This window comes from Neglectibacter sp. X4, from assembly GCF_009917365.1.
Taxonomy (GTDB): Bacteria; Bacillota; Clostridia; order Oscillospirales; family Acutalibacteraceae; genus Acutalibacter.
On the sequence record NZ_QWLE01000030.1, the window covers coordinates 1 to 41,050 of the forward strand.

At 59.1% G+C, this 41,050-nt stretch carries 42 protein-coding genes and 1 pseudogene; 29 read left to right on the forward strand and 14 right to left on the reverse strand.

All coding sequences use genetic code 11. The features are described 5' to 3' along the window. The first annotated feature begins 460 nt into the window (after window positions 1-460). The 7 genes and pseudogenes from D1841_RS10755 to D1841_RS18715 form a co-directional block, all read left to right on the forward strand. On the forward strand, window positions 461-1,273 hold the full coding sequence (locus D1841_RS10755; RefSeq protein WP_160643047.1) for a histidinol-phosphatase HisJ family protein: 813 nt from the start codon (window positions 461-463) through the stop codon (window positions 1,271-1,273). Between the two features lie 185 nt (window positions 1,274-1,458). Then, complete coding sequence (locus D1841_RS10760) at window positions 1,459-1,947, forward strand: Lrp/AsnC family transcriptional regulator (protein WP_160643083.1); 489 nt, start codon at window positions 1,459-1,461, stop codon at window positions 1,945-1,947. Further along, window positions 1,943-3,109 carry an aminotransferase class I/II-fold pyridoxal phosphate-dependent enzyme gene (locus D1841_RS10765; protein ID WP_347563981.1) on the forward strand — a complete coding sequence of 389 codons (1,167 nt, stop codon included), beginning with the start codon at window positions 1,943-1,945 and terminating at the stop codon, window positions 3,107-3,109. Before D1841_RS10760 ends, D1841_RS10765 begins: the two co-directional genes overlap by 5 nt. Further along, a complete protein-coding gene (locus D1841_RS10770) occupies window positions 3,106-4,239 on the forward strand; it encodes a DUF362 domain-containing protein (RefSeq protein ID WP_160643048.1) in 1,134 nt (377 codons plus the stop codon). The genes D1841_RS10765 and D1841_RS10770 overlap by 4 nt, the downstream gene beginning before the upstream one ends. A 21-nt stretch (window positions 4,240-4,260) precedes the next feature. Next, window positions 4,261-5,118, forward strand: a complete 858-nt coding sequence (gene ispE, locus D1841_RS10775; protein WP_160643049.1) for a 4-(cytidine 5'-diphospho)-2-C-methyl-D-erythritol kinase — start codon at window positions 4,261-4,263, stop codon at window positions 5,116-5,118. 89 nt (window positions 5,119-5,207) lie between these two features. Next, window positions 5,208-6,194, forward strand: a complete 987-nt coding sequence (locus D1841_RS10780; protein WP_160643050.1) for a diaminopimelate dehydrogenase — start codon at window positions 5,208-5,210, stop codon at window positions 6,192-6,194. A gap of 206 nt (window positions 6,195-6,400) precedes the next feature. Next, a pseudogene (locus D1841_RS18715) lies at window positions 6,401-6,536 on the forward strand (transposase); the annotation flags it as partial. 135 nt (window positions 6,537-6,671) lie between these two features. On the opposite strand, the gene xylB reads toward D1841_RS18715, so the two are convergent. Continuing rightward, window positions 6,672-8,147, reverse strand: a complete 1,476-nt coding sequence (gene xylB, locus D1841_RS10785) for a xylulokinase (protein WP_160643051.1) — start codon at window positions 8,145-8,147, stop codon at window positions 6,672-6,674. 167 nt (window positions 8,148-8,314) lie between these two features. Continuing rightward, the gene (locus D1841_RS10790) at window positions 8,315-10,948 is read right to left on the reverse strand and encodes a calcium-translocating P-type ATPase, PMCA-type (RefSeq protein WP_160643052.1); all 2,634 of its coding nucleotides are present in this window, start codon (window positions 10,946-10,948) and stop codon (window positions 8,315-8,317) included. A gap of 97 nt (window positions 10,949-11,045) precedes the next feature. Between D1841_RS10790 and D1841_RS10795 the strand changes: the two genes are divergently transcribed. From D1841_RS10795 to D1841_RS10885, 19 genes are all read left to right on the forward strand, one after another. Then, window positions 11,046-11,717, forward strand: coding sequence for a phosphatase PAP2 family protein (locus D1841_RS10795; protein ID WP_237077169.1), 672 nt, complete (start codon window positions 11,046-11,048; stop codon window positions 11,715-11,717). Window positions 11,718-12,223: 506 nt separating this feature from the next. Then, complete coding sequence (gene miaB, locus D1841_RS10800; RefSeq protein ID WP_160643054.1) at window positions 12,224-13,609, forward strand: tRNA (N6-isopentenyl adenosine(37)-C2)-methylthiotransferase MiaB; 1,386 nt, start codon at window positions 12,224-12,226, stop codon at window positions 13,607-13,609. A gap of 16 nt (window positions 13,610-13,625) precedes the next feature. Further along, a complete protein-coding gene (locus D1841_RS10805) occupies window positions 13,626-13,811 on the forward strand; it encodes a DUF6440 family protein (RefSeq protein ID WP_160643055.1) in 186 nt (61 codons plus the stop codon). A gap of 10 nt (window positions 13,812-13,821) precedes the next feature. Next, window positions 13,822-14,385, forward strand: a complete 564-nt coding sequence (locus D1841_RS10810) for a flavodoxin family protein (RefSeq protein WP_160643056.1) — start codon at window positions 13,822-13,824, stop codon at window positions 14,383-14,385. A gap of 30 nt (window positions 14,386-14,415) precedes the next feature. Further along, a complete protein-coding gene (locus tag D1841_RS10815) occupies window positions 14,416-14,826 on the forward strand; it encodes a YlbF family regulator (RefSeq protein ID WP_160643057.1) in 411 nt (136 codons plus the stop codon). 40 nt (window positions 14,827-14,866) lie between these two features. Beyond that, window positions 14,867-17,482, forward strand: a complete 2,616-nt coding sequence (gene mutS, locus D1841_RS10820; protein ID WP_237076295.1) for a DNA mismatch repair protein MutS — start codon at window positions 14,867-14,869, stop codon at window positions 17,480-17,482. Window positions 17,483-17,610: 128 nt separating this feature from the next. After that, the gene (locus D1841_RS10825; RefSeq protein WP_160643058.1) at window positions 17,611-18,366 is read left to right on the forward strand and encodes a class I SAM-dependent methyltransferase; all 756 of its coding nucleotides are present in this window, start codon (window positions 17,611-17,613) and stop codon (window positions 18,364-18,366) included. A gap of 30 nt (window positions 18,367-18,396) precedes the next feature. Then, window positions 18,397-19,020: an HD domain-containing protein gene (locus D1841_RS10830; protein ID WP_160643059.1), complete on the forward strand. Its 624-nt coding sequence runs from the start codon at window positions 18,397-18,399 to the stop codon at window positions 19,018-19,020. A gap of 13 nt (window positions 19,021-19,033) precedes the next feature. Further along, complete coding sequence (locus D1841_RS10835; RefSeq protein WP_160643060.1) at window positions 19,034-19,489, forward strand: GNAT family N-acetyltransferase; 456 nt, start codon at window positions 19,034-19,036, stop codon at window positions 19,487-19,489. A gap of 57 nt (window positions 19,490-19,546) precedes the next feature. Then, window positions 19,547-21,625 (forward strand): DNA mismatch repair endonuclease MutL, encoded by a 2,079-nt coding sequence (mutL, locus tag D1841_RS10840; RefSeq protein ID WP_160643061.1) that lies wholly within the window; start codon window positions 19,547-19,549, stop codon window positions 21,623-21,625. A 38-nt stretch (window positions 21,626-21,663) separates the two neighbouring features. Further along, window positions 21,664-22,632 carry a tRNA (adenosine(37)-N6)-dimethylallyltransferase MiaA gene (miaA, locus tag D1841_RS10845; protein ID WP_160643062.1) on the forward strand — a complete coding sequence of 323 codons (969 nt, stop codon included), beginning with the start codon at window positions 21,664-21,666 and terminating at the stop codon, window positions 22,630-22,632. Continuing rightward, a complete protein-coding gene (locus D1841_RS10850) occupies window positions 22,629-23,954 on the forward strand; it encodes an HlyD family efflux transporter periplasmic adaptor subunit (RefSeq protein ID WP_160643063.1) in 1,326 nt (441 codons plus the stop codon). Before miaA ends, D1841_RS10850 begins: the two co-directional genes overlap by 4 nt. A 29-nt stretch (window positions 23,955-23,983) precedes the next feature. Continuing rightward, window positions 23,984-24,706 carry a YggS family pyridoxal phosphate-dependent enzyme gene (locus D1841_RS10855; RefSeq protein WP_347563980.1) on the forward strand — a complete coding sequence of 241 codons (723 nt, stop codon included), beginning with the start codon at window positions 23,984-23,986 and terminating at the stop codon, window positions 24,704-24,706. Window positions 24,707-24,824: 118 nt separating this feature from the next. Next, window positions 24,825-25,343 carry a cell division protein SepF gene (locus D1841_RS10860; RefSeq protein WP_160643087.1) on the forward strand — a complete coding sequence of 173 codons (519 nt, stop codon included), beginning with the start codon at window positions 24,825-24,827 and terminating at the stop codon, window positions 25,341-25,343. Between the two features lie 9 nt (window positions 25,344-25,352). Beyond that, window positions 25,353-26,096: a YlmH/Sll1252 family protein gene (locus tag D1841_RS19180; RefSeq protein WP_160643064.1), complete on the forward strand. Its 744-nt coding sequence runs from the start codon at window positions 25,353-25,355 to the stop codon at window positions 26,094-26,096. A gap of 16 nt (window positions 26,097-26,112) precedes the next feature. After that, the gene (locus D1841_RS10870) at window positions 26,113-27,210 is read left to right on the forward strand and encodes a DivIVA domain-containing protein (protein ID WP_160643065.1); all 1,098 of its coding nucleotides are present in this window, start codon (window positions 26,113-26,115) and stop codon (window positions 27,208-27,210) included. A gap of 10 nt (window positions 27,211-27,220) precedes the next feature. After that, window positions 27,221-27,727 carry a signal peptidase II gene (gene lspA, locus D1841_RS10875; RefSeq protein WP_160643066.1) on the forward strand — a complete coding sequence of 169 codons (507 nt, stop codon included), beginning with the start codon at window positions 27,221-27,223 and terminating at the stop codon, window positions 27,725-27,727. Between the two features lie 3 nt (window positions 27,728-27,730). After that, a complete protein-coding gene (locus D1841_RS10880) occupies window positions 27,731-28,660 on the forward strand; it encodes an RluA family pseudouridine synthase (protein WP_160643067.1) in 930 nt (309 codons plus the stop codon). Further along, complete coding sequence (locus D1841_RS10885) at window positions 28,657-28,842, forward strand: hypothetical protein (protein WP_160643068.1); 186 nt, start codon at window positions 28,657-28,659, stop codon at window positions 28,840-28,842. Before D1841_RS10880 ends, D1841_RS10885 begins: the two co-directional genes overlap by 4 nt. 153 nt (window positions 28,843-28,995) lie before the next feature. Here D1841_RS10885 and D1841_RS10890 read toward each other — a convergent pair whose 3' ends face one another. From D1841_RS10890 to D1841_RS10945, 12 genes are all read right to left on the reverse strand, one after another. Beyond that, entirely contained in the window at window positions 28,996-29,544 is a 549-nt protein-coding gene (locus tag D1841_RS10890; protein WP_160643069.1) for a SpoIIIAH-like family protein, read from the reverse strand. A 62-nt stretch (window positions 29,545-29,606) separates the two neighbouring features. After that, window positions 29,607-30,146, reverse strand: coding sequence for a hypothetical protein (locus tag D1841_RS10895; protein ID WP_160643070.1), 540 nt, complete (start codon window positions 30,144-30,146; stop codon window positions 29,607-29,609). Next, window positions 30,136-30,606, reverse strand: coding sequence for a hypothetical protein (locus D1841_RS10900; protein WP_160643071.1), 471 nt, complete (start codon window positions 30,604-30,606; stop codon window positions 30,136-30,138). The genes D1841_RS10895 and D1841_RS10900 overlap by 11 nt, the downstream gene beginning before the upstream one ends. Before the next feature lie 93 nt (window positions 30,607-30,699). Continuing rightward, a complete protein-coding gene (locus D1841_RS10905) occupies window positions 30,700-31,833 on the reverse strand; it encodes a hypothetical protein (protein WP_160643072.1) in 1,134 nt (377 codons plus the stop codon). Between the two features lie 100 nt (window positions 31,834-31,933). Continuing rightward, window positions 31,934-32,311 (reverse strand): stage III sporulation AC/AD family protein, encoded by a 378-nt coding sequence (locus D1841_RS10910; protein WP_160643073.1) that lies wholly within the window; start codon window positions 32,309-32,311, stop codon window positions 31,934-31,936. Then, window positions 32,308-32,502 (reverse strand): stage III sporulation protein AC, encoded by a 195-nt coding sequence (spoIIIAC, locus tag D1841_RS10915; protein WP_160643074.1) that lies wholly within the window; start codon window positions 32,500-32,502, stop codon window positions 32,308-32,310. The genes D1841_RS10910 and spoIIIAC overlap by 4 nt, the downstream gene beginning before the upstream one ends. Window positions 32,503-32,553: 51 nt before the next feature. Continuing rightward, window positions 32,554-33,051: a stage III sporulation protein AB gene (locus tag D1841_RS10920; RefSeq protein WP_160643075.1), complete on the reverse strand. Its 498-nt coding sequence runs from the start codon at window positions 33,049-33,051 to the stop codon at window positions 32,554-32,556. A 31-nt stretch (window positions 33,052-33,082) separates the two neighbouring features. Continuing rightward, window positions 33,083-34,021, reverse strand: coding sequence for a stage III sporulation protein AA (locus D1841_RS10925; protein WP_160643076.1), 939 nt, complete (start codon window positions 34,019-34,021; stop codon window positions 33,083-33,085). Between the two features lie 205 nt (window positions 34,022-34,226). Beyond that, complete coding sequence (locus D1841_RS10930) at window positions 34,227-34,643, reverse strand: bis(5'-nucleosyl)-tetraphosphatase (RefSeq protein ID WP_160643077.1); 417 nt, start codon at window positions 34,641-34,643, stop codon at window positions 34,227-34,229. Between the two features lie 26 nt (window positions 34,644-34,669). After that, window positions 34,670-35,050 carry a hypothetical protein gene (locus tag D1841_RS10935; protein WP_237076296.1) on the reverse strand — a complete coding sequence of 127 codons (381 nt, stop codon included), beginning with the start codon at window positions 35,048-35,050 and terminating at the stop codon, window positions 34,670-34,672. Between the two features lie 58 nt (window positions 35,051-35,108). Next, window positions 35,109-36,155 carry an aldose epimerase family protein gene (locus D1841_RS10940; RefSeq protein ID WP_160643078.1) on the reverse strand — a complete coding sequence of 349 codons (1,047 nt, stop codon included), beginning with the start codon at window positions 36,153-36,155 and terminating at the stop codon, window positions 35,109-35,111. Window positions 36,156-36,164: 9 nt separating this feature from the next. Then, on the reverse strand, window positions 36,165-37,124 hold the full coding sequence (locus tag D1841_RS10945; protein ID WP_160643079.1) for an ROK family protein: 960 nt from the start codon (window positions 37,122-37,124) through the stop codon (window positions 36,165-36,167). A 233-nt stretch (window positions 37,125-37,357) separates the two neighbouring features. Here D1841_RS10945 and dinB point away from each other — a divergent pair, with 233 nt between their 5' ends. The 3 genes from dinB to D1841_RS10960 all read left to right on the forward strand — a co-directional run bounded on the left by dinB (window position 37,358) and on the right by D1841_RS10960 (window position 40,820). Beyond that, window positions 37,358-38,557, forward strand: coding sequence for a DNA polymerase IV (gene dinB, locus D1841_RS10950; RefSeq protein WP_160643080.1), 1,200 nt, complete (start codon window positions 37,358-37,360; stop codon window positions 38,555-38,557). A 128-nt stretch (window positions 38,558-38,685) separates the two neighbouring features. Beyond that, on the forward strand, window positions 38,686-40,017 hold the full coding sequence (locus D1841_RS10955; RefSeq protein WP_160643081.1) for a putative DNA modification/repair radical SAM protein: 1,332 nt from the start codon (window positions 38,686-38,688) through the stop codon (window positions 40,015-40,017). Window positions 40,018-40,064: 47 nt separating this feature from the next. Beyond that, a complete protein-coding gene (locus D1841_RS10960; RefSeq protein ID WP_160643082.1) occupies window positions 40,065-40,820 on the forward strand; it encodes a TIGR03915 family putative DNA repair protein in 756 nt (251 codons plus the stop codon). Window positions 40,821-41,050: the final 230 nt, after the last annotated feature.

Here is a 41,050-nt window from a genome sequence, read left to right on the forward strand (position 1 = left end):
ATCCATCTTTTCCTCTCCTGTCTTTTTTGATGTTTCCATTCTATCACAATTCCTCTACCTTGTGTAGACACTATCTAACATCGTGGACTTAGAGTTTGATGCCGATCAGGAGAACAGGCTGTTTAATTTTCTCCTGTTTCTGTTCCCATATTATTTGAAGACCGCCATGCGAAAAGGTCTCTTCAAAAAATATATCCACCACAGATATCCAGAAACTATTTGGTATTCCCAGCGGTTTTTGCGTGATATACCAGCGTCATGCTTATACCTTACAGGCAGGCAAAAGGCTTGATGCTGACTTGTTACCGCCAGCGCTCAATCTGCGGCGTTAAGAATCCCGGCAATTCCTGAATTTTCGCGGGATGCACGGTGTTGCAAGGGGGCTGGGTTTATGGTATAATTACTGTGCTTTGCTAAATGATTCTGCCACTACGCGCAAACCGGAAAAGGAATGATTCCTATGAAATACAAATTTGCCAGCGACTGCCACAACCACTCTGCCTGCTCCCCGGACGGCCATGACGCCATTGCCGCCATGTGCGCCAGGGCGGCGGAGCTGGGGCTTTACGCCTACACCCTTACGGATCACTGCGAGTGCCAGAAATATGAGGAGCGCTACCGGGAGCGGGTGGAAAACGCCTGGGTACAGATGGGGGCTGTCCGGCCCCCGGAGGGCCTGCGGTTTTACCGGGGCATTGAGCTGGGCCAGCCCAACCAGGACACAGCCTCTGCCAGGGCCGCTCTGGCAGGCCGGGCCTATGATTTTGTCATCGGCTCCGTCCACAATATCCGGGACTATGAGGATTTCTTTTTTTTAGAGTACAAGGATGCTCCCGCCGGCTATATCGACTCTTTGCTGGAAACCTATTGGCAGGAGCTTCTGGAGCTTATCGCCTGGGGGGATTTCGATTCCCTGGGGCATCTGACCTACCCTTTGCGCTACATTGAAGGGGAGCATGGCATTCCTGTAGACCTGAAAAGGCACCGGGAGGCCATTGACGGGGTACTTTCCGCCCTGATACAGGCAGGCAAGGCTTTGGAGGTGAACACCTCGGGCCTGCGGCAGAAAATCGGGCGCACCCTGCCGGACTTGCCTCTTTTAAAGCGCTACCGGGAGCTGGGGGGGCGCCTTGTCACCCTAGGCTCCGATGCCCACTCCACAGCAGACTTGGGAAAGGGCATTGAGGAAGGTATGGACGTGGTGAGAGAGGCGGGCTTTACGGAGTTTGCAGTGTACGAGAAGCGACAGCCCCGGATGCTGCCGCTGGAATAAAGAGTTATAAAACTTAAATGATGAAGTTTTTTGAAGGTTCTTAGGAAACTTTTTTCCAAAAAAGTTTCCTAAGGCAGGGCTTGGGGTGAGCGTCTGCCTGTGGCAGACAATCTGCGAACCGACCGAGCTGGCAGGCGAGACCGGTAGCCCCGCTACTGTTAAGAAAGGATGGTATCAATATGGCAATGGAACAGCTTTTGGAGCTTTTGCAGGACAACGCGCAGCTTACCCCGGCGCAGTTGGCGGTGATGGTAGGCAAGGAGGAGGGCGAGGTGAAGAAGGCCATCGCCCGCTATGAAAAAGAAGGGGTTATCAAGGGCTACCACGCGCTTATCAACTGGGAGCGCACAGAGGGCCAGAAGGCCGCCGCCCTCATTGAGCTGCGGGTTACGCCCAAAAAGGATACGGGCTTTGACGAGATTGCCGGGCGCATTATGAACTTTTCCGAGGTGGAAAGCGTATACCTGATGTCCGGGGGCTTTGACCTGGCGGTGACGGTGGTGGGCCGCACCATGCAGGACATTGCCATGTTCGTGGCAAAGCGGCTGTCCACCATCGACGGGGTGCTGTCCACTGCCACCCATTTCGTGCTGACGAAATATAAGGACGGGGGCGTGGTGTTTAACAGCGACTACGAGGAAATCGACGAGAGAGGGAGTAATTTGTGTGATTGAGCTTAATTCCCTTTTGAACCCCACCATTCAGCAGATAAAGCCCTCCGGCATCCGGAAATATTTCGACATCGCCAACGAGATGGAGGACGTGATTTCCCTTTCTGTAGGGGAGCCGGACTTCCACACCCCCTGGCACATCCGGGAGGCAGGCATTGAGAGCCTGGAAAAGGGCCGCACCCGCTATACCCCCAACAGGGGTTTTGCAGTTTTGCGGGAGGAAATTGCGAAATTCATTTCCCGGCACTATCATGTGGACTATGCCCCGGAAACGGACATACTGGTAACGGTGGGCGGCTCGGAAGCCATCGACCTGTGTATGCGCTGCGTGCTGTGCCCCGGGGACGAGGCCTTAATCCCCCAGCCCAGCTTTGTGTGCTATGAGCCTATTGCCCGCATGGCCGGGGGCGTGCCCGTCATCATTGAGACAAAGCCGGAAAACGGCTTCCGCCTGACAGCGGAGGAGATAGAGGAAAAGGTTACAGACAAAACCAAGCTTTTGGTGCTGCCATACCCCAACAACCCCACCGGGGCCGTCATGCGCCGGGAGGATCTGGAGGCCGTGGCCCGGGTGGTGGAAAAACACAACCTGCTGGTGCTCTCCGATGAGATTTACGCTTCCCTCACCTACGGGGAGGAAGGCCATGTGTCCATTGCCTCCCTGCCGGGAATGCGGGAGCGCACAGTTTTAGTCAACGGCTTCTCCAAGTCCCATTCCATGACAGGCTGGCGCTTGGGGTATGCGGCGGGGCCGAAGGAACTGATAGCCCTGATGACAAAGCTGCACCAGTTCGCCATTATGAGCGCCCCCACCACCAGCCAGTACGCGGCCATTGAAGCCATGAAAAACGGGGACGAGGATATGGCTTACATGCGGGAGCAGTATGACATGCGCCGCCGCCTGATTCTGGACGGCTTAAACAGCCTGGGCCTCAAGTGCTTTGAACCGGAAGGGGCCTTTTACGTGTTCCCCTCTATCAAGTGTACGGGGCTGACAAGCGGGGAGTTCTGCGAAAGGCTTATCTATTCCAAGCACGTGGCTGTGGTGCCCGGGGACGCTTTCGGAGCCTGCGGCGAGGGCTTTTTGCGCATTTCCTATTGCTATTCCGTCAAGCACATCACCGAAGCCCTGGAGCGTATGCAGGCGTTCCTCCGGGAGCTATGAGGGAGCGGGTGTGGCTGGGCCGCTGCCCGGATTATGACGGGGAAGCCCTTTTTGAGAAAATAAGCGGGGCCTTTGAGGCCCTGGGCGTCTATGACAGCATAAAGCCTGGCATGACGGTGGTGTTAAAGCCCAACCTGATACAAAGCTCCAAGCCCCAGGCCGCCATCTGCACCCACCCGGCCTTTACCCAGGCTGTGGGCAAATGCGTGCAGCGGGCAGGGGGAAAGGTGCTCATTGCCGAAAGCCCCGGCGGGCCTTACAGCCCTGCTGTGATGAAGGCGTTTTTTAGAAACTGCGGCTATACGGATATGGCGGAAAGCTGCGGCTTTTCCCTGTATACAGACTGCAAAAGCCGGGAGGTTTCCCTGCCGGAAGGGGAGAGGTGCCGCCGGGTTTCCATTGTGGAGCCTTTTCTGGAGCGGGATTTCCTCATTGACCTGCCAAAGCTGAAAACCCACTGCATGGTGGGATATTCCGGGGCGGTGAAGAACATGTTCGGGGCGGTGCCGGGCCTCCAGAAGCCGGAGCTGCACTGCCGCTTCCCGGAAAAGGAAGATTTCTCCAAAGCCTTAGTGGATATCTGCGCTTTCCTGCGCCCGGATTTCAGCCTGATGGACGGCGTCTGGGCCATGGAGGGGGACGGCCCCACAGGGGGGCTGCGCCGGGATATCGGTTTTATAGGGGCTTCCCGCAGCCCCTATGCCCTGGACGTATGCATGGCAGGGCTTCTGGGCTTTCCGGAAGGCTCTTTGCCCATGCTGGCGGAAAGCGCCCGCCGGGGCTTAGGCCCCAAATCCTTTACAGAAACAGAGCTGCTGGGGGAAAGTCCGGAAGGCCTTCAGGTGGCAGATTTCAAGCGGGCCAGGGCCTCCAGCACAGATTTTATAGACCGCCTGCCCGGGTTTCTGCGCCCGGCAGCCAAAAAGCTGAGCACGCCTTATCCGCGCGTACAAAAGAAAGGCTGCGTGGGCTGCGGCAAGTGCGCGGAAAGCTGTCCGCAGAAGGCCATCTCCATGGAGGGGGGCAGGGCCGTTATCAGCTATAAAGCCTGCATCCGGTGCTTCTGCTGCCATGAGATGTGCCCCCGGCACGTGGTAGGCGTTAAACGGCTGGGTTTGTTCCAGTGGTAAAAAGGAGTTTGATAGTGATATATGAAGATTAGAGCATACGCCAAGGTGAACCTGACCCTGGACGTAACCGGCAGGCGGGAGGACGGCCTGCACACCCTGGACACGGTGATGCAGAGCGTGTCCCTCTGGGACGAAATAGAGCTTACCCCCGGCGGCCTGCCGGGTATCCGGGTGCAGTGCAGCCGGGACTATATTCCAGTGGACAACGGCAACACAGCTTACAGGGCCGCCCAGTTTTTTTTCCGGAAAACAGGGCTGAAGGACGAGGGCCTGAGCATTGTCATCCACAAGCGCATCCCCAGCAGGGCGGGCATGGGGGGCGGCAGCACAGACGCGGCGGCAGTGCTGCGGGCCTTGAACAGCATATACGGCGCGAACCTTCCCATGGAAACCCTGCGGGAGCTTGCCACCCGGGTGGGGGCGGACGTGCCCTTTTGCCTCCAGGGGGGCACCTGCCGCTGCACAGGCATTGGGGAGATACTGGAGCCTGTTGCAGAGCTGCCAAACTGCTTTTTTGTGATCTGCAAGCCCCCCGCGGGCATGAGCACCCTCAGGGCCTATGCCCTGCTGGATCAATATCCCATGTCCCGGAAATACGGCACCCCCCGCATGGTGGAGGCATTGGAAAAAGGGGGGCTGCCCAAAATCGCCCAGTGCCTCCAGAACCGCTTTGAGGAAACCCTCCGGCTGGTGCAGGTGCGGGACATCAAGAAGGCGCTGCTGGGGGCAGGGGCCATGGGGGCCGTGATGACAGGCAGCGGCTCCGCCGTATACGGCGTTTTCGACACAGAAGCCGCCGCCCGGAACGCCGCCCAGCTCCTTACAGATAAGGGGAAGGTTTACGTCACCCGCCCCCTGCGCTCGGGGGAGATACACTGAGGGCCGCTTTCAGAACCTTCTAAAACATTCAAGTTTGTGTTCCGCTGTTTGGCGGATACCATAAAAGCCAAGTGAAAGGGGAAAAGAAAATGGAAAAAATCAAAATCGGTATTGCGGGCTATGGAAACCTGGGCCGGGGGGTGGAAAGCGCCCTTTTGCAGACAGAGGATATGGAACTGGCGGGCGTGTTCACCCGCCGAAGCCCCGACTCCCTCTGCACCCAGACAGGCGCGCCTGTCTACAGGATGGAGGACGTGCCCGCTATGGCGGAAAAAATGGACGTGCTCATCCTCTGCGGCGGCAGCGCCAATGATTTGCCGGAGCAGACCCCGGCCCTGGTGCAATACTGCAACGTGGTGGACAGCTTTGACACCCACGCGAAAATCCCCCAGCATTTTGCGGCTGTGGACAAGGCCGCCCGGGAAAGCGGCAGGCTGGCGGTTATCTCCGCCGGATGGGATCCGGGCCTTTTCTCCCTGAACCGGGCCTACGGTCAGGCTGTCCTGCCCCAGGGCAGCGACTACACCTTCTGGGGCAAGGGGGTCAGCCAGGGCCATTCCGACGCGGTGCGCCGCATCCCCGGCGTGCTGGACGCCCGGCAGTACACCATCCCTGTAGACGCCGCCCTGGAGCAGGTGCGCTCCGGGGCAGAGCCAAAGCTTACCACCCGGCAGAAGCACACCCGGGAATGCTTTGTGGTGGCAGAGGCGGGGGCAGATTTGCCTGCCATTGAGAACGCCATCAAAACCATGCCCAACTATTTTGACGAATATGACACCACGGTTCATTTCATTTCCCAGGAGGAGATGGACAGGGAGCACAAGGGCATCCCCCATGGCGGCATGGTGTTCCGCACAGGCTGTACCGGCCTGAAGGGGGAAAACCGCCACGTAATCGAGTATAAGCTCACCCTGGATTCCAACCCGGAGTTTACCGCCAGCGTGCTGACCGCCTATGCCCGGGCTGTGTACCGCCTGTACCAGGAGGGCCAGCGGGGCTGCAAGACCGTGCTGGACATCGGCCCCGGCTACCTCCATCCCCAGTCTCCGGAAGAGCTGCGCAGAAACCTGCTGTAAAATAAAGATATAGAAGCCCCCGGCAGAAGCAAAAACCGCTTTTGCCGGGGGCATTTTATGATATATGAGCAACCATCGGCTAAGCCGGTGGAGAGGGGAGAGAGCAATAGCGTTGATTATAAAAGGAAAAACCACCTTTAATAGAAGCGGGTAACGCCAACCGCACAAAATCAAAGGAGGTCAGTCCAAATGGACGGGCAAAGTGCATCGCAAGACATTTACGATTGCACATTACAAAATGGAAATGTCAATACCATATTGTGGATGGTACCAAAGTATCGTAGGAAAAAGGTATACGGGAAACTGCGGGCAGATATAGGGAAGATTTTGGGAAAGCTGTGCTATTTATAAATGCAAGAAAGAAACGCCTAACCCTAAGTGCGGTTGGCGTTTCTTATTGTGCGCCTTTAGGCGCTGCTGGTATTATCCCCTTTTAGGGCTTGTTATTCATGCCACGTCCTTTGGGCGTGGTATTGATCATTGCAGGGCCGGGAACAGCCCCTTCACCGCGGGATAGATTTGCCGGAATTTCTGGTAGCGCTCCTCATACCGGGCGGCAAGGGCGGCGTCCGGCTCCACTCGGCCCGCAATCTGTACCAGAGCCTTGCAGGCATCCGCCACTGTGGCGTATTCCCCGCAGGCCACCATGCTCAGCATGGCGCCGCCGTAGCCAGGGCCTTGCTCGGTCTGGGGCAGCAGCAGGGGGATGCCCAGCACGTTGGCGAGGATCTCCCGCCACAGGGGGCTTTTGGAGCCGCCGCCGCACAGGGTGCTTTGAGGGATCTCCAGCCCCAGCGCCTTTGCCACCTCGAAACTGTCCCGGATGGCAAAGGCCACGCCTTCCAGCACAGCCTGGGTCATGGCGGCGCGGGTGGCAGCCATGTCCATGCCGATGAATGCGCCCCGGGCGGCGCTGTCGTTGATAGGGGAGCGCTCGCCCATAAGATAGGGCAGGAAATAGACTGTGTTATTGCCAAGCTTACCCTTGTCTATAGCGGCCTGCTCGGCAGTATAATCATTGGTAGAGAGAACGTCCTCGCACCACCACTTGTTGCAGATGGCGGCGGAGAGCATACAGCCCATCAGGTGCCAGCCGCCGTCGGCATGGGCGAAGGCGTGAAGGGCGTTATGGGGGTCGACGCCGAACTTTTCCGAGCTGATGAACAGCGTCCCCGACGTGCCCAAAGAGATGTTGCAGCCGCCATCGCCCACCGCCCCTGTACCAACAGCCGCTGCGGCGTTGTCCCCCGCCCCGGCGCAGACTTTCACCGTCTCCGGCAGGCCCAGCTCTTTGGCAGCCTCCGGCAGCAGGGTGCCCACTACCTGCCAGCTTTCAAATAATGCGGGCAACTGGCTCTCCCTTACGCCGCAGATTTCGCACATGTCCCGGCTCCAGCACTTGCGCTCTACGTCCAGCAGGAGCATGCCGCTGGCGTCGGAAAAGTCGGTGCAGTGGATGCCGGTGAGGCGGTAATTCACATAGTCCTTGGGCAGCATGATTTTGGCAATTTTCCCAAACAAATCCGGCTCGTTTTCCCGCATCCACAAAAGCTTGGGGGCGGTGAAGCCTGCAAAGGCGATGTTCGCGGTGTATCGGCTCAGATTGCCCCGGCCGATAGTCTCATTGAGATAGTCAACCTGCCGGGCGGTGCGGCCATCGTTCCAAAGGATCGCCGGGCGCAAAACATTGTCCTCCCCGTCCAGGGCGACAAGGCCGTGCATCTGCCCGCCCGCGCCGATGCCTGCCACCTGGGCAGGGTCAAACCCCTCCAGCAGTTCCGGCACGCCGGTGCGGACAGCCTTCCACCAGTCTTCCGGATTCTGTTCGCTCCAGCCGGGGCGGGGGAAGCTAAGGGGGTATTCTTTCGTCACGGTATGGCACACGCGGCCCTGTTCGTCCACCAAAAGCAGTTTGCAGGCCGAAGTGCCTAAATCTATCCCAATGTAAAGCATGGCGATTCTCCTGTTAAAAAGATTTTCTCTATTATATTCCAAAAGGCCGGGAGAATCAAGGGGGCTGTAATGGAAACTGCCATGGCTTATTTATCCAAAATAAATCGAAAACACCGTTTTCATCTTATTCGAGTGCAGGGAACAAAGGCCGCGCTTTCCAGCCGCTTTTACTTTTTTCGCCCGGTTCCTTTCCCCCGGCCCAGAAGGAGCTTTTCCCCCTCCACAGCCACTAAGGGGAACAGGGACAGCCCCGCCACCAGCAGCCACTGGAAGCCTGTCAGGGCCGTTGTGCGGAAAATGGCCATCAGCGGCGGGAACAGCACCACGCTCACCATAAGGAAGCCGCAGAACAATCCGGCTGCCACAAGCTTTTTGTTGGAAAAAATCCCCAGGCGCAGCACAGAATGCTCGGAGCGCATGTTAAAGCTGTGTACAAGCTGGGAGAGGCTTAAAACCGCAAAAGCCATGGTGCGGCCTATGGCAGGCTCCATAGGGTCTGCGTCAAACCAGGCCCGGCCCATGGTGTAGCTAAGAAGGGCCAGCGCCCCCACCAGGCACCCTTCCACCGCCACAGAGAAGCCCATGCCCCCGGAAAACACGCCCTCCTCCCGGGGATGGGGCGGCTCTTTCATCACGTCCCGGTCAATGGGATCTGTGCCCAGGGCCAGGGCCGGCAAGGAATCCGTTACCAAGTTAACCCATAACAATTGTATTGCCAAAAGCGGCGCGGGAGCGCCCAAAAGGAAGGCCGCGAACACCACCAGAATTTCTCCGATGTTGCAGGACAGCAGGAAATGGATGGTTTTGCGGATGTTCCGGTAAATGCCCCGGCCCTCCCGCACAGCCGCCACAATGGTGGAGAAATTGTCATCCGTCAGCACCATGTCCGCCGCGGACTTCGCCACCTCTGTGCCGTTTTTGCCCATGGCGCAGCCGATGTCCGCAGCCTTGAGGGAGGGCGCGTCGTTCACCCCATCCCCTGTCATAGCCACCACATAGCCCCGACGCTGGAAGGCCTTCACAATTTTCACCTTGTGCTGGGGAGACACCCGGGCAAACACCTTCACATCCATAATCTTGGTGCTCAGCTCTCCCTCTGTAAGCCTGTCAAGCTCCGGGCCTGTCATGGCCCTGTCCCCTTCCCCTGCTATGCCCACCCGGCGGGCAATGGCAAGGGCTGTGGCGGCATGGTCGCCTGTTATCATCACCGGGAGGATGCCCGCCCCCTTGCATTGGGAGACAGCGGCCTTCACCCCCTGCCGGGGCGGATCCTCCATGCCGATAAGCCCGCAGAAGATAAGGCCGCTTTCTGTTTCCCGGTCGTCCCCGGGCAGCGCGTCCACGTCCTTATAGGCCACCCCCAGCACCCGCAGGGCCTTTTCCGCCAGCTTCCCGTTGTCCGACAGAATACGGGCCTTCTCCCCCGGCCCCAGGGGCACCACGCTGTGGCCCCGCAGCATCCGGGTACACCGGGCAATCAGCACGTCCGGCGCGCCCTTGGAGATAATCCGCACACCGCCTCCTGCCCTGTGGGCCGTAGTCATCATCTTCCGGGCGGAGGAAAAGGGGATTTCCCCTATGCGCGGGCTTTCCGCCTCCAGCTCCCCCTTCTTCCGGCGGCAGGCCCGCAGGAAGGCCGCCTCTGTGGGGTCGCCCGTAAGCTTCCCCCCCTCCTCCTCGCAGTCGTTGCACAGAGTGCAAAGCTCCAGGGCAAACTGGGCGTCTGCCCCGTCTAAAGGCTCCGGGCCATAGGCGCCGGAAAAGGCCGCCACTGTCATTTTGTTCTGGGTGAGGGTGCCGGTTTTGTCAGAACAGATAACCTGGGTGCTGCCCAAGGTTTCCACTGCCGGCATATGCCGCACAATGGCCCGCTTCTGGGCCATGCGCTTCATGCCCATGGCCAGCACAATGGTCACCACAGCCGTCAGCCCCTCGGGAATTGCCGCCACCCCCAAGCTGATGGCTATCATGAACATTTCTAAAGGCGGGGTGTGCTGCAAAAGCCCCATGGCGAAAATCACTCCGCAGATGAGAACAGCCCCCAGGCCCAGCACCCGGCCTGTCTGCTTCAGCTTTTCCTGCAAAGGTGTCTGGGGGGCGCTTTCCTCCTCCAGCATGTGGGCAATGTGCCCCACTGCCGTGTCCATCCCTGTGGCGGTGACAATGCCTGCCCCCGCCCCGTTTGCAATGCCTGTGGAGGCAAACACCATGTTTTTCCGCTCTGCCAGCGGGCAGTCCTTGGGGCACAAATCCTCCGCGTTTTTCTCCACTGGGGCCGATTCCCCTGTCAGCGCCGACTCCTCCGCCCGCAGCTCCACGCTTTTGATAAGGCGCAAATCGGCGGGCACCAGATCTCCTGCCTTCAAAACCACCAAATCCCCAGGCACCAGCTCGGTGCTGTCCACAGTCTGGCGTTTCCCGCCCCGCACCACCCTGGCCCGGGGGGAGGACAGCTTCTTCAGTGCGTCAATGGCTTTGTCTGCCCGCAGCTCCTGCACAGTGCCAATAACCGCGTTTACCACCACAATGGCCAGGATGATAATGGAGTCTACAAACTCCCCGTCTCCCCGCAGCCGGGAAACCCCGTAGGATACCGCCGCGGAGGCCAGAAGGATAAGCACCATTAAATCCTGGAACTGCCCCAGGAACCGCAGCAATACGCCCCGCTTCCTGCCCTCCTGCAATTGGTTTTTCCCAAATTTCTCCTGCCGCTTTTGCACCTCCCCGGGAGACAGCCCCCGCTGGGGGTCTGTGCCCAGCTTTTCCGCCGCCCCCTGGGGCGTCACATAATGCAGTTCCATTTTGCTTCCTCCTTCGGCTCGCCCGCGCTTTTACACAGGAACAGGGAAACAGCCCCTGTTCTCCTTCCCCTATTCCTATGCGGTTTCTTACAAGTTTATGAAGCTTTGGGAAAAGGCTGGTAATTCTTCCTGGCAGTTGATAAAATGGGTAAGCGGGCTTTCCCGGCCTGCCACACCACTGCGAAAAGGAGACACTATGGAATTTTTCCTGCCCTTTGATGGCCCTATCCTCACCTTTATCCAGCAGCACTTCCACAACCCCGTCACAGACGCCTTTTTCCCCTTTGTCACCTACTTAGGGGAGCTGGGGGCCTGCTGGGCGTTTCTCAGCCTGGTGCTGCTGTTTATGAAAAAATACCGCCGGGCCGGCATTTTGATGCTGGCGGCGATGCTGCTGGGCACCCTGCTGGGCGAAGGGCTTTTAAAGCACCTTATCTGCCGCCCCCGGCCCTTCCAGTATATTTCATCGGACTTCCTCCCCCTGCTCATCTCCCCGCCCAGCGGGTATTCCTTCCCCTCGGGCCACACCTGCGCCTCCTTTGCGGCGGCCTCGGCCCTGTTCTCCCAGCACAGGCGGGAGGGGGCTTTCGCTTTCCTGCTGGCCTCCCTCATCGGGTTTTCCCGCATGTTCCTGCTGGTACACTTTCCCAGCGACGTGCTGGCAGGCGCCTTGCTGGGCGCCCTCCTGGGGTTTGGCACCGCCTTTCTCTATCAGAAATGGGTTCTGCCCAAGTTTCCCCGCCTGGAAAGCTTTGGCATAAACTCTTAGGCAGTTCATATTCAAGGTCAGAGAGGTTCCCGGCACTGGACGGGCTTTTTTGATATGTCAATGACCGTCGGGTTTTGCCGGCAGGGTATGTGCTTTATGGCGGCTGACATCTTAAGCGGCACCTCACGGGTAATTTCCCCGTCACAGCATACAAATTCTGCTTGACAAGCGCCAGCTTGCCTGCTCATCTTTTATGCACGCTGATGAATAAATTCCTGTTGTGATATGCCGCTTAGGATTTATGCGGTATTGCCTAAAGAAACGGCGGCTTTGATTTTGAACCGCCCCCTGTCAAGTAGACAGATGAAAAAAAGAAAATTAGGCCACGGGGGTCTGGTTCCTGAAAGCAAGGGGATCCAGGCCCTCATGAGCAAATCAGACGTCCTCCGGCAAGGGATTCAAGAAACCTGCAATTCATCCCCCATTTCCAGCAAGCTTGCAGTTTCCTGTGAAATGTGGTAGAATACTGGCAGTATACGTGAAAACGGCAAAGGGGAGGCGGAAATTTGGATCAGCAGGTGGCAGAGCAGCTTCGGGAAGCGGGAATACGGATACGGGAGCGCTGGGGGGACAGCCCCCTGGCTTTCGTGCGCACCTATGGCTGCCAGCAGAACGTGGCGGACGGCGAAAAAATAAAGGGGCTGCTGGCGGAAATGGGCTTTGGGTTTGCTGAGGGGCCGGAGGAGGCGGATTTCCTGCTTTTCAACACCTGCGCCGTGCGGGAACACGCGGAGGACAGGGTGTTTGGCAACGTGGGCGCTTTGAAGAACCTGAAGCGGCGCAGGCCGGAAATGGTTATCGCGGTGTGCGGGTGCATGACCGAGCAGGCCCATGTGGCAGAGCGCCTGCAAAAAAGCTTCCCCTTTGTAAACATGGTTTTCGGCACCGGGGCCATCCACCGCCTGCCGGGAATGCTTTTAGAGGTGCTGGGGGAAGGGAAGCGGGCCTTCCTCCGGGGCTGCCAGGAGGAGGCCCGCCTGGAGGGCCTGCCTGTGCGCCGGGACGGCAGTAGCCGGGCCTGGGTAACGGCCATGTATGGCTGCGACAATTTCTGCTCCTACTGCATTGTGCCCTATGTCCGGGGCCGGGAGAAAAGCCGGGAGCCGGGGGCCGTTGTGGCGGAGTGCCGGGAGCTGGTGGAGGCGGGCTTTAAGGAAATCACCCTTTTGGGGCAGAATGTGAATTCCTATGGCAAGGGGCTTTCCGCCCCTGTAAACTTTGCGGGGCTTTTGCGGGAGATAGACAAAATAGAGGGGGACTACCGGATACGCTTCATGACCTCCCACCCCAAAGACGCCTCCCGGGAGCTGTTTGAGGCAATGGCCCAAAGCCGGCACATCCCCCACCACATCCACCTGCCCTTCCAGTCCGGCAACGACCGGGTGCTTAAAGAGATGAACCGGAAATACACCCGGGAAAAGTATCTCTCCCTCATCCGCGCCGCCCGGGAGCTGATGCCGGACATCACCTTCACCTCCGACGTAATCATAGGCTTTCCCGGGGAAACCTATGAGGAGTTTCAGGACACCCTTTCCCTCATAGAGGAGGTGGAGTTTGTGAACCTGTTCACCTTTATCTATTCCCCCCGAAAGGGCACAAAGGCGGCAGGTATGCCAGACCCCGTCCCCCACGGGGAAAAAACAAAATGGTTCGCGGAGCTTCTCCGGGTGCAGGAGGGGATTGCCAGCCGCAACTGCCAGAAGCTTGTGGGCACAAGGCAGCGGGTGCTGGTGGAGCACATGAACGAAAAAACCGGGCTTCTGCAGGGCCGCACCCTGGGCAGCCTTACGGTGGATTTTCCCGGAGACGGGGGCCTTGTAGGGGAATTCACAGAAGTAGAGGTCACAGAAGCCCGTGGCTGGGCCTTGCGGGGCGTGAAAGCCAACGGGTAAAAAAGGAGGGCATAGGATGTTCGGGAAACAGAGCCGGTTTTCGGAAATACACAAAGAAGGCTATGCGGGAGGCGAGCTGCGCATTTTGGTGGACACTGTAACAGGGGTGCATTACCTGTGCGTGGTGGGCATGGGGCCTGTGAGCATTACCCCGCTGCTGGATGACAAAGGGCAGGTAATGGTCAGCAGGGAAGGAAAATAGGAGGAATGGCATGAACATTTTATTACTAAACGGCAGCCCCAAGAACTATGGAGCCACCCAGGAGATTTTAAAAACTTTAAAGGACGCGGCCCCTGAAGAGGCCCAGGCAGAGCTTCTGTGCCTGGGGGACTGGGACATCCGGTACTGCAAGGGGTGCAAGGCCTGCTATAAAACCAGGGCCTGCGTGGTGCAGGACGACATGAGGGCTTTGATGGACAAGGTGGAAGCCGCGGACGTGCTGGTGCTGGCCGCCCCCTCCTATTGGGCGGACGTGCCTGGGGTGTGCAAGTCCTTTATCGACCGCTGCACCCCCTACAGCGACACCAACCCCGACCCGGACGGTCCCCGGCTGCGGGCGGGCAAGCGGTGCTATGGCATCGCCCTGCGCACCGGGGTGCGGCCCATGGAGTGCGAGCACATTTTGGGCACCATCGAGCACTGGTGCGGGCACATGGGCATCACGTTTTCAGAGGGCGTCTTTTTCTGCCAGATTGAGGGCAAAAGCGATATCACCCCCCACAAGCCCCTGCTGCGGGAAAAAGCAGGGCAGTGGTTTAAAAAAACCGAGAAATGAAAGAAAAAATTCATAGGGAGGACACAAAACATGGATATCATCGAAATCACCCGGGAGCTGGGCAAGCAGTTGCAGCAGGAGGAAAGCTATATTAAAATGCGGGCGGCCCAGCAGGCCTGCGACGAGGACGAGGGCCTGCAGAAGGCCATCGGGGAGTTTAACTTAAAGCGCATGGCCATCAACAACGAGGCCCAGAAGGACGACCGCAATGAGGAAACCCTCCAGCGGCTTAACGGGGAGTTCCGGGCGGCTTACGCCTTGATTATGGAAAACGGCCACATGCAGGCGTATAACGACTCCAAGGTGGAATTTGACGCCCTCCTGCAGCGGATTACCGGCATCATCGGCCTGTGCGCCGACGGGGAAAACCCGGAAACCTGCGACTATGACGCAGCCAGTTGCAGCGGGGACTGCTCCTCCTGCGGAGGAAGCTGCCACTAAGAGGAGCGTTTCAGGAAGGACAGGGAAGGGGTAAAAGGCTATGGAATATTCCCCCATGATGAAGCAGTATATGGAAACCAAGGAAAAGTATCCCGGCGAGATACTTTTCTTTCGCCTTGGGGATTTTTACGAAATGTTTTTTGACGATGCCGAGAGGGTTTCCCGGGAGCTGGATCTGGTGCTGACCAAAAGGGCCTGCGGCAACGGGGACTTTGCCCCCATGTGCGGGGTGCCCTTCCACAGCGCGGAGGGATACATTGCCCGGCTGCTGGAAAAGGGCTACAAGGTTGCCATCTGCGAGCAGATGGAGGATCCCAAGGCTGCCAAGGGCATTGTGAAGCGGGATATTGTGCGGGTGGTGACGCCGGGCACAGTGGTGGAAAGCAGTATGCTGGACGAATCCCGGAATAACTATATCTGCTCCCTGGTATACCGCCCGGGGGCTGTGGGCATTGCTATGGGGGACGTTTCCACCGGGCAGTTATACGCGGCCCAGCTAAACCTGCCCCACAAAGCCCAGCTTCTGGGGGCCGTTACAAACCGGCTGGGGCGGTATGCCCCCCGGGAAATCCTCTTAGACCCGGAAGCCGCCGCCTGGGAGGAGCTTACCCGGTTTATCCGGGAGCGCAGCGGCGGCGCGGGGGAGAAAGCGCCGCCGGCGCTGTATGAAAACCAGGAGCGGGCGGAAAAAGCCGTCGTCTCCCTTTTAGGGAACCGCACCCTGCCGGAACTGGGCCTCACTGGCAGGCCCCTGGCAGTGCTGGCTCTTTTTGCGTTTTTTTCCTATCTGGAGCACAACAAAATGAGCGGCAGGGAGCGCATGAACCGGCTGGAGCTGATGGAGGACGGCGCGTTTATGGCCCTGTCCCTGATGGATCAGCGGAACCTGGAGCTGACGGAAACCATGAGGGGCAAAGAGCGCCGGGGATCCCTTTTGTGGGTGCTGGACAAGACAAAAACCGCCATGGGCAAGCGGCTTATCCGCCAGTGGGTAACCCAGCCCCTTTTAAGCCCGGCTCAAATCACCCTGCGGCAGAACGCGGTGGAAGAGCTGGTGCAAAACCCGCCCTTTTTAGACGATTTAACGGAGAAGCTTGGCGGCATCCACGACCTGGAGCGCATTATGACCCGGGTGGTGTACGGCTCGGCAAACGCCCGGGAACTAAAGGCTGTGGGGGAGGCCTTAAAGCGGCTGCCGGGTATCAAGGCAGTGCTGAAAGAGGCCCAGGCCACCCTGCTGCAAACCCTGGACAGGGAAATCGATCCCTTAGAGGACGTGCCCGCCCTTCTGGACAAGGCCCTGGTGGACGAGCCGCCCCTCTCCATCCGGGACGGGGGCACCATCCGCCCGGGCTTTGAGCCGGAGCTGGACGAGGTGCGGCGGGACAGGGACGGAGGCAGGGAGCTTCTGGCGGCGCTGGAGGCCCGGGAGCGGGAGCGCACAGGCATCCCCAAGCTGAAAACCGGGTATAACCGGGTTTTCGGCTATTACATAGAGGTGTCAAACTCCTATAAGAACATGGCCCCGGCAGACTATATCCGCAAGCAGACCTTGTCAAACGGGGAGCGGTACGTTACCCAGGAGCTGAAAGAGCTGGAAGCCCGCATTCTGGGCGCCCAGGACAGGGCGCTGGAGCTGGAAAGCCGGGCTTTTGAATACCTGCGGCGGTATCTTGCCCGGGCGCTGCCCTATATCCAGGCAGCCGCCGGAGCCATTGCCGTGCTGGACGTGCTGTGCTCTTTTGCGGCGGTGTCCGCCGCCCGGGACTACACCCGGCCCACAGTAAACCTCAGCGGGAAAATCTATCTCAAGGACAGCCGCCACCCAGTGGTGGAGGCCCTTTTAAGGGACAGGCCCTTTGTGCCCAACGACGTGGACATGGATATGGGGGACAATCGGGTGCAAATTCTCACTGGGCCTAACATGGCGGGAAAATCCACCTATATGCGGCAGATTGCCATCACCGCGATACTGGCCCAGATAGGCTGCTTTGTGCCGGCCTCCAAGGCGGAAATCGGCATTGTAGACGGGATTTACACCCGGGTGGGGGCTTCCGACGACCTTTCCGCCGGGCAGTCCACCTTCATGCTGGAGATGGCGGAGGTGGCGCAGATCCTCAAAAGCGCCGGGAAAAACTCTTTAGTGGTGTTCGATGAAATCGGCCGGGGCACTTCCACCTTTGACGGCATGAGCATTGCAAGGGCTGTGCTGGAATATGTCCACGACACAAAGCAGGTGGGGGCAAAAACCCTTTTTGCCACCCATTACCATGAGCTGACCGCCATGGCCGACGAGCTGCCCGGGGTGAAAAACTTCAACGTAGCGGTGAAAAAACGGGGGGATGACATCACCTTCCTGCGGCGGATTATCCCCGGCGGGGCGGACGACAGCTTTGGCATTGAGGTGGCAAAGCTTGCCGGGGTGCCGGACAAGGTGCTGGGGCGCGCCAAGGAGGTTTTGGCCCAGCTTGAAAAGGGAAGCCTGCCCCAGGCGGGACGGCAGCCCGGACTGCCGCCGAAGGAAGAGCCTGTGCAGCTCACCATGGACTCCCCGGAAAGCCAGGTGATTACAAGGCTTCAGGCCATCGACGTAAACGCACTCACCCCCATCGAGTGCATGAACATCCTGTTTGAGCTGCGGAAAATGCTGCGCTAGGCGGCTTGCAAAGAGGCGTCCGCCGGGCTGGGCGCTTAAGCGCCCTCCGCGCGGACGCACGGCAAATCCTGGGCTTTGCCCAGGATTTGGCCCGGCGGGGCAGCTCTGTTAGGGAAAGGAGAAGCGAAATGGAAAGCTATCAGGACATCAACGCCCGCACCATTGACAGTTGGGTGGAGGAAGGCTGGGAGTGGGGAAAGCCCATCACCCACGAGGCCTATGAAAATGCCAGGGCCGGCAAGTGGGACGTGCTGCTCACCCCCACAAAGCCTGTGCCCCATGGCTGGTTTGGGGATTTAAAGGGGAAAAAGGTGCTGGGGTTAGCCAGCGGCGGGGGCCAGCAGATGCCCATCTTCGCCGCCCTGGGGGCAGACTGCACAGTGCTGGACTACTCCCCCAAGCAGATTGAAAGCGAGCGCATGGTGGCACAGCGGGAGGGATATGAGATCCGCATCATCAGGGCGGATATGACAAAGCCCCTGCCCTTTTCTGACGGGGAGTTTGACCTTGTCTTCCACCCTGTTTCCAACTGCTACGTGCGGGAGGTAAAGCCCATTTTTAAAGAGTGCTTCCGTGTTTTAGCCCCCGGCGGGGCGCTGCTTTCAGGCCTTGACAACGGCGTAAACTTCATGTTCCTGGATGAGAACAGCCGGGACAAGCTGAGCATTTTCCCCTTTGACCCGGTGGCAAACCCGGAACAGCGGGCGCAGTTGGAAGCGGAAAACGACGGCATGCAGTTTTCCCACACCTTAGAGGAGCAGATTGGGGGCCAGTTGGAAGCGGGCCTCACACTCACCCATGTGTACGAGGACACAAACGGGGAAGGGATTCTCCACGAACACAACATCCCCACCTTCTGGGCCACCAGGGCGGTGAAGGGCTGAGGCTAAGAACAACGGGAAGGAGGGCACAATATGCTGCCAAACAGGGAAACCGCTGAAAAGGAACTGGCCCTTGCAGGGGAGATGAACCCTGGCCCCTGGACAAAGCACTCTGTAAACGTAGGCGTCGCCGCCCGGAACATTGGGGAAAAGGCGGGGCTTGACGGGGAAAAGGCCTATATCCTGGGCCTGCTCCACGACATCGGCCGCAGGGTGGGAGTGGTGAATATCCCCAGGCATGTGTACGAGGGGTACCGCTACACTATGGATAAGGGCTGGGAGGAGGCGGCGAAAATCTGCATGACCCATTCCTACCCTCTCATGGAAAAAGAATTTGACAAGGGGACAGAGAGCGAAGAGGAAGCCCGCGTCAAGGAATACATCCTTGGGTGCCGGTGCGGCCCGTACGACTGGCTTATCCAGCTTTGCGACAGCCTTGCCGCAGACTATGGCTTCTGCATTTTGGAAAAGCGTTTTATCGACGTGGCAAGGCGCTATGGCATATGGGAAAACAGCGTGGACAGGTGGAACCGCACCTTTGAAATAAAGGAATATTTTGAAGACCGCATGGGGTGCTCTATTTACGACGTTTTGCCGGACGTGGGCCGCACCACACTTTTGTGCCCGCCTCCCTGGAAGCCGCCAGCCAAAGGATAAAGGAGGGAAAGCTATGTTTGAAATTCAAAAGCTCCGGGAGAACCCGGGCCTGCTAAACAGGGCGGCCCGGTGGTTCCATGAAAAATGGGGCATAGACGAAGCCGCCTACCGGGAGAGCATGGAGGACTGCTTAAAAGGCGCGTCCCCGGTGCCCCAGTGGTATGCGGCGCTGGAGGACGGGGAGATAACAGGAGGGCTGGGCGTAATTGAAAACGACTTCCACAACCGCAAGGATTTGGCCCCTAACGTGTGCGCCGTATATACAGAGGAGGCTTACAGGGGGAAGGGCATTGCCGGGGCGCTGCTGGAAACGGTGTGCCGGGACATAGCCTCTTTAGGGGTCAATACCCTGTACCTTTTGACAGACCACAACAGCTTCTACGAGCGGCACGGCTGGGAGTTTTTCTGCATGGCCCAGGGAGACGGGGAGGAAAGCCCTGCCCGGCTGTACCGGAAAATCACAGAATAAAGAGAGGCCTGCTTGCAGGCAGGCTTTCGCCCTATTTTTAGAAAGGCAGGCGGGGACATGCCCGAAATTCAAGTGCTCAACAGGCAGGTGGCAGAGCTGATTGCCGCCGGGGAGGTGGTGGAGCGCCCCTCCTCTGTGATAAAAGAGCTGGTGGAAAACGCCATAGACGCCGGTTCCGCTGTGGTGACGGTGGAAACCCAGCGGGGAGGCAGAAGCTATATGCGCGTAACGGACAACGGCTGCGGCATCCCGCCGGAGCAGGTGCCCACAGCCTTTTTGCGCCACGCCACCAGCAAAATTGTCACAGAGGCAGACCTGGACGCCATCGGCACCCTGGGCTTTCGGGGGGAGGCTTTAGCCGCCATTTCGGCGGTAAGCCGCATTGAAATGCTCACCCGCACAAAAGACGCGGAATTGGGCCTGCGCTATAGCTGCCTGGACGGGCTGCACCCGGAGACAGAGGAGGCGGGCTGCCCCCAGGGCACCACCATCACTGTGCGGGATCTGTTTTTCAACACCCCGGCCCGGATGAAGTTTTTGAAAAAGGATGTGACGGAGGGCAATGCCATTGCGGGTATTTTAGATAAAATCGCCCTGTCCCATCCGGAAATTTCCTTCCGCTACATCCGGGACGGCAAAGAGGTGCTCCACACCCCGGGGGACGGGAAGCTTTCCTCCGCGCTGTACGCGGTATACGGCAAGGAGTTTTCCGCCTCCCTCATCCCCGTTTCCTATAACCTGCAGGGCGTGGGGGTAAAGGGCTTTATCAGCAAGCCCGCTGCCAGCCGGGCCAACCGATCCATGCAGAATTTTTTCATCAACGGGCGGTATATCCGCAGCCGCACTGCCTCTGTGGCCCTGGAGGAGGCCTGCAAGGGAGCCGTAATGGCGGGGAAGTTCCCGGCCTGCGCTTTGCACCTGGAGCTGGGAAAGGAAACGGTGGATGTAAACGTCCACCCGGCGAAAATGGAAGTACGTTTTGCAAACGAGCAGCCTGTGTTTGACGCGGTGTATTACGGGGTGAAGTCTGCCCTGCGGGAAGGGGATTCCCCCAAGGTGATGGGGTTAAACCAGTCCCGCAGCTATGAAATGCCCCCCCGGAAGGTGGTGCCCATCACCAGTATCAGCCCTTCGGGAGGATTGGAGGAAGAGCCGGGCCGCCCCCTGCTTTTAAAGGATTCCGCGCCGGAGCAGCCCGTCCCGGCGGAAACGCCGACTGTCCAGACGGAGACGAAAGAGCCGTCCTCCGTCCAGACGGAGCCGGAAGCGCCGCCCTCCCTTTTGCCGGAACCGGAGCCGGAAATCAGCGTGCCCCGGCTTTCCCGGGCATACGGGGATGGAAAGCTGCCTGCCGTGAAAAGGGAGCCGGAGGGCTTCACCCCGCTGGTAGAAAATGCCCTGGAAAACCGCCCGGCGGCAGAATCCCCCCAGGCAGAAGCCGCGCCCCTTCCCTTGCCGGAAATCCCCCTGGAGGAAAGCCCCCAGCCTGTTTTTGACCCCCTCCCCCTGGAAGCGGCCCAGACAGAGGAAAAGGGGGAAGCCCCCTCCCTGCTGGGAGAGAGGGCCTTCCATGGGAAAATCATCGGGGAGGCCTTTGGCACCTATATCCTGGTGGAGCACAGCCCCCAGGCCCTGATGCTCATTGACAAGCACGCGGCCCACGAGCGGCTGATTTACGAAAGGCTGAAGGCCCAGGGGCCAAACGGGGAGGCCCAGGCCCTGCTGGAGCCGGTGCCCGTCAGCCTGGAGAAGGAAGAGTACAGCGCCGTAACGGCAAACCTTTCCAGGCTGCGGGAAGCAGGCTTTGAGGTGGAGGATTTCGGCCCGGGCACGGTGCTGGTGCGGGCTGTGCCCCTGCTGCTGGACGGCGGGGACGGGGCAGCGGCGCTGATGGAGATTGCGGGGTATCTGGCCCAGCAGAAAGCCACCCTCACCACCCAGCACATGGACTGGGTATACCACAACGTGGCCTGTCGGGCCGCCATCAAGGCCGGGGACGTAACCCACCCGGAGGAGCTTGCGGCCCTGTGCCGCCAGTTGGAGGAGAACCCCCAGGTGCGCTACTGCCCCCATGGCAGGTCGGTGTATGTGCTGCTGCCCCGGCGGGAGATTGAAAAGCAGTTTGGGCGGGTGTAATGCAGGGGATACGCACGCTCTGGGAAGGAGGCAAGCAGATGGACAAAAAGCTTTCTGTAGTGGCAGTGGCCGGGCCTACCGCCACAGGGAAAACAGCCTTGGGAATTGGGCTTGCCAGGCGCTATCAGGGGGAAATCGTCTCCTGCGATTCCATGCAGGTGTATAAGGACCTGCCCATCGGCACCGCCCAGCCCACCCCGGCAGAGCAGGCCCAGGCCCCCCACCATCTGGTGGGCTTTCTGGAGGTGGAAAAGCCCTTCAGCGTTTCCGATTATGTAGGGCTTGCGGGAAAAGCCATTGCGGATATTGCGGGCCGGGGGCGCTTGCCCCTTCTGGTGGGGGGCACCGGGCTTTATGTGCGATCCCTTCTAAACGGCTTTTCCTTTGAAGAAGGAGCCAGGAATGAGGCCCTGCGGGCAAGGCTTTTGGAGGAGGCCCAAGAAGACGGCCCGGAGGAAACCCACAGGCGGCTTGCGGCCCTTGACCCGGACGCTGCCCGGGAGATACACCCCCGCAACGTGAAGCGGGTGCTGCGGGCGCTGGAATACTGCCTTTTAACAGGGAAGCCTTTCTCCCGGCAGGCGGCCCGTTCCCGCCAGGCGGAAAGCCCCTACCGGGCGCTGCTGATCTGCCCGGTTTACAAAGACAGGCAGCTTTTATACGACAGGATAAACCGGCGGGTGGACGCCATGCTGGAAGCGGGCCTCTTAGAGGAGGCAGAAGCCTTTTTCCGCCGCTGCCGGCAAATGGATCTCCCGCCCACCGCGGCCCAAGCCATCGGCTATAAAGAGCTTTTCCCCTATTTCCAGGGGGAGGTTCCCCTTTCGGAGGCAGTGGAGCGGATAAAGCAGGAAAGCCGCCGCTATGCCAAAAGGCAGATCACCTGGTTTGCCCGGGAGCCTGGGGCGCGGCCCCTTTACCTGGACGGCCTTGCGCCGGAGGAAGCCCTTTTAAAGGCCATAGGAATGGCGGAAGCGTGGAAGCAGGAAGGAGGCGGGAGCTTTTGAACCAGAAGCAGGTGCGCTCTATGGCGGCTGCCAGCATAGCCATTCTGATTCTCCTCTATGTGGGATTTTATTTTGTAAACCGACAGGCAGATTCCTTCACCCAGGACGGGATTGTAACAGAGCCTGCCATGCGGGGCCAGGTGTCGGACACCCTCCAGGCCCAGGGCTTTGCCATCCGGGACGAGGAGGTGCTGGAGGAAAGCTTCAGCGGCGTGCTCAATTACCGGGTGGCCAGCGGCACAAGGGTGTCCCAGGGCGGGGTGATTGCGGAGGTGTACCAAAGCGAAAACGACGCCGCCGCCCAGAACAGGATAGACAGCCTGAACCGGGAAATCGAAAGCCTCCGGCAGCTTGCAAAGCCCTCGGATCTCTTTGTGTCAAACCCCGCCATGATTGGCGCGCAGATTTATAACGCCCTGGGAGATATTTCCGGGGAAATCCGGCAGAACAACTTTTCCGAGATAGGCAGGCTTAAGGATTCCCTGCAAAACGCCCTGAGCCGCAAGCAGGTGATTGCCGGGGAAGAAAGCGCGGAGGACTATGAAGAGCGGGTGGAAGCCCTGGAAAGCGAGCTTGCCGCCCTGGAAGCAAGGGGAAGCCGGGCAGTGGGCGTGGTGGAAGCCCCCAGGGCCGGATATTTTATTGACAGCGTGGACGGCCTGGAAAGCGTGATGGAGCCGGACAAGGTGCAGAACATCACAGTTTCCCAGGCAAAGAAGCTTTTAGAGCAGCAAGGCCCCTGGAGCGCCCCGGCGGGATCCATCGGGAAAATCTGCGCCGATTTCACCTGGAAGCTGGTATGCGTCATACCGGACGATGAGATGGTGAAGTTTGAAGGGGTGGACGCCGTCACCCTGGACATCCCCTTTGCAAGCGCCGAGACTATCCCGGCCCGGGTTGCGGCGAAAAACCGGGATCCCAACACAGGGGAAACGGCGGTGGTGTTTGAATGCGCCTACATGGACGCGGACTTGGCCGCTGTGCGAAACGAAATGGTGCATATCAGCGTGAAAACCTATGAAGGTGTGCTGGTCAGCGAGCGGGCCTTGCGCTTTGAGGACGTGGAGTATACGGAGACGGACGAAAACGGGAACACGGTTACCAAGGTGCGGGAAAACGTAAAAGGCGTGTATGTCCAGTATGCGGGGCGGCTGCGGTTTGTGCAGGTGTTTACGGAAAAGGACGTGAACGGCTATGCTGTGTGCCGCACAAACCTGACAGACGAGGAAAAGAAAAGCATGGTCACAGACCAGACCGTACAGCTTTACGACCAGGTGGTTGTGAGCGGGACAGATTTGTATGACGGGAAAGTGGTGCGTTAGCCCCTGCCCGGGAGAAAGGGAGGATTCGTGTGGGAAGCCTGGCAACAGAAGCCATGAGAAGCTTTGATGAGAATTTTAAAAGAGTGGGGGAGGAAATAGCCCGGGCGGCGGAAAAGGCCGGGCGGGATCCCCGGGAAGTGTCCCTGCTGGCAGCCACCAAAACCGTTCCCGCGGAAACCATCCGGTACGCCATCTCCCAGGGGCTTTTCCACATCGGGGAAAACCGGGTGCAGGAGCTTCTGGACAAGTATGGCGCACTGGAAAGGGAGGCCTGCGACCTGCAGTTTATCGGGCGGCTGCAAACCAACAAGGTGAAATACCTGATAGGAAAGGTAAGCTGCATCCAGTCGGTGGACAGCGTGAAGCTTGCCAGGGAAATCGCCCGGCTCAGCGCCGCCCAGGGCCTTGTAACCAAGGTGCTGGTGCAGGTGAACATCGGGCGGGAGGAGCAGAAGGGCGGGGTGGACCCCGACGCCTTATACGGGTTTATCGACCAAATCAGGGAATTTCCGGGCATTTCTGTAAACGGATTGATGGCAATTCCCCCTGTTTGTGACAAAGAAACTGTATTATCGGGCTATTTTTCCGCCATGCGCAAATATTATGTTGACATAGCGGCTAAAAAATTGGATAATGTTAATATGCACAGCCTTTCCATGGGCATGTCGTCAGACTTCCCCCTGGCTGTGGCCTGCGGGGCCACAATGGTGCGGGTAGGCTCTTCCCTGTTCGGGGCGCGCCAGTATGTGTGAAAAAAGGGGAAGCGGCGGAAAGACGGCCGGGTGAAAAATACGGAAGAAAGGAAACGGTGCCGGGCGGCAGGGGAAAAGGCCTTTCCCCGCAGAGGCCCCGCGCCCCGTGGCGGTTGATATGGCAGGCTTAAAAGAAAAATTGCAGCGGATGTGGAATCCGCCGGATGACGAATATGAATATGACGACTACTACGAGGAGGGGGAGGAGGAAGAGGATCCCCAGCCCTCCGGCGGCGGATCCTACGGGGAACCCAGGCGCAGCAGTACAGACTACGGCTTCGACACCTTTTCCACCCGTTCCAGCTCCTCCTGGAGCGGGCGGGACACAGGCAAGGTGGTGGATTTCCATGCAAAGCAGCGGCCCCAGGTGGTGCTGTTCCGGCCGGTTTCCTTTGGGGAGGAGGCCAAAACCATTGCGGACGAGCTTCTGCGCAGGCACACAGTGGTGCTGAACCTGGAAAAGACGGAGAAGGACGTTTCCAGGCGCATTGTAGATTTTTTAAGCGGCGTGGCCTATGCCAACAACGGGAAAATACAGCGGGTTGCCACCAGCACCTTTATCATCACGCCCTATGACGTGGATATTTCCGGCGACGAAATCCTGGACGAGCTGGAAAGCAGCGGCATGTATTTCTAGGGGCAGGCTGTGGGATACGATGCCGATTTGCTTTTGAGAAAGCTGGAGGATGGTTTGCGCAAGGCCCGGGGCCGTCCGGCCTTTTTAGGGTTCCTGGACGAGGGCGGCAGGGCAGTCCTTTCAGAAGCCCTTTCCCGCAGGCGGGATGTTTCCTTTGCCTTTTGGGGCGGCTTCCCGGAGGCGGAGCGCGCCATGCTGGGGCTTTTTCCGGATTATATGGAGGCAGACGCCCAGGCCTTCCCCATAAAGGCGGTAACCTTCTCCTTCCGCCCCGCCGACAAGCCCGGCCACCGGGACTTCCTGGGGGCCATGCTGGGCCTGGGGGTGGAGCGCAGCGTGGTAGGGGACATCCTCATCGGGGAGGGCCGCTGCGTAGCCTTTGTGAAGGCGGAGCTTGCGCCCTATTTCGCGGAGAACCTTCCGAAAATAGGCCGGGTGGGGGTGAAGGCCCGGCTGGGTGCGGAAGAGCCTTTGCCTGTGGGCCACACCTTTAAGGAGATAAAAGGCGTGGCGGCTTCCAGCCGCTTAGACTGCCTCACAGCCCTCGCCGCCCGCATCAGCCGGGAAAAAGCCGCCTCCATGGTGGTTCTGGGGCTGGTGCAGGTAAACCATCGTGAAATTTGCAGCCCCAGCGCCCGGGTGGCGGAGGGGGACGTGCTCTCCATCCGGGGGCATGGGAAATATATTATAGACCGGCTGGGACCCTTAACCCAAAAGGGCCGGCTTTCGGTACAATGCAGGAAATATGAATAAGGGGGATACCGAACCAATGCTGACAGTAAAGGAAATTAACGAGGTAAGCTTTGGAAAGGCCGGCTTTTCCGGCTATAAGCCGGAGGATGTAGATAATTTTATTGACGAGGTGGCGGCTTCTTTCACAGAACTGGAGCAGGAGCGGGACGCCGCCCGGCAGCAGCTTCAGGAGCTTAGCCAGCAGAACGCGGCCCTTGCCGGGAAAATCGAAGATCTAAACGCCAGAAACGGGGAGCTGCAGAAAAAGCTCTCCATCCTGGCCCAGAAAATCGAGTCCTACCGGGCAGACGAGGACGGCATTAAAGAGGCCATCATCAGCGCCCAGCGCATGGGCAAGGAGGCTGTGCAGCAGGCCCGGGACAAGGCCTCCCTGATGCTGGAGGATGCCAAGGACGAGGCGGAAAAAATCCTGGATGACGCCAAAACAGAGGCGTCTAAAACCGCCGGGGAGTATGCCGCCCAGGCAGAGTCCAAAAAGGCGGAGCTGGAGGAAATCAAGCGGCAGGTATCCACCTTCCGGGTGTCCCTTTTGGAAATGTATAAAAAGCATTTGGAGTGTATCGACCACATCCCCTCTTTCCGTCTGAAGGAAACAGAGGAAAGCCATCGGGAGGAGGAGTCTGAGGTACAGCGGGAACAGCGGCTGTTAGAGGAGCGGCAGGCTCAGCAGAAGCGGCAGATGGAGGAAGAAAGGGAACTGGAGCGGCAGCGGGAAATCCAGCGCCAGCGGGAGCTGGAACGGCAGCGGGAAGCGGAACGCCAGCGGCAGCTCGAGCAGCAGCGGGAAGCGGAACGCCAGCGGCAGTTAGAGCAGCAGCGGGAGGCGGAACGCCAGCGGCAGCTTGAGCAGCAGCGGGAAGCCCAGCGCCAGCGGCAGGAGGCGGAGGAGGCCCCCGGGCTGCATGACCGGGTAAGCTATGTCCAGGAGCAGTTACAGCCCTCTGTGCCGGAAAGCGACTATATGGCCGGGGATCTGTCTGACGTGGGCATCGACCTGCAAACCTACAGCAGCATTCCGGAAACCCTGCGCCGGGAAAAGAGCAGCCATTACAGCAACCTGGAATTTGGCGACGGGGTAGAGCTGGACGCCAAGGGGCGCAAGCGGAAGAAATAAGGAGGAAAGCGTGGCAGAAACGAAGAAAAAGTGGTGGGCAGCCCTGGCTGTGCTTTTGGGCGCGGCCCTGCTGGTAGGGGGGGATCAGGCTTCCAAGGCCCTGGTGCTGGAAAACCTGCGGGGCAAGCCCCCTGTAGCGGTCATCCCGGGCTTGCTGGAATTTTCCTATGTGGAAAATTACGCGGCGGCCATGGGCCTTTTCGACGGGCTTATCTGGCTGGTGGTAGCCTGCACAGCCGTGGTGTGCGTGTTTATCCTGCTGGCCCTCCTGTTTTATAAAGGGCACACAGTTTTCAGCTATATCACCGCCATGCTGCTGCTGGCAGGCGGGCTTGGAAACCTTATAGACAGGTTTTCCCATGGCTTTGTGGTGGATTTCATCCATGTGCTGTTTTTTCCCTATATCTTCAACGTGGCAGACTGCTGCGTAACCATTGGCGTGGTGTGCTTTTTCTGCCATTACCTGGTAACGGCCCGGCGGGAGAAGGCGGAAAAAGAAGCCGCCGGGGAGGGCTGAGCTGTGGGGGAAAGGGTTTTCGTCACAGTGGAGGAAGAGGGCCAAAGGCTTGACAAGCTTTTGGCCCAGGCCCTGCCAGGCGTCACCCGCTCCGGGGTACAGCGCCTGCTGGCAGAGGGACTTGTGACGCGGGAAGGGAAGCCCCTGGCAAAAAGTGCCCGGCTTCCGGCAGGCGCGCTGCTGGAGGTGTCTTTGCCAGAGCCAAAGCCCCTTTTGGCAGAGGCGGAAAACATCCCGCTGGACGTGGTGTATGAGGACGGGGAGCTGCTGGTGGTGAATAAGCCCAAAGGCATGGTGGTGCACCCGGCTCCGGGCAGCGAGAGGGGAACCCTGGTAAATGCCCTGCTCTTCCACTGCGGGGATTCCCTCTCCGGCATCAACGGCGTGTTGCGCCCCGGCATTGTCCACCGCATTGACAAAGATACCAGCGGCCTGCTGGTGGTGGCAAAAACTGACCAGGCCCACCAGGCCTTAGCCAGCCAGATACAGGCCCACAGCCTCACCCGGGAGTACAGGGCCGTGGTGTATGGCAGGGTGAAGCAGGACGAAGGTACGGTGGACAGGCCCCTGGGCAGGCACCAGGCGGATAGGAAAAAAATGGCTGTGCGGCCCGATTCCCCCTCTGCCCGCCACGCGGTCACCCACTATTTTGTAGAGCAGCGCTTTCCAGGCTTTACCTATCTGCGCCTAAGGCTGGAAACCGGCCGCACCCACCAAATCCGCGTCCACATGGCAAGCCTGGGCCATCCTGTGGCGGGGGATCCGGTATACGGCCCCAAAAAGGTGATAACAGCCCTGGAGGGCCAGTGCCTGCACGCGGGAAAAATCGGCTTCCTCCATCCCGCCACAGGGGATTATATGGAGTTTGCGTCTCCGGTGCCTCCGGTGTTCGAGGCATTTTTGGAAAAACTGCGCCGGGAGGGATCCGTATGACAGAAAAGGAACAGAAAACAGGACGGCTGGTGCTGCTCCTTCTTGCCGCCCTGGCAGTGGCCTTGGGCGGTTTTTGGTTTCCCCAGAACAGCGGCCCGCCCTGCTCGGTTATCCAGGTGGACTCATCCCAAAAGCCGCCCTTTGGCCCTTTAGAGAACAGGCTCCCGGCCCAGCAGGTTTAAGAAGCTGTATTCATAACCTTGTAATTACCATCTGAGCGGCCTTTTTGAAGCCACTCTGTGTTAAATTTCTTTGTCGGGCGGGAAATGCCAAAAACAGGGGAAATGGCAATTTTATAGGAACCGCGTTTCCTATAAAAGCCATTTCCCCTGTTTTTATTTTGTACCGATAATTTTGATTTTCTCCGCTGTCAGGCCGGTTTGCTCTATGACGATTTCCTGCACAATAAGCATGTCGCTGTCCTGCAAATCCCCGGCCACCACCACGCTGCACTCCTCCGTTGTGATGTAGGCCACGCTTTCCTCGTAGCCCTTGGCCTTGAGGAGGCTTTCTACATTTGTCTCCTTGAGGATGTTCTGGGCCATGGCGGAAGCCTCCTCCACAGCGGCCTTCTTGGCCTCGCTGTCCGCGTCCACATCCTCCAGCACCCCGTCTAAAAGCTCCAGGGCCTCGTCCCGGGAGTTCTGGCGGCTTAAGCGGGCCTCAGCGAACATGTCTGTTCCAGCCTTGGCCTGCAGGTCGTCGGTAACGGTTTCCACGTAGGCGTTGTTCACAAGCTGGGCCGCGCCCAACTGGCTGCTGGTGTCCTCCCCGTCCCCAATAGGCAGTTTGTTGGTGCCTGCAAACTGCCAGTTGAGATAGACCGCTGCTCCCAGGGCCAGAACCAGGGACGCTAGAACCAATTGCTTTCTGCCGAATTTCATGCTGATACCTCCAGTGTGTTTTTATATGTTTGCCAGTGGCTTATGTTTTCCTCCAAATCCCCTCACCCCCCGCAGGTAACGCACACCCGGGAGGAGGGCACGCCCAGGGCGGTTTTGGCGGCGTTCACCAGCTTTTCCCGGATAGCGGGATCCCCCGCCTTGGCGCTGACAATCACCACCCCCTGAATTTTCGGCTGGGTTTCCGTAACGGTCAGGGGCCGCTGAGAGCCTTTTTCATCCTCCACAAGCACATGGGACGATTCCTTTTCCCAGGCCCCATCCCCGCCCTGCTGCCCGCTTTCCCGCTTGTCTGCGGCGAATACCCGCCTGCCGCTGTTTTCTAGGGTTATCATCACCGCGGGGCTGTGCTCCCCGGTGATGGCGGTGACAATCCGGGACAAATCCGCCTCCAGCGCCCTGGCATAGGCAGTGCCGTCCTCTGCTTCCTCTGCCTGCTGCTCCTGTGGCTGGGGTTTTTGCAAATCAAGGCTTGATAGGGCCAGCAAAGCGATGCCGCATATGCCTAAAATCACAGCCCAGCGCAGGGCGTTTTCCTTTTGCAGGGCTTTTTTCACCCATTCTCCCGCTTTTTTAAGATCCATCTGCTGTTACCTCAAGTATCACGCCGTCCCCCAGCACATTTCCCAGCAGCGCCCTGGCCCTCTCCGCCTCTGCCGGATAGGAAAAGGCCGCGCTTACCTTCGCTAATACTATGCCGGAATCCGCCGAACTAGTTATGCTTACGTGAATTTTTTTCGGGGAAAGCCCTGCGGCCCCCAAAAGGCCCCGCACAGCCCCTTCCGCTTCCTCCTCTGTGGCCTGCTCATACTGGCTGTTTAAAAAAGCCGTCAGATCTGCCCCGGTTTCCTGGGCCTGGGCCTTTGGCAGGGCAAAATCCCACCGGGCAGTGAGCAGGGAGGAGGCAATGGAGGCCAGCAGGGTGAGGACAATGAGGGACTGGACAAAGCGCACCATTTTGTCCTGGGGGCACAGGTTTCCTATGGCCCCAATGGCGATAAGGGCCGTACACAGCCAGGAAGCCCCTTCTAAAACTTGAGCCATAATCATTTCGGGATACAGGATATGCACAAAAAGCCATGAAAAGGCGGCGCTTTGTGCCCGGTATCTTTCCTTTCTTTTGTGTTTTTCATACGCTTATCCTCCTTTCGCAAACAGCACCACTCCCGCGCAGGTGAGGCACACCACACAAAGGCTTGCAAGCACTGCCAGCACCAGCTTTGCCGCCGAGGCGCAGGAGCCTAAAAGCCCGGCGGCGGCAGGAACGCCGAAAAGCTCCCCGGCTATCTGCCCCAGAATACACACCCCGGCCCAGATGGAGGCCTCTATTATGGACGGGGCGAAAATGCACAGCGCCGCCAGCATCCCAAAGGCCCCGGCCCCGGAGCGCACCACCTGCACGCTGCTTTGGATGGCCCCCACCGCGTCCCCCAAGGCCCCGCCCACAATGGGGATGGCGGAGGAGGCAATCAGCTTCACGGTTTTTCCGGCGGCAGCGTCTATGTGGGTGTTAAGGATGGTTTGGATGGAGAGGATGCCGGAAAACAGGGTAACCGCCAGCACCAGCATCCACTTTATGAAGCTGTAAAGGCTGGCGGAAAGCCTCTGCACCGGCATGCCGGAAACGCCGGAGGAAACAGCCAGGGCCAGATATATCCGCAGCAGGGGCAGCAGCAGGCCGGAGGAAAGCAGGGGCAGGGCGCTGCCCGCCCCCAGGGTGAGAAAGGTGTAGGCGCTGCCTGCCGCCACGCTGCCGGAAGCGGCAAGCAAGGCCCCGTAGGCGGGCATACTGGCCAGGAGGAAGGCAGAGGCGCTTTCCGCCGTAACAGCGCACTGGGCCAGCAGGGCCAGGATGGCAGGCAGGGTTATGGCGGCGCAGGCCAGGCACCCGATGAGAGGAACCATAGGGCTGAGGGAGCCTTCCTCCATGCATCCGGCAAGGCGGCACAGCAGCAGAACGCCCAGAACAGCCCCCCAGGCTTTTAAGGGGCCTGTCAGCTTTTCCTGCACCAGGGCGCACAGGGCCTGAAAGATTCTCCCGCCATCCAGGCCCTCTTCCCCCAGATTATCTGCCCCCCATTGGTTTAACAGGGCCTTTGTGCCCCTGTCCAGGCTGTCCATGGCTTCTGTCAGGCCGCTTTTTTTCGCAATCTGCTCCGGCAGGCTTTCCGCCTCTGCACCCTGGGCCTTTGTGCCTGCCCCCAGAAGGACAAACATCACCAGGCAGGAAAGGGCGGCAGCCAGCAGCTTTGTTTTTGCGGTTCGCTCCATGACGGCGCCCTCCTTTCCTTTGTTTTAGAGACTCCAGGCATTCCCAAAGGAATGCTTCCCTTGCTTTTAAAAGGGGCTGCGGGGCGTGCCAGCGCTCTGCCTATGCCCCCAGAATTTCCCCCACATATCCCAAAAGCTGGGTAATCAGGGGAAAGGCCGCCGCCAGGATGGCGGCCTTGGCGGAAAGCTCTACGGCAAAGGCCAGGGCAGATTCCCCGGCGTCCTTGCAGGTGTGGCTGGCAAACTGCCCTGTCACAGCAATGCCCACCGCCTTCAGCATGATTTTGCCATATTCCCCCGGCAGGGCCGCCGCTGTGTCCTCCAGCCGGGAAACAAGAGGGGCAAGGCCCTCTAAAGCGGAGAGCAGCAGCAGCGCCGCCGCCCCCGCCGTAAGCAGCAGGGAAAGCTCCCGGTTGTTTTTTTTCAGGACAGCCCCAAAGGCCGCGGCGCACAGGGCGCAGACAGCCCAGGCGGTCATAGGTCAAAAATGGCCTTCACGGCCTGGAACAAGGCGTTTATCTCATTGATTATCATCATCAGCACCACAATCAGCCCCGCCAAAGTGGTCATCATGGCCTGCTCCTCCCTGCCGGAGCGGATGAGAAGCTGGTTTAAAACCGCCACAATAATGCCGATAGCCGCAATTTTAAAAATCAGGTCTACTTCCACGTTCCTGTTCCTTCCTTTCCCCGGGATGCTTTGGCTTTGAGCGGGCATGCCCTAAAGCAAGAGTAAGCACAGGGTCAGCCCGCCGAAAAGCCCCAGGCAGATGTAAAGCCGGCTCCGCTTGTCCCGCTCCTCCCGGGCCTCCAGCAGGGCCTGGCCCACCAGGGAGGCATACAGCTCCAGGTGCCGGAGCTGCCCGGCGGCGTCGCTTGCCCCCAGCCCTTGGGCAAAGCCCTGATACAGGGCCTTGTCCCCCTGCCGGGGCAAAAGCCGGTTCCCCGCCTGCAAAAGGGCCTGCTGGGGGTTCTGGGAAAAGAGGGGGGAGGCGGCGGCTTCCCGGCAGAAGGGAGAGCCGTCCTCCCGTATCAGATCCCCCAAAGGCCGGGCGGCAAAGCTTACGCCGGTTTTCAGGGATTCAATCAGCCGCTGCCACTGCCCCAGCAGCCGTTCCCGCTGCCAAAGCTCCCGGGCCTTGGAAAAGCCCCAGAGCAGGCCCCCCAGCAGCAGGAAAACGCTGCCCAAAAGCTTCATCATATCCGGAAGCCGGGGCATGTACGCCCGGCTGCGGTATGTTCGTGTTTCTTCATCTGGAATCCTCCGCGCAGGGGCTTGTAAAGCCCTGCATACTTTCTATGGCGGCAATTTCCCCCGGATGGCTGCGGCCCGCCAAAGTTACCGCCAGGGAAAAGGCCCCCGTGCCCAAAAGCCGGCGGCACAGCGGGCGGCGCAGCAGATCCCCCGGGGCAGCGTGGACAGAGGCGATAAGGGCCACCCCGGAAAAGGCCGCCTTTTGCAGGGGGGCGAAATCCTCAGGGGCCAGCTCGTCGCACACCACCACCTCCGGGGAGAGCATCCGCAGGGCTATGTCCAGCCCCAGCGCCTTGGGACATCCCCTAAGCACGTCGGTGCATGGCCCTAAGTCCCATGGCCCGCTGATTTCCCCCCGCTGATCCAGCACCGCCACCCGTTTAGCCGGGGCAAATTTCCCCAAAGACAAAGACCGGGCAATATCTCGCAAAAGGGTGGTTTTGCCGCTGGAAGGCTCCCCGGCTATGAGCACCCCGCCTGTAAGCCCTCCGGTTTCCAGAAAGAGCCTGTCCCCGCAGCCCTGGCGCTCCCGGGGGATGCGGAAAACCAGGGTGGTGATGTCCCGCAGGGTTTTGATTTTCCCATTTTCCAGCACAGCAGTGCCGCACAGCCCGGCCCGGCAGAAGCCCCCAAAGGACACATAGCCCTGGCGGATCTCCTCCTCGTGGCTGAACACCGAGTGCCCGCACACCTGTAAAAACAACGCCTGCAGCTCTTCCGCTGTCACAGCGGGCAAAGCGCCTGTCAGCGCCCGGGTGGCGCCGCCCCCTTCTGTAAGGAAGAAAATGCCGTCCCTGCCGCAAAGGCTTACCGGCTGGCCCAAGCAGAAGCGTATGTCAAAGGCCTGGGCCTTTACGCTGTCCTCCACATGCAAAAGCCTGTCCCGGTAGGCAGGCAGTTCCCTGGCAATCCTGTCAAAACCCATGGTATCCATGCGGCTTCCCCCTTTCTTGATGTACATGGCTCCGGCGGCGTAAGAACCTTTTTTAAGGAAAAAGTTCTTACGAATCTCCAAAAACCTTCGTGCGCCTGTTCCCGTTCTGTCTATATCTATGGGACAGGCCGGGGGATTAGAACCGGGAACCGCGGAAGGCAAAAAAAGCCCCGCGCACAGGGCGCGGGGCAGAAGCGGGGGTGTATTACAAGGGCTGGCTTTCCCACCAGCGCAGGAAGGCCCGGAGGGTTTCCTGGTCGTTTTCATAGGTGACGCTGGCGAGGGCCTGCTGAGGGGTTTCCCATTTCATGCCGGTAACCTCCTCTTCCTGGGCTTTCTGGTCGCCGCCGGACACTTTCCCGGCAAAATAAATCACATCCTTTAAAACCCCCGGCTTGGGGCTGTAGGTGACCATGTGGCGGAAAGCGGTGTTCAGCTTCACCGTAAGCCCGGTTTCCTCTCGGATTTCCCGCAGGGCAGTTTCCTCCTCTGTCTCCTGCTTTTCCACGTGGCCCTTGGGGAAGGCCCAGTGGCCCCCGTTTTTGTGGCGTATAAGCAGCACCTCCACCCAGCTGTCGCGCTGCCGGTAGACAATGGCGCCGCAGGACTTTTCTTTTTTCATGTTCCGGCTCCTTTCCAAGGGGGGGGTTATTCAATGCGCGCCACTGCGCCCTGCACCTGCACAGAGACGCTGGCATCCTTGTCCCCGGTGTTTTCCATCCTTACGCCCACCTTATACCACTTGCCCTTTTCCACCTTCATGGTGACAGGCATCCCCGGGGTGAGATAAAAAGGCTTTGGGGGCCGGGTGTCGTCCACAGGCAGCAGGGCCACTTCTGTGTCCCCCAGCCCCTCCCCGCAGGAAAGGGTGATGCTGCCCCCATCGGAGGAGATTTCCTCGTGGGAATAGGCGAATTCCTCCCCGCTGCCAGGGGGCACGTAGATAGTGAGGGCGATATCTTTCCCGCCGCAGGCAGCAAAGAGCAGGGCGGGCAGCAATGTCAAAAGAGCGGCTATGCGTTTCATCATGTCACCTCCATGCTGTGAAAAACCGGGCCGCCCAGGCGGCCCGGTACAGTACAAGGATTTACCGTATGGAGAAACGGTATTCGGTCTTGGTAGCAAAAGCTTTTCCCGGGGTTAAGAAGGCAAAGGGGAAGCCCGGCTGGTTAGGGGAATCGGGATAGAACTGGGTTTCCAGGCAGAAGGCGGTGTGAGGCTCCATGGCCTTGCCGTCCTTGCCGGTTAAAGGCTCCGGCACCTTGTTAAAGGTGTAAAGCTGCACGCCGGGCATGTCCGACCACACCTCCATCACCCGCCCGCTTTCCGGCTCAAAGGCCTCGGCAAGCTTCCGGAAGCCCTCCCCGTCCACGCAGAAATTGTGGTCAAAGCCGCCGCACACCTGGATCAGATGGTCGTCCGCGAACATATCCTGGCCCAAAGGCTTGGGGGAAGTAAAGTCCAGCGGCCCGCCCTGTACAGGCAGAAGCGTCCCTGTGGGAATGAGATCGTCTGTTACCTCTGTCACCTGCCCGGCATGGATTTGCAGGGTGGTGTCAAAAATTTTCGCCTGGGGATTCCCGGAAAGGTTAAAGAAGGAATGGTTGGTGGGGTTAAAGGGCGTGGGCTTGTCCGCTGTGCCGCTGTACTCCATGCGCAGCGCCCCGTCCCTTGTGAGGGTGTAAGCCACCGTCACGGAAAGCCTGCCGGGGAAGCCCTCCTCACCCTCCGGGCTTTCCGCAGAGAAAGTGATTTGCGGCTCCTCCCCGTCCTGGGTTTTGGCCTGCCACAGCACCTGGTGAAAGCCTTCAGGGCCGCCATGCAGGGAATTTTCCCCATCATTTTTGGCTAAGGGATAAGCTTTCCCCTCCAGATGGAACAGCGCGTTCCCAATGCGGTTGGCATACCGGCCCACCGCGGCCCCCTGAAAGTTCGCCCCGAAATATTCGGGCAGGGTGCGGTGTCCCAGCACCACGTCTCCCGGGTTTCCAAGCTTGTCCGCCACCCACAGGCGGTGAACGCGGCAGCCGTAATCCGTCGCTTCCAGAGTAAGCCCCTTCGGGCCTTCCAGGATGTAAAGCTTTGCCTCCCTGCCGTCAGGCAAAGTGCCAAAAGTTTTTACAGAAATAGGCATGGGAGTATTTTAGTCCTCCATCTTGCCCAGCAGGGCCGCGCCGATGATGCCTGCGTCGTTGCCCAGCTTTGCCCGGCAGATAGTGGTCTTTTTGGTGGAATTCATGGCATACTGCTCTTTCTCTACATACTCCCGCACAGGGGCCAGCAGGGTTTCGCCCTCGTTGCTGATGCCGCCGCCCACGCAGAGGATGTCGGGCTGGAAGATGTTAATCATGTCAATAAGGCCCACGCTGAAATAGTGGATATACTCGTCCACAATTTCCTTGCCCACAGGATCGCCCTGGCGCATGGCGTCAAAAGCGGTGCGGCCGTTTACATTGTCCATGCTGCCGTCGGCCAGCGTCCACAGGGGGGAGTCCTTAGGAGCGTCCGCCATATGCTCTTTGGTGGTCTTGATAAGGCCGGTAGCGGAAGCATAAGTCTCCCAGCAGCCGTGGCGCCCGCAGGTGCAGGGGCGGCCGTCCACCACGATAACGGTGTGGCCCAGCTCGGCGCCGGCGAAGTTGCTGCCGGAATAGATTTTGTGGTTGATGATAATGCCGCCGCCAACGCCAGTGCCCAAGGTGATGGCAATAGCGTTGTCAGAGCCTTTCAGGGCGCCCGCCATGTACTCGCCGAAAGCTGCGGCGTTGGCGTCGTTCTCCATCAGTACCTGCTTGCCCTCCAGGCGCTGGGAAAGCATTTCCTGCATGGGGGTGTTTTTAAAGGGCAGGTTGTTGGCAAACTCAATAATGCCGGTGGATTTGTTGATAGTGCCGGGAGAGCCTACCCCTATCCAGGGCACGTCTGCCAGGGTCAGCCCGGCGCTTTCCAAAGCCTTGTGGGCTGTTTCCGCCATGGCGTCCGCCACCTGCTCCGCGTTTTCGGTCTGGGTCTTGCTGTTGGCGCGGGCAATGATTTTATTTTCCTCATCTACAATGCCCACGGCGATGTTGGTGCCGCCAAGGTCGATGCCAAGATAGTACATAAAACATGACTCCTTCACAAAAGAAATTCAGGGGATCTTCCCTTGCCCCAATTATACTATATGTTGGGGTGCAACGCAAACACTTTTTGTGAAATTTTGAAAGAACTTTTCCGCGGCCTGTCCGGTCCCCCGGGGGGAAAGAAGGTGAGAACAAAATTTCGGAAAACCCTTGCTTTTTAAGAATATATGTTCTATAATAAAGGCTGTAGAAAGCAAATGAAAGGGGCGCGGCCATGGAAAACGGGATTCTGCACGTGGATATGAACAATTTCTATGCTTCTGTGGAGTGCCTCTTTGCACCCCAATACCGGGACGTGCCCATGGCAGTGGCAGGGGACGAAAAAAGCCGCCATGGGATTATCCTGGCCAAAAACATGCTGGCAAAGGAAAAAGGCGTGAAAACGGCGGAACCTATCTGGCAGGCAAAGCGCAAGTGCCCGGGCCTGCAAATCCTGCCGCCCCATCACGAGCGGTACGCCCGCTTCTCCAGGCTCGCCAAGGAGATTTACTGCCGCTATACAGACCGAGTGGAAAGCTTCAGCTTGGACGAGTGCTGGCTGGACGTGTACGGCAGCGGCAGCCTTTTCGGGGACGGGGAGCAGATTGCCCACAGCATCCGCCGGGCTGTGAAGGAGGAGCTGGGACTGACGGTTTCCATCGGGGTTTCCTACAACAAGGTGTTCGCAAAGCTGGGAAGCGATTATAAAAAGCCCGATGCGGTGACAGTGTTCGGCAGGGAGGCCATGGAGGAGGTTATCTGGAAAATGCCTTGTACGGATCTGCTGTTTGTGGGGCCTCAGACGGCGAAAACCCTGGGAAAGTTCGGCCTGCACACCATCGGGGACATTGCCCGCATGAAGCCTGCCGCCATGCGGCAAATGCTGGGAAAGCTGGGGGATACCCTGTGGAAATATGCCAACGGCCTGGACGATGCCCCGGTGGCGGCTGTGGACAGGGAGACAGAAGTGAAGTCCATCGGCAACAGTACCACCCTGCCCCGGGATATCACCACAGAAAGCGAGATCCGCTGCACCCTGCTGGATCTGGCTGAAACTGTGGCGGCCCGGCTGCGCAAGCACAGCCTGAAGGCCGGAGAAGTGCAGATTACAGTGCGCAGCGCGGACTTTGAAGAGTACCAGCGCCAGCAGAAGCTTCCCGCCCCTGTGTGCGACTCCCAGTCCTTATACCGGGCCGCCCTTGCCCTGTACCACAAGGAAAACAGGCGGTGGGTTGTGCGCCTGCTGGGCCTGCGGGCCGGGCATCTGGTGGACGCGGGGGAGGCCCAGCTCAGCCTTTTTTCCCAGGAGGACGGCACAGAGCGCCGGGAAAAGCTGGAGACTGCTGTGGACGTTCTGCGCGCCCGGTTCGGGAAAGACAGCGTGGGCCGGGCCTTGGGGCTGGAGCGCGATAAACAGCAGCCCCCCGGACGGTGAAACCGGCTGCGCCGGTTTTGCGGGGCTTCGCCCCTGCACATTTCTTCCTTAAAGGAAGAAATGCACCGTCCGGGCAGGGAAGCAGAAGCCATGGGGGAGACAAAACAGAAGGAAAGGGGAGAGGACGTTTGAACCTGATGGAAAAGCTGGAGGTGCTGACAGACGCGGCAAAGTATGACGTGGCCTGCACCTCCAGCGGGGTGGACAGGCCGGCAGTGCCCGGGCGGCTGGGGAGCGCGGTGAAGGCGGGCATCTGCCACAGCTTCGCGGCAGACGGGCGGTGCATCTCCCTTTTAAAGGTGCTTTTAAGCAACGATTGCGCCTTTGACTGCGCCTACTGTGTGAACCGCCGCACAGCGGACAGCCCCCGGGCCACCTTCACCCCGGAGGAGCTGTGCAGGCTCACCATAGAGTTTTACCGCCGCAACTATATTGAGGGCCTGTTTTTAAGCTCTGCTGTGGTAAAAAACCCGGATTACACCTGCGAGCTGATGCTGCAAACCCTGCAGATGCTGCGGGAAAAGGAAAAGTTCTGGGGGTATGTCCATGTAAAGGCCATCCCCGGGGCAGATCCCCTTTTAACCCAGCGGCTGGGGTTTTACGCCGACCGCATGAGCGTGAACATTGAGCTGCCCTCCCAGAAAAGCCTTTCCCTGCTGGCCCCCCAAAAGAGCAAGGAGAAGATTTTAAAGCCCATGGGCCAGATACGGGACGGCATCCAGGAGAATGCCCACGACCTGGCAGTGTACAGGGGCGCGCCCCGCTTTGTGCCCGCGGGGCAGTCCACCCAGATGATCATCGGGGCCACGCCGGAAAGCGACAGGCAGATTTTAAGCCTCACCGAGGGCCTCTATAAAAAGTACAGCTTAAAGCGGGTGTTCTTTTCCGCCTACATGCCTGTGGTGGAAAACAGCAGCCTGCTGCCTGCCCGCTCCACGCCCCCGCCCCTTCTGCGGGAGCACAGGCTCTATCAGGCAGACTGGCTCCTGCGGTTTTATGGCTTTGCCGCCGGGGAAATCCTGGACGACGCCCACCCGGACTTCAACCCCCTTTTAGATCCCAAATGCAACTGGGCCGTAAACCACATGGAGCATTTTCCCCTGGAAGTAAACAAGGCCCCCTATGAAATGCTGCTGCGGGTGCCGGGCATTGGGGTGAAAAGCGCCATGCGCATCCGGTCGGCCCGGCGGTACTGCCAGCTTGACTTTGAGGGCCTGAAAAAGCTGGGGGTGGTGCTCAAGCGCGCCCGGTATTTCATCACTTGCAAGGGCAAAAGCATCTCCCCCCTGCCCATGGACAACCCGGCGGTAATAGCCGGGGCCATCAGCGAGCGGGGCTTTGCCCAAAACGCCGCCTCCCTGCAAAGCTGGCAGGGGGAAGCCTTTTCCGCCCCGGAGCAGCTTTCCCTTTTTGCCCCTACCCCGGTGGATAAGGTGCAGCGGCTGACAGGGCAGATTTAGGGCAGACGTCCGCCCGCTAAGAACCGGAACAGAAAGGAGGGATAAGGATGGCACAGGGAGTTGTATATCGGTATGACGGCAGCTTTTCAGGCTTTTTGTGCTGCGTGGCCCAGTGCTTTTTCGACAAAGCCCTGCCTTTGGGAATCGAGCCTCTGGACGAGCCACAGGCCACCCTGTTCCCGGTGCGGGAAATCGTGACGGAGGAGGCCCTTGCGGACAGGGTGGCCCGCTCCGTCCCCCAAAAGATTTCCCCAGAGGTGTGGGACATGGCACGCCGGGGGTTCCTCACCTGTATGGAGGAAAAGGAAATGCGCCTGCTGCGCTTTTTGCTTTTGGGCTACAAGGAGGGGGGCAGGGCTGCCCGGCTGGCTGTCAACAGCGATGTGGACGCTGTGAACAAGGCCCTGCTCTACCTGAAAAACGAGGCCCATTACCACGTGGAGTTCCTCCGCTTCGCGGATTACGGGGACTTCCTGGGGGCCACCATCACCCCCAACAACACGGTGCTGCCCCTGATTGCCCCCCATTTCTGTGAGCGCTTTAACACAGAAAATTTTATGATTTACGAAAAGACCCACCAGTTCGGCTTTTTCCACAGGCGGGGAGGCCAGCGCGGTTTTTTCCAGGCCGACCGTATCGACTTCCCGGCCCACACCCCGGAGGAAGAATGCTTCCAGGCGCTGTGGAAGCGGTATTATGACACTGCCGCTGTGGAGGGGCGCATTAACCCCAAGCTGCGCCGGGGCAACATGCCCATGCGGTACTGGCAGAATATGACAGAGTTCCAGCGGGCGGAAAAATGAAGGATGAGGCAGGGAAACTTGCAAAACAGGTTGTGAACAAACTGTGAATAATGGGAATTTCCGTATAAAAAACCCCTGGTTTTTGGGAAAAACCGGGGGTTTTGTAAACTATTTGTAATCTTTTTACTGTTTTGTCATTTTTATCCCCCTGCCTAGATAGTGTCTACACGAATTAAGTGCGGATAGCAGCCCAAATAGCGATACAACGGACGTGTACCGCGGCGATAAAA

Bases quoted from the DNA above. Each gene is read 5' to 3' on its own strand.
- D1841_RS10755 (WP_160643047.1), top strand. From the start codon at position 461: ATGAAATACAAATTTGCCAGCGACTGCCACAACCACTCTGCCTGCTCC.
- D1841_RS10760 (WP_160643083.1), top strand. From the start codon at position 1,459: ATGGAACAGCTTTTGGAGCTTTTGCAGGACAACGCGCAGCTTACCCCG.
- D1841_RS10770 (WP_160643048.1), top strand. From the start codon at position 3,106: ATGAGGGAGCGGGTGTGGCTGGGCCGCTGCCCGGATTATGACGGGGAA.
- ispE (WP_160643049.1), top strand. From the start codon at position 4,261: ATGAAGATTAGAGCATACGCCAAGGTGAACCTGACCCTGGACGTAACC.
- D1841_RS10780 (WP_160643050.1), top strand. From the start codon at position 5,208: ATGGAAAAAATCAAAATCGGTATTGCGGGCTATGGAAACCTGGGCCGG.
- xylB (WP_160643051.1), bottom strand. From the start codon at position 8,147: ATGCTTTACATTGGGATAGATTTAGGCACTTCGGCCTGCAAACTGCTT.
- D1841_RS10790 (WP_160643052.1), bottom strand. From the start codon at position 10,948: ATGGAACTGCATTATGTGACGCCCCAGGGGGCGGCGGAAAAGCTGGGC.
- D1841_RS10795 (WP_237077169.1), top strand. From the start codon at position 11,046: ATGAAGCTTTGGGAAAAGGCTGGTAATTCTTCCTGGCAGTTGATAAAA.
- D1841_RS10805 (WP_160643055.1), top strand. From the start codon at position 13,626: ATGTTCGGGAAACAGAGCCGGTTTTCGGAAATACACAAAGAAGGCTAT.
- D1841_RS10810 (WP_160643056.1), top strand. From the start codon at position 13,822: ATGAACATTTTATTACTAAACGGCAGCCCCAAGAACTATGGAGCCACC.
- D1841_RS10815 (WP_160643057.1), top strand. From the start codon at position 14,416: ATGGATATCATCGAAATCACCCGGGAGCTGGGCAAGCAGTTGCAGCAG.
- mutS (WP_237076295.1), top strand. From the start codon at position 14,867: ATGGAATATTCCCCCATGATGAAGCAGTATATGGAAACCAAGGAAAAG.
- D1841_RS10825 (WP_160643058.1), top strand. From the start codon at position 17,611: ATGGAAAGCTATCAGGACATCAACGCCCGCACCATTGACAGTTGGGTG.
- D1841_RS10830 (WP_160643059.1), top strand. From the start codon at position 18,397: ATGCTGCCAAACAGGGAAACCGCTGAAAAGGAACTGGCCCTTGCAGGG.
- D1841_RS10835 (WP_160643060.1), top strand. From the start codon at position 19,034: ATGTTTGAAATTCAAAAGCTCCGGGAGAACCCGGGCCTGCTAAACAGG.
- mutL (WP_160643061.1), top strand. From the start codon at position 19,547: ATGCCCGAAATTCAAGTGCTCAACAGGCAGGTGGCAGAGCTGATTGCC.
- miaA (WP_160643062.1), top strand. From the start codon at position 21,664: ATGGACAAAAAGCTTTCTGTAGTGGCAGTGGCCGGGCCTACCGCCACA.
- D1841_RS10860 (WP_160643087.1), top strand. From the start codon at position 24,825: ATGGCAGGCTTAAAAGAAAAATTGCAGCGGATGTGGAATCCGCCGGAT.
- D1841_RS10870 (WP_160643065.1), top strand. From the start codon at position 26,113: ATGCTGACAGTAAAGGAAATTAACGAGGTAAGCTTTGGAAAGGCCGGC.
- D1841_RS10885 (WP_160643068.1), top strand. From the start codon at position 28,657: ATGACAGAAAAGGAACAGAAAACAGGACGGCTGGTGCTGCTCCTTCTT.
- D1841_RS10890 (WP_160643069.1), bottom strand. From the start codon at position 29,544: ATGAAATTCGGCAGAAAGCAATTGGTTCTAGCGTCCCTGGTTCTGGCC.
- D1841_RS10895 (WP_160643070.1), bottom strand. From the start codon at position 30,146: ATGGATCTTAAAAAAGCGGGAGAATGGGTGAAAAAAGCCCTGCAAAAG.
- D1841_RS10900 (WP_160643071.1), bottom strand. From the start codon at position 30,606: ATGGCTCAAGTTTTAGAAGGGGCTTCCTGGCTGTGTACGGCCCTTATC.
- D1841_RS10905 (WP_160643072.1), bottom strand. From the start codon at position 31,833: ATGGAGCGAACCGCAAAAACAAAGCTGCTGGCTGCCGCCCTTTCCTGC.
- D1841_RS10910 (WP_160643073.1), bottom strand. From the start codon at position 32,311: ATGACCGCCTGGGCTGTCTGCGCCCTGTGCGCCGCGGCCTTTGGGGCT.
- D1841_RS10920 (WP_160643075.1), bottom strand. From the start codon at position 33,051: ATGCCCCGGCTTCCGGATATGATGAAGCTTTTGGGCAGCGTTTTCCTG.
- D1841_RS10925 (WP_160643076.1), bottom strand. From the start codon at position 34,021: ATGGATACCATGGGTTTTGACAGGATTGCCAGGGAACTGCCTGCCTAC.
- D1841_RS10930 (WP_160643077.1), bottom strand. From the start codon at position 34,643: ATGAAAAAAGAAAAGTCCTGCGGCGCCATTGTCTACCGGCAGCGCGAC.
- D1841_RS10935 (WP_237076296.1), bottom strand. From the start codon at position 35,050: ATGATGAAACGCATAGCCGCTCTTTTGACATTGCTGCCCGCCCTGCTC.
- D1841_RS10940 (WP_160643078.1), bottom strand. From the start codon at position 36,155: ATGCCTATTTCTGTAAAAACTTTTGGCACTTTGCCTGACGGCAGGGAG.
- D1841_RS10945 (WP_160643079.1), bottom strand. From the start codon at position 37,124: ATGTACTATCTTGGCATCGACCTTGGCGGCACCAACATCGCCGTGGGC.
- dinB (WP_160643080.1), top strand. From the start codon at position 37,358: ATGGAAAACGGGATTCTGCACGTGGATATGAACAATTTCTATGCTTCT.
- D1841_RS10960 (WP_160643082.1), top strand. From the start codon at position 40,065: ATGGCACAGGGAGTTGTATATCGGTATGACGGCAGCTTTTCAGGCTTT.